Source organism: Ruegeria arenilitoris (genome assembly GCF_013030265.1).
Lineage (GTDB): Bacteria > Pseudomonadota > Alphaproteobacteria > Rhodobacterales > Rhodobacteraceae > Ruegeria > Ruegeria arenilitoris_E.
This window is the reverse complement of record NZ_WPZQ01000006.1, coordinates 280,088-335,805: the sequence shown is the minus strand read 5'-3', so window position 1 is coordinate 335,805 and position 55,718 is coordinate 280,088. Positions and strand designations below refer to the sequence as shown.

The 55,718-nt window shown below is 56.7% G+C and carries 60 protein-coding genes, 2 tRNA genes and 1 riboswitch (2 of these 63 running past the window's edge); of the genes, 18 read left to right on the top strand and 44 right to left on the bottom strand.

Annotated elements, in window-relative coordinates; all coding sequences use genetic code 11:
- The 5 genes from rplR to GOX61_RS13200 all read left to right on the top strand — a co-directional run.
- Positions 1-127, top strand: the 3' portion of a protein-coding gene (gene rplR, locus GOX61_RS13220; RefSeq protein ID WP_010437103.1) for a 50S ribosomal protein L18. Its footprint begins 233 nt before the window's first position; only the last 127 of its 360 coding nucleotides appear in the window; the start codon falls outside the window, past its left edge; its stop codon occupies positions 125-127.
- Positions 128-243: 116 nt separating this feature from the next.
- Positions 244-813: a 30S ribosomal protein S5 gene (gene rpsE, locus GOX61_RS13215; RefSeq protein ID WP_155148691.1), complete on the top strand. Its 570-nt coding sequence runs from the start codon at positions 244-246 to the stop codon at positions 811-813.
- Positions 814-825: 12 nt separating this feature from the next.
- A complete protein-coding gene (gene rpmD / locus GOX61_RS13210; RefSeq protein ID WP_008757946.1) occupies positions 826-1,014 on the top strand; it encodes a 50S ribosomal protein L30 in 189 nt (62 codons plus the stop codon).
- Positions 1,015-1,136: 122 nt separating this feature from the next.
- Positions 1,137-1,826, top strand: coding sequence for a CBS domain-containing protein (locus GOX61_RS13205; protein WP_217353854.1), 690 nt, complete (start codon positions 1,137-1,139; stop codon positions 1,824-1,826).
- 24 nt (positions 1,827-1,850) lie between these two features.
- Positions 1,851-3,215 carry a sodium:proton antiporter gene (locus GOX61_RS13200; RefSeq protein ID WP_155148694.1) on the top strand — a complete coding sequence of 455 codons (1,365 nt, stop codon included), beginning with the start codon at positions 1,851-1,853 and terminating at the stop codon, positions 3,213-3,215.
- A 176-nt stretch (positions 3,216-3,391) separates the two neighbouring features.
- Here GOX61_RS13200 and GOX61_RS13195 read toward each other — a convergent pair whose 3' ends face one another.
- The 4 genes from GOX61_RS13195 to GOX61_RS13180 all read right to left on the bottom strand — a co-directional run bounded on the left by GOX61_RS13195 (position 3,392) and on the right by GOX61_RS13180 (position 7,241).
- Positions 3,392-4,084: a thiamine ABC transporter ATP-binding protein gene (locus tag GOX61_RS13195; protein ID WP_170334364.1), complete on the bottom strand. Its 693-nt coding sequence runs from the start codon at positions 4,082-4,084 to the stop codon at positions 3,392-3,394.
- A complete protein-coding gene (locus GOX61_RS13190; protein ID WP_170334362.1) occupies positions 4,071-5,618 on the bottom strand; it encodes a thiamine/thiamine pyrophosphate ABC transporter permease ThiP in 1,548 nt (515 codons plus the stop codon). Before GOX61_RS13190 ends, GOX61_RS13195 begins: the two co-directional genes overlap by 14 nt.
- On the bottom strand, positions 5,594-6,574 hold the full coding sequence (gene thiB / locus GOX61_RS13185) for a thiamine ABC transporter substrate binding subunit (RefSeq protein ID WP_170334360.1): 981 nt from the start codon (positions 6,572-6,574) through the stop codon (positions 5,594-5,596). The genes GOX61_RS13190 and thiB overlap by 25 nt, the downstream gene beginning before the upstream one ends.
- A 32-nt stretch (positions 6,575-6,606) precedes the next feature.
- Positions 6,607-6,713, bottom strand: a riboswitch (TPP riboswitch).
- 150 nt (positions 6,714-6,863) lie between these two features.
- Complete coding sequence (locus tag GOX61_RS13180) at positions 6,864-7,241, bottom strand: VOC family protein (protein ID WP_155148701.1); 378 nt, start codon at positions 7,239-7,241, stop codon at positions 6,864-6,866.
- Positions 7,242-7,280: 39 nt separating this feature from the next.
- On the opposite strand from GOX61_RS13180, the gene GOX61_RS13175 reads away from it, so the two are divergent.
- Complete coding sequence (locus GOX61_RS13175; RefSeq protein WP_170334358.1) at positions 7,281-7,865, top strand: winged helix-turn-helix transcriptional regulator; 585 nt, start codon at positions 7,281-7,283, stop codon at positions 7,863-7,865.
- On the opposite strand, the gene GOX61_RS13170 is transcribed toward GOX61_RS13175, so the two are convergent.
- The 16 genes from GOX61_RS13170 to GOX61_RS13095 all read right to left on the bottom strand — a co-directional run bounded on the left by GOX61_RS13170 (position 7,842) and on the right by GOX61_RS13095 (position 19,011).
- The gene (locus GOX61_RS13170; RefSeq protein WP_170334356.1) at positions 7,842-8,498 is read right to left on the bottom strand and encodes a glutathione S-transferase; all 657 of its coding nucleotides are present in this window, start codon (positions 8,496-8,498) and stop codon (positions 7,842-7,844) included. The two genes, GOX61_RS13175 and GOX61_RS13170, sit on opposite strands and share 24 nt — an antisense overlap.
- A gap of 78 nt (positions 8,499-8,576) precedes the next feature.
- Entirely contained in the window at positions 8,577-9,041 is a 465-nt protein-coding gene (gene queF, locus GOX61_RS13165) for a preQ(1) synthase (RefSeq protein ID WP_170334354.1), read from the bottom strand.
- Positions 9,042-9,056: 15 nt separating this feature from the next.
- Positions 9,057-9,758: a 7-carboxy-7-deazaguanine synthase QueE gene (gene queE, locus GOX61_RS13160; protein ID WP_170334352.1), complete on the bottom strand. Its 702-nt coding sequence runs from the start codon at positions 9,756-9,758 to the stop codon at positions 9,057-9,059.
- Positions 9,755-10,108, bottom strand: a complete 354-nt coding sequence (queD, locus tag GOX61_RS13155) for a 6-carboxytetrahydropterin synthase QueD (protein WP_155148711.1) — start codon at positions 10,106-10,108, stop codon at positions 9,755-9,757. Before queD ends, queE begins: the two co-directional genes overlap by 4 nt.
- Positions 10,108-10,806: a 7-cyano-7-deazaguanine synthase QueC gene (gene queC / locus GOX61_RS13150; protein ID WP_170334350.1), complete on the bottom strand. Its 699-nt coding sequence runs from the start codon at positions 10,804-10,806 to the stop codon at positions 10,108-10,110. The genes queD and queC overlap by 1 nt, the downstream gene beginning before the upstream one ends.
- Before the next feature lie 202 nt (positions 10,807-11,008).
- Complete coding sequence (locus GOX61_RS13145; RefSeq protein ID WP_170334348.1) at positions 11,009-11,791, bottom strand: heme ABC transporter ATP-binding protein; 783 nt, start codon at positions 11,789-11,791, stop codon at positions 11,009-11,011.
- 2 nt (positions 11,792-11,793) lie between these two features.
- The gene (locus tag GOX61_RS13140) at positions 11,794-12,870 is read right to left on the bottom strand and encodes a FecCD family ABC transporter permease (RefSeq protein WP_170334346.1); all 1,077 of its coding nucleotides are present in this window, start codon (positions 12,868-12,870) and stop codon (positions 11,794-11,796) included.
- Complete coding sequence (locus tag GOX61_RS13135; protein ID WP_170334345.1) at positions 12,867-13,745, bottom strand: heme/hemin ABC transporter substrate-binding protein; 879 nt, start codon at positions 13,743-13,745, stop codon at positions 12,867-12,869. The genes GOX61_RS13140 and GOX61_RS13135 overlap by 4 nt, the downstream gene beginning before the upstream one ends.
- Positions 13,742-14,800, bottom strand: coding sequence for a ChuX/HutX family heme-like substrate-binding protein (locus GOX61_RS13130; protein WP_170334343.1), 1,059 nt, complete (start codon positions 14,798-14,800; stop codon positions 13,742-13,744). Before GOX61_RS13130 ends, GOX61_RS13135 begins: the two co-directional genes overlap by 4 nt.
- Before the next feature lie 219 nt (positions 14,801-15,019).
- Positions 15,020-15,334 (bottom strand): DUF202 domain-containing protein, encoded by a 315-nt coding sequence (locus tag GOX61_RS13125; RefSeq protein WP_170334341.1) that lies wholly within the window; start codon positions 15,332-15,334, stop codon positions 15,020-15,022.
- Positions 15,335-15,397: 63 nt separating this feature from the next.
- Positions 15,398-15,916 (bottom strand): GNAT family N-acetyltransferase, encoded by a 519-nt coding sequence (locus tag GOX61_RS13120; RefSeq protein ID WP_170334339.1) that lies wholly within the window; start codon positions 15,914-15,916, stop codon positions 15,398-15,400.
- Positions 15,913-16,467 (bottom strand): helix-turn-helix transcriptional regulator, encoded by a 555-nt coding sequence (locus GOX61_RS13115; protein WP_170334337.1) that lies wholly within the window; start codon positions 16,465-16,467, stop codon positions 15,913-15,915. Before GOX61_RS13115 ends, GOX61_RS13120 begins: the two co-directional genes overlap by 4 nt.
- 118 nt (positions 16,468-16,585) lie before the next feature.
- The gene (locus tag GOX61_RS13110; protein ID WP_170334335.1) at positions 16,586-17,602 is read right to left on the bottom strand and encodes a Fe(3+) ABC transporter substrate-binding protein; all 1,017 of its coding nucleotides are present in this window, start codon (positions 17,600-17,602) and stop codon (positions 16,586-16,588) included.
- Between the two features lie 165 nt (positions 17,603-17,767).
- Entirely contained in the window at positions 17,768-18,469 is a 702-nt protein-coding gene (locus tag GOX61_RS13105; RefSeq protein ID WP_170334333.1) for a hypothetical protein, read from the bottom strand.
- A gap of 250 nt (positions 18,470-18,719) precedes the next feature.
- The gene (ykgO, locus tag GOX61_RS13100) at positions 18,720-18,845 is read right to left on the bottom strand and encodes a type B 50S ribosomal protein L36 (protein ID WP_008755722.1); all 126 of its coding nucleotides are present in this window, start codon (positions 18,843-18,845) and stop codon (positions 18,720-18,722) included.
- 91 nt (positions 18,846-18,936) lie between these two features.
- Positions 18,937-19,011: transfer RNA gene (locus GOX61_RS13095), tRNA-Val, on the bottom strand.
- Positions 19,012-19,159: 148 nt separating this feature from the next.
- Here GOX61_RS13095 and GOX61_RS13090 point away from each other — a divergent pair.
- Complete coding sequence (locus GOX61_RS13090; protein WP_170334331.1) at positions 19,160-20,020, top strand: N-formylglutamate amidohydrolase; 861 nt, start codon at positions 19,160-19,162, stop codon at positions 20,018-20,020.
- A gap of 4 nt (positions 20,021-20,024) precedes the next feature.
- Here the strand turns inward: GOX61_RS13090 and GOX61_RS13085 are convergent, their stop codons facing one another.
- Both GOX61_RS13085 and pyrF read right to left on the bottom strand, forming a co-directional pair.
- Positions 20,025-21,278 carry a DNA polymerase IV gene (locus GOX61_RS13085; RefSeq protein WP_170334329.1) on the bottom strand — a complete coding sequence of 418 codons (1,254 nt, stop codon included), beginning with the start codon at positions 21,276-21,278 and terminating at the stop codon, positions 20,025-20,027.
- Positions 21,279-21,650: 372 nt separating this feature from the next.
- Positions 21,651-22,355, bottom strand: coding sequence for an orotidine-5'-phosphate decarboxylase (gene pyrF / locus GOX61_RS13080; protein WP_170334327.1), 705 nt, complete (start codon positions 22,353-22,355; stop codon positions 21,651-21,653).
- Positions 22,356-22,495: 140 nt separating this feature from the next.
- Between pyrF and GOX61_RS13075 the strand changes: the two genes are divergently transcribed.
- The 4 genes from GOX61_RS13075 (at position 22,496) to GOX61_RS13060 (ending at position 28,373) form a co-directional block, all read left to right on the top strand.
- Positions 22,496-22,822, top strand: coding sequence for a hypothetical protein (locus tag GOX61_RS13075; protein ID WP_170334325.1), 327 nt, complete (start codon positions 22,496-22,498; stop codon positions 22,820-22,822).
- A gap of 128 nt (positions 22,823-22,950) precedes the next feature.
- The gene (gene clpB / locus GOX61_RS13070) at positions 22,951-25,569 is read left to right on the top strand and encodes an ATP-dependent chaperone ClpB (protein WP_170334323.1); all 2,619 of its coding nucleotides are present in this window, start codon (positions 22,951-22,953) and stop codon (positions 25,567-25,569) included.
- Between the two features lie 294 nt (positions 25,570-25,863).
- The gene (locus tag GOX61_RS13065; RefSeq protein WP_170334321.1) at positions 25,864-27,264 is read left to right on the top strand and encodes a DUF4856 domain-containing protein; all 1,401 of its coding nucleotides are present in this window, start codon (positions 25,864-25,866) and stop codon (positions 27,262-27,264) included.
- 134 nt (positions 27,265-27,398) lie between these two features.
- The gene (locus GOX61_RS13060; protein ID WP_254436854.1) at positions 27,399-28,373 is read left to right on the top strand and encodes a sterol desaturase family protein; all 975 of its coding nucleotides are present in this window, start codon (positions 27,399-27,401) and stop codon (positions 28,371-28,373) included.
- A gap of 122 nt (positions 28,374-28,495) precedes the next feature.
- Here GOX61_RS13060 and GOX61_RS13055 read toward each other — a convergent pair.
- The 8 genes from GOX61_RS13055 to GOX61_RS13020 all read right to left on the bottom strand — a co-directional run bounded on the left by GOX61_RS13055 (position 28,496) and on the right by GOX61_RS13020 (position 37,116).
- A tRNA-Met gene (locus GOX61_RS13055) sits at positions 28,496-28,572 on the bottom strand.
- Between the two features lie 87 nt (positions 28,573-28,659).
- Entirely contained in the window at positions 28,660-29,631 is a 972-nt protein-coding gene (locus GOX61_RS13050; protein ID WP_170334317.1) for an alpha/beta fold hydrolase, read from the bottom strand.
- 1 nt (position 29,632) lies between these two features.
- The gene (locus tag GOX61_RS13045; RefSeq protein ID WP_170334315.1) at positions 29,633-31,105 is read right to left on the bottom strand and encodes a flavin-containing monooxygenase; all 1,473 of its coding nucleotides are present in this window, start codon (positions 31,103-31,105) and stop codon (positions 29,633-29,635) included.
- 86 nt (positions 31,106-31,191) lie between these two features.
- Positions 31,192-31,995, bottom strand: a complete 804-nt coding sequence (locus tag GOX61_RS13040; RefSeq protein ID WP_170334313.1) for a PaaX family transcriptional regulator C-terminal domain-containing protein — start codon at positions 31,993-31,995, stop codon at positions 31,192-31,194.
- 66 nt (positions 31,996-32,061) lie between these two features.
- Positions 32,062-34,092 carry a phenylacetic acid degradation bifunctional protein PaaZ gene (gene paaZ, locus GOX61_RS13035; RefSeq protein WP_170334311.1) on the bottom strand — a complete coding sequence of 677 codons (2,031 nt, stop codon included), beginning with the start codon at positions 34,090-34,092 and terminating at the stop codon, positions 32,062-32,064.
- Between the two features lie 87 nt (positions 34,093-34,179).
- A complete protein-coding gene (locus GOX61_RS13030) occupies positions 34,180-35,532 on the bottom strand; it encodes a TRAP transporter large permease (protein ID WP_170334309.1) in 1,353 nt (450 codons plus the stop codon).
- Complete coding sequence (locus tag GOX61_RS13025) at positions 35,529-36,035, bottom strand: TRAP transporter small permease (RefSeq protein WP_170334307.1); 507 nt, start codon at positions 36,033-36,035, stop codon at positions 35,529-35,531. Before GOX61_RS13025 ends, GOX61_RS13030 begins: the two co-directional genes overlap by 4 nt.
- A 61-nt stretch (positions 36,036-36,096) precedes the next feature.
- Entirely contained in the window at positions 36,097-37,116 is a 1,020-nt protein-coding gene (locus GOX61_RS13020; protein ID WP_155148750.1) for a TRAP transporter substrate-binding protein, read from the bottom strand.
- Positions 37,117-37,283: 167 nt separating this feature from the next.
- Here GOX61_RS13020 and paaG point away from each other — a divergent pair, with 167 nt between their 5' ends.
- The 5 genes from paaG (at position 37,284) to GOX61_RS12995 (ending at position 40,723) form a co-directional block, all read left to right on the top strand.
- Complete coding sequence (gene paaG, locus GOX61_RS13015; RefSeq protein ID WP_170334305.1) at positions 37,284-38,069, top strand: 2-(1,2-epoxy-1,2-dihydrophenyl)acetyl-CoA isomerase PaaG; 786 nt, start codon at positions 37,284-37,286, stop codon at positions 38,067-38,069.
- Between the two features lies 1 nt (position 38,070).
- Positions 38,071-38,499 (top strand): hydroxyphenylacetyl-CoA thioesterase PaaI, encoded by a 429-nt coding sequence (gene paaI, locus GOX61_RS13010; RefSeq protein WP_170334304.1) that lies wholly within the window; start codon positions 38,071-38,073, stop codon positions 38,497-38,499.
- 15 nt (positions 38,500-38,514) lie between these two features.
- Entirely contained in the window at positions 38,515-39,825 is a 1,311-nt protein-coding gene (gene paaK, locus GOX61_RS13005) for a phenylacetate--CoA ligase PaaK (RefSeq protein WP_170334302.1), read from the top strand.
- A gap of 3 nt (positions 39,826-39,828) precedes the next feature.
- On the top strand, positions 39,829-40,425 hold the full coding sequence (locus GOX61_RS13000; protein WP_155148766.1) for a TetR/AcrR family transcriptional regulator: 597 nt from the start codon (positions 39,829-39,831) through the stop codon (positions 40,423-40,425).
- Positions 40,426-40,507: 82 nt separating this feature from the next.
- A complete protein-coding gene (locus GOX61_RS12995) occupies positions 40,508-40,723 on the top strand; it encodes a hypothetical protein (protein WP_170334300.1) in 216 nt (71 codons plus the stop codon).
- Between the two features lie 4 nt (positions 40,724-40,727).
- On the opposite strand, the gene GOX61_RS12990 is transcribed toward GOX61_RS12995, so the two are convergent.
- The 14 genes from GOX61_RS12990 to GOX61_RS12925 form a co-directional block, all read right to left on the bottom strand.
- Entirely contained in the window at positions 40,728-41,486 is a 759-nt protein-coding gene (locus GOX61_RS12990) for a Phenylacetic acid catabolic protein (RefSeq protein WP_170334298.1), read from the bottom strand.
- Between the two features lie 13 nt (positions 41,487-41,499).
- The gene (locus GOX61_RS12985; protein WP_170334296.1) at positions 41,500-42,573 is read right to left on the bottom strand and encodes a 2Fe-2S iron-sulfur cluster-binding protein; all 1,074 of its coding nucleotides are present in this window, start codon (positions 42,571-42,573) and stop codon (positions 41,500-41,502) included.
- A gap of 10 nt (positions 42,574-42,583) precedes the next feature.
- Positions 42,584-43,045 (bottom strand): 1,2-phenylacetyl-CoA epoxidase subunit PaaD, encoded by a 462-nt coding sequence (gene paaD, locus GOX61_RS12980; protein ID WP_170334294.1) that lies wholly within the window; start codon positions 43,043-43,045, stop codon positions 42,584-42,586.
- Between the two features lie 6 nt (positions 43,046-43,051).
- Complete coding sequence (gene paaC, locus GOX61_RS12975; protein WP_170334292.1) at positions 43,052-43,813, bottom strand: 1,2-phenylacetyl-CoA epoxidase subunit PaaC; 762 nt, start codon at positions 43,811-43,813, stop codon at positions 43,052-43,054.
- Positions 43,813-44,097 (bottom strand): 1,2-phenylacetyl-CoA epoxidase subunit PaaB, encoded by a 285-nt coding sequence (paaB, locus tag GOX61_RS12970; protein WP_155148782.1) that lies wholly within the window; start codon positions 44,095-44,097, stop codon positions 43,813-43,815. The genes paaC and paaB overlap by 1 nt, the downstream gene beginning before the upstream one ends.
- A 24-nt stretch (positions 44,098-44,121) precedes the next feature.
- Positions 44,122-45,114 carry a 1,2-phenylacetyl-CoA epoxidase subunit PaaA gene (gene paaA / locus GOX61_RS12965; protein ID WP_155148785.1) on the bottom strand — a complete coding sequence of 331 codons (993 nt, stop codon included), beginning with the start codon at positions 45,112-45,114 and terminating at the stop codon, positions 44,122-44,124.
- A 15-nt stretch (positions 45,115-45,129) separates the two neighbouring features.
- Positions 45,130-46,332, bottom strand: coding sequence for a 3-oxoadipyl-CoA thiolase (gene pcaF, locus GOX61_RS12960; protein WP_170334290.1), 1,203 nt, complete (start codon positions 46,330-46,332; stop codon positions 45,130-45,132).
- Between the two features lie 192 nt (positions 46,333-46,524).
- Positions 46,525-46,917, bottom strand: coding sequence for a carboxymuconolactone decarboxylase family protein (locus tag GOX61_RS12955; protein WP_170334288.1), 393 nt, complete (start codon positions 46,915-46,917; stop codon positions 46,525-46,527).
- A complete protein-coding gene (locus tag GOX61_RS12950) occupies positions 46,910-48,139 on the bottom strand; it encodes a Coenzyme F420 hydrogenase/dehydrogenase, beta subunit C-terminal domain (RefSeq protein WP_170334287.1) in 1,230 nt (409 codons plus the stop codon). The genes GOX61_RS12955 and GOX61_RS12950 overlap by 8 nt, the downstream gene beginning before the upstream one ends.
- Complete coding sequence (locus GOX61_RS12945) at positions 48,139-48,879, bottom strand: sulfotransferase family protein (protein WP_170334284.1); 741 nt, start codon at positions 48,877-48,879, stop codon at positions 48,139-48,141. Before GOX61_RS12945 ends, GOX61_RS12950 begins: the two co-directional genes overlap by 1 nt.
- Before the next feature lie 54 nt (positions 48,880-48,933).
- Positions 48,934-49,752 (bottom strand): hypothetical protein, encoded by an 819-nt coding sequence (locus GOX61_RS12940; RefSeq protein ID WP_170334282.1) that lies wholly within the window; start codon positions 49,750-49,752, stop codon positions 48,934-48,936.
- Between the two features lie 6 nt (positions 49,753-49,758).
- Positions 49,759-50,178 carry a GFA family protein gene (locus GOX61_RS12935; protein WP_170334280.1) on the bottom strand — a complete coding sequence of 140 codons (420 nt, stop codon included), beginning with the start codon at positions 50,176-50,178 and terminating at the stop codon, positions 49,759-49,761.
- Positions 50,171-51,262, bottom strand: a complete 1,092-nt coding sequence (locus tag GOX61_RS12930) for an aromatic ring-hydroxylating oxygenase subunit alpha (RefSeq protein ID WP_170334279.1) — start codon at positions 51,260-51,262, stop codon at positions 50,171-50,173. Before GOX61_RS12930 ends, GOX61_RS12935 begins: the two co-directional genes overlap by 8 nt.
- Positions 51,259-52,146 (bottom strand): MurR/RpiR family transcriptional regulator, encoded by an 888-nt coding sequence (locus GOX61_RS12925; protein WP_170334277.1) that lies wholly within the window; start codon positions 52,144-52,146, stop codon positions 51,259-51,261. Before GOX61_RS12925 ends, GOX61_RS12930 begins: the two co-directional genes overlap by 4 nt.
- Positions 52,147-52,214: 68 nt before the next feature.
- Between GOX61_RS12925 and GOX61_RS12920 the strand changes: the two genes are divergently transcribed.
- Both GOX61_RS12920 and GOX61_RS12915 read left to right on the top strand, forming a co-directional pair.
- Positions 52,215-54,668 carry an FAD-dependent oxidoreductase gene (locus tag GOX61_RS12920; RefSeq protein WP_170334275.1) on the top strand — a complete coding sequence of 818 codons (2,454 nt, stop codon included), beginning with the start codon at positions 52,215-52,217 and terminating at the stop codon, positions 54,666-54,668.
- Positions 54,665-55,718, top strand: partial view of an alcohol dehydrogenase family protein gene (locus GOX61_RS12915; RefSeq protein WP_254436853.1) — the 5' portion only. 29 nt of this gene lie beyond the right edge of the window; 1,054 of the gene's 1,083 nt are visible here — the first part of the coding sequence; its start codon is at positions 54,665-54,667; its stop codon lies off the right edge, out of view. The genes GOX61_RS12920 and GOX61_RS12915 overlap by 4 nt, the downstream gene beginning before the upstream one ends.

Below are 55,718 nucleotides of genomic sequence, written 5' to 3'. Positions count from 1 at the left end.
GGCCATCGCCGAGCGTGCCAAGAAGGCGGGCGTCGAAGAGGCCTATTTCGATCGTGGTGGCTTCCTGTTCCACGGCAAGGTGAAGGCAGTTGCCGACGCCGCGCGTGAAGGTGGTCTGAAGATCTAAGACCTGCGGGCGGGTTTCGATCCGCCCCGATGATCCGGGGGCCTCGGCAACAGTCGGGGCTCACTTGGATTGAAGAAAACGGCGCCGAGAGCGCCACATGAGAAAAGGGATGCCAAATGGCAGAACGTGAAAACCGTCGGGGCCGTGGCCGCGACCGTGAAGAAGCACCGGAATTCGCAGATCGTCTGGTCGCAATCAACCGCGTGTCGAAAACCGTAAAAGGTGGTAAGCGCTTTGGCTTCGCCGCTCTGGTGGTTGTCGGCGATCAGAAAGGCCGCGTCGGCTTTGGCAAAGGTAAAGCGAAAGAAGTACCTGAGGCCATCCGCAAGGCGACTGAGCAAGCCAAGCGTCAGATGATCCGCGTGCAACTGCGCGAAGGTCGTACTCTGCACCACGACATCGAGGGCCGTCACGGCGCTGGTAAAGTGGTTATGCGCACCGCACCTGAAGGTACTGGTATCATCGCCGGTGGTCCGATGCGTGCTGTGTTCGAAATGCTGGGCGTCAAGGACGTTGTGTCCAAGTCGCTGGGCTCGCAGAACCCGTACAACATGATCCGCGCCACCATCAACGGCCTGCAGAAAGAGCAGAGCCCGCGTTCGGTTGCCGCACGTCGTGGCAAAAAGGTTGCCGACATCCTGCCCAAGCGGGACGAAGCACCGGCTGCTGCTGAAGCAGAAGCGTAAGGAGAGCGAACCATGGCAAAAACCATCGTCGTCAAGCAGATCGGTTCTCCGATCCGTCGCCCCGCTGAACAGCGCGCAACCCTGATCGGTCTGGGCCTGAACAAGATGCACAAGACCCGTGAGCTGGAAGATACCCCTTCGGTTCGCGGCATGGTCAACAAGATCCCGCATCTGGTTGAGATCATCGAAGAGCGCGGCTAAGCCCGACACCTTCGAGAAATTGGAAACGCCTCCGATCTGATCGGGGGCGTTTTTTTTGTGTCAGCGGATCTTGGTTAGGCAGAGGCCGCAGGTTAGAGAGAAACCTGCTGAATGTGTTGTGAATGTCGACCAACGCAACAGAAAAACCGACACGCCGACAAACAATTTCGCAAAAAGGCTGGCCAATCCTGCGTGGCAGTGAAAAGACACCACCGTCAGAAAAAATTCGATTCGGCTTTGCTGGTTTGACTCGCAAACGCAAAGTCAGATGGGCCACCCAATTGGCAGACCGCCGGGCAGCCATACGAAGACAGAGGATACCCATGGGCCTGACCTGCTATGACGTAATGGTGCCGACTGAAGTTCAGCGAACCATCCATCCGGATGAAAGCATTGCCACCGCCTTTAATATTATCAGAGACAGCCGTGCGCGGTTTTTGCCGGTGGTAGAAGATGATGGCACATATGTCGGTGTATTCACAGCACCGACACTTCTAAAGCTGATCCTGCCCAAAGCAGCAACAATCGGTCTGAACGATGATGCGTCGCGGGTGCCAATCGAGTCTCTAAGCTTCATGAACCTCACACGGGATGACTTCGATCAGCAGCTGGAGCGGTTGAAGACAGAAAAGGTGCGCGACAACATGTCGAGACCGACCAACATCCCAGTGGCTGCACCGGACACGCCGGTGATGGAAGGCATTTTTCTGATCTACAAATTCAAGCGGCACGTGATCCTTGTCGAGCCTGAAACAAAGCGTTTTGTGGGCACGGTGAGTGCAAACTCACTTCTGGATCGCGCACTAAGCTAACCACCAACGAACCGGACAAAAATCTTGGCTGAGCATTCTACGTCACACGGAGAGGCTGCGTTCTCCGTTCCACAACTATTGGGCATTGATCCCCTTTGGGTCGCGACCGGTATCCTGATCCTGGTCTACGCCGTTCTGATAACCGAAAAAGTGAACCGAGCCATTCTGGCAATGCTGGGCGCATCGCTGATGGTACTGTTCGGGATCATCAATCAGGAACAGGCGGTGGCCGGGGTCGACTCCAATACGCTGGCCCTTCTGATTGGCATGATGGTCATTGTGGGTATCACCAGTAAATGCGGACTGTTTCAGTTCGTGGCAATCAAAGCCGCAAAGTCGGTCAAGGCCAATCCTACCGGTATTCTGATCATGTTGACGCTGATCACGGCGGTGTTTTCAGCATTGCTGGACAACGTGACAACCGTCTTGCTTATTGCCCCGATTACCTTGCTGATCACCGAAGCTCTGGAAACGCGCGTCTTCCCGTTTTTTATTGCTGAAATTCTGGCTTCGAATGTCGGGGGCACAGCAACCCTGATCGGTGACCCGCCGAATATTATCATAGGCTCCGCCGCAGGCCTCAGCTTCAATGAGTTTGTTGTGAATCTGGCACCGATTTCGGCGATCTGTCTGGTGGTCCTCACGGGAATTATCTACCTGATGAACCGCAAGGAGCTTGCCAGCATTCCGAAATCTGCCAGCGAGCGGATTATGGGCTTCAATGAATCCGAGGCGATCACGGATGTAGGTCTGATGATCAAGTCGCTGTCTGTTCTGGCGCTGGTTTTGCTCGGTTTCACGTTGGGGCATGGGTATGGCATTCAGCCTGGTACCTCCGCATTGGCCGGTGCGGGCTTGTTGATGCTACTGGCCTATGGTCACCAGCACGGCGAAGAGCAGTCGGAATCCGTGCACCATATCTTTGGCGAAGTCGAATGGGTCACGATCTTCTTCTTCGGTGGCCTCTTTGTCATCGTTGCCGGTGTTGAGCATGTAGGTCTGCTGGCTTTCTTCGGTGAGAAGGTGCTGGAGTTGACACAGGGCGATATGATGTGGACCGCGTTCTTCATCTTCTGGGCCTCAGGTATCCTGTCGGCGATCCTCGACAACATTCCCTTCGTGGCGACCATGATTCCGCTGATCGAGTCCACAGCCGACACGTTTGGTGGAGAAGATGCGATTGAACCGCTGTGGTGGTCATTGGCGCTTGGAGCTTGTCTGGGTGGCAACGGTACCTTGCTGGGTGCGAGCGCGAACTTGACGGTTGCAGCATTTGCCGAGAAAGCAAAGCAGCCCATCGGCTTTATCGCGTTCGCCAAAATCGCTTTCCCGATCATGATCCTGACCCTGATGATCGCGAACGTATACATCTGGTTGCGCTACTTCTGACGCATTGCGTTAGATGCGAATTTGTCTTCCATAGTCAGGGGCATGTGAACCTTTGGGTGTCATGCCCCTGACGGGCTTTATTTACCCCAACGAACTTTGAGGGTGAACGATGCAGCAGAGTAGTTCCTGACAATGTGCAGGCCTGACATCTGGCAAATCGCCTTGTGCCGAAGCGACTATCCCAGGTAGTTGCGCAGGCTGGGTGGTGGGTTGTCGAGCAACTCTGCCGTTTCAACCGGCGAATGGGCCTGACCTTCAGCAACGAGTATTGTCTGATCGGTAATGCGGCGCGCGTCCTGCGGATCGTGACTGATCATCAACAGAGTTGTGCCAGTCCCCTCAATCAATTCAGCAACTAAATCCAGCATTTCGGTTTTCAAAGCAGGACCAAGTGCAGCGAACGGTTCATCCAACAAGAGGACCTGGCGCCTTTGAACAAGCACTCGGGCCAAAGCCACCCGACTTTGCTGCCCGCCAGATAGCTCTGCAGGTTTGCGAGTGCCCATTCCTGCCAGACTCACGCGTGCCAGGGCGGTTTGGACCTCACCTTGTTCGTCAGGACTCAGTTGTCCATTCGGGCGCACCCCCAAAGCGATATTCTGCTCAGCGGTCAAATGAGGGAACAGGTTGCCGTCCTGAAATAGCATTGCCAGCGGACGCTTGCCCGGTGGCAAATCTGTTATCTCGGTACCCTGCCAGTGTATTTGCCCACGAGCTAGGGGACGAAAACCGGCAATGGATTCCAACAATGTCGATTTACCTGCACCCGATGGGCCAATGATTGCAACGCTCGCCCCGGGTTCGATGCCAAGATCGGCGTGCAGGGTGAAATTGCCATTTTCAATGACGCAATCACTAAGCTTCAGCATGCCAGCGTCCTCCGCGATCCAATATCCAGAACGCCGACATGGACAACAGCAGCAAAAGCAGCGCCCCTCCGGCGGCGGCTTGCATTTGATAAGCTCCCATCAGGCGGTAAATCTGTAAAGGCAGCGTTGCTATCTGGGCGTCTGCGAACAGTGCGATCACACCGAGATCTCCCATCGAAAGGGCTGCGGCCAGCCCGGCTGCAAAACCGATCTGCGCGCGCATTCGAGGAAGCAGAATGCGGACAAAGAAGGTCATGTTGGCCATGTCGAGGGAAAGCGCCAATCGACCGTGTCGCGACACCACATCGCGCGCGGCCGGGACAAGAATGCGCAATGCGAAGGGCAGAGCCATAACTGCGTTGACCAGCGCCGTCACCGGAAGCGCAAGCGCTGTCGGGTTGGCCACAGGCCTGACAAGGATGAATAATCCGGTACCGATCACCAGCGGTGATGCGGCCAGCCCGAGGATGCCGCTGAGTTCAACAATGCCATAGCGCCCGGTCGCGACAGCGGTGGCCATGGGCAATGCCAGCAGCAGCAAGATTACAGTGCTCGCGGCCGCCACCATGACCGAGGTCAACGCGGCGCGGAACACCAAAGCTGGCGTTTCGAAGAGACCAGCAAAACCCGAAATCACAACAGATGCCAAAGGAAGCAGCAGGAACGCGGCCGCTGCGATGATCCATAAGGCATCGGCAATGGGCGCGCCGCCGTCCCATCGGCGGATGGGGCGATCCAGCCCGTTGCCGAAGCCGTCCCCGCGAGAAAACCGTAGGGCGGCCAAAGCTGCAGCAGCAGTCAGGGCCAGTTGTAGCGCCGACAAGAGTGCAGCGCGGCCGAGGTCAAAGTCATAGGTAAAGGCCTGATAGATCGCGAGTTCGATTGTGGTGGCACGGGGCCCGCCACCCAGAGTCAGGGCAACAGCAAAACTGGTCAGGCAAATGGCGAAGATTACCGCAAGCACGCCCGGTAAAATCCGTTTTAGCATCGGCAACTCGATCAATCGGAACATGGCCATTCCGTTGCAGCCTAACTGAGCAGCGAGGCGAAATCGCTCGGCTGGAATTTCTTGCCATCCCTGCAGGATGAGGCGCGTGGCAAGGGGCAAATTGAAGAATACATGGGCCAATACCACACCATGCAGACCGTAGATGCGAATGGGTGCGAAGCCAAAATAGCCCAATATATCAGAGATCCAGCCGGCCCGACCAAAGACCTGCAGCAATCCAATTATCGCAACAATAACGGGAAGAATGAATGGCGCGCCAAGCAGCGCAATCAGCGCGCGACGCCCGGGAAACCGTCGCCGGGCGAGTGCTCGTGCAACCGGAACCGCCAATCCAATACTGAACAGCGCGGAAAGTATCGCTTGAGTAAGTGTAAAGCGCAGGGCAGCCCAGTCGGCCGGACCAAATCCACCGCCTGCTTCGGCACGCAGTGCGACTGCGGCCAGCGTGCCCAGTATCAGCGCGGCGACCAGGGCAGCCGCGCCGATACCCGGCAATGGGCTTACTGGCTGAGCGCGCTCAACCATTCTGCAAGTGCCTGATCCCGCACGTCGGCGGCTTCATCGGGTGAAAAGAGCAGAGCCTTTTCCGGAACGGTCAGGGTTTCAAACCCTTCGGGCAACCCAGCTGCCGGGGTCACTGCCGGGTACATCCAGTTGGTTGTAGGAATGATCTGCTGGAACGCATCCGAAACCATGAATTCCAGGAATTGATCCGCCAGTTCCGGCTGATCAGTCCCGGCGAGTTTCCCTGCCACTTCAACCTGCATGTAATTGCCTTCGTCAAAGACAGCTGCCGATTTCGAAGCGTCTTCTTCAGCGATCAGGTGATAGGCCGGAGAGGTGGTATAGCTGAGGACCATATCCGATTCACCTTCGAGGAACAGACCATAGGCCTCGGACCACCCTTTGGTGACTGTTACGATATTGTCTGCAAGACCAGCCCAGATTTCGGGTGCCTCGTCGCCATAGGCTGCCTTCACCCACAACAACAGACCAAGGCCCGGTGTAGAAGAACGTGGATCCTGAATGATGATCTTTGTTTCGCTGTTCGCCAATTCACGGAAATTCGCTGGGGCCGAGTAATCTGCGTTGTGAACAAATGCGAAATAGCCCCAGTCGTAGGGCGCAAAAACGTCGTCGGTCCATTCAATCGGCAGCGCGTAGTCAGCTGTAACGGAACTGGGTGCAAACAGACCGGTATCCTTGGCTGCATTGATCAGACTGGTATCCAGTCCCAGCACCACGTCAGCTTCCGAGTTTTCACCCTCAAGCCGGATACGTGACAGCAGGGCGGCGCCATCTTCAACGCCAACAAGATTCAGGTCGCAATTGCAAACCGCTTCAAAAGCTTCTTCGACCTGCGGACCCGGGCCCCAGTCCGAGACAAAGCTGTCATAGGTGTACACGGTCAACTGAGGTTTGTCGGCGGCAATAGCCGAAGTTGCACTCAGTAATCCCGCAGCAATCAGCAGATGTTTCATATCATCCTCCATTGCGGCGAGAGGGCAAGGATGGATGAAACCGTCACCTTTCCCTCCGCCGGTTCTAGCCGGTTCAGGTTCAACGGGTTCGCCTGATAGGCATCTCAGCGCGGCAGGCCACGCACCCCGAGGTGAAGCTGTGATTAGGAGGATGGAGACCCGATTACAACTATAATCGCGTCACCTGAGGTGCACGAACCGAAAGGTAGCGCTCACAAATTGCTCATATCTGACATTAATTGCAGATCGTTGCCGCAATTTCGGCAACGATCCTTGATTTTTCAATTCCTCAGGACCCGCCCGTCAAGTCTTGGGCAAGCATGAAGGCGTTGCCATCGGGGTCGTAGAATGTCGCCGTCTTGACCATGCCTTCGACTACATCTGTTGGGCCGTCAAACTGAACATCAGCCTGTTCAAGCTTTTGCCTAGCGCTATCGAGGTCGGCGATGCCGAATACAGGGACACAGTTGCCGGGCGCAGGTTTGGTGTGTTCACCAAGCCCAAGGGTTACGCCCTTGGTCAGGGTCTCTAGCTCTGACCAACCTGCCTCATCTGCATGATAAAGCGTTTTGAAGCCAAGCATGCTCTCGTACCAATCGGCGCTTGCGTGACGATCCTTAACCGACAGCGCAATTGTTATGGTTTCTTCCAGGGAAATGAGCGGCATCATCTTTCCTTTTAAGATAAAATATAGTAACTATACTTTATGTACATTGATGCACTTGTCAACATCACTTCGCGGGCATGGGCCCTGCCCATTCTTTCCAGTCTTCACGAAGGTGTGCCGGGGCGGCAGGCGCCATTGTTGGCTGCAACCGGCGCGGGCCGTACGTCATTCTCGCAGAGTGTAGATCATCTCATCCAAATTGGATTGCTTGAGCGAAACCCGGGCTACGGCCATCCGTTGCGACCGGAATTTCGACTGACACAGCGTGGTGCAGTGGCAGCCCGGTTCGTCAATCAGATCCTGTCTGCGACCAGCGAAGATAATCAGGATCTGCTTCGGCGATCATGGACGTTGCCCGTTCTGGCGACCCTTCATGAACTGAGCCACTTTAACGAGATCAGGCGAAACCTGATGACGATCACTGATCGCGCCCTCTCACAGTCCTTGCGGATGATGGAAGAGCGGGACTGGGTGCAACGCGACATCGATGATGGCGCACGACCACCCCGCGCGACTTACCATCCGATAAATACCGGTGAAACAATCACAGCAATCACAGGTCCGGTGATTGTGTTCAAAACCGGTTCGCAGTTGCGGCAGTTAAAGGTCGGAGACAGCATCTGAGGTTCCGAACCAGATCGGCACATCACCTTCTGACCAAGGTTCGTATTTGTGCATGATTTGCCCGAAAATGTCGCTTGCCAGAAATCGGTCTAGCCATCTGATCAGGTCGGGCCAAGGCTGAGCGTCAAACCACACACGGTCAATATTTGCGAACTGGCGCACGAATGGCAGCATTGCCAGATCTGCAATCGTTGGTCGATCTCCGAACAGCCACACCTGCCCATCCAGTTTTTGGTCAAGGACGGTCAGATAGGTGGCCGCTTTTTGTCGCTCAACCTCTTCGTCCAGATCGGGATATCGCGTGGCGTATTTGGTGTGATCCAGCGCATCCTTGAACGGGCCGTCATTGGTTGAGATCAGCTCCCAACCTTTCTTCGGCATATCGAGCAACTGTTGGGGGTCGTTCTGTTCTAGCGCCCAGATCATGATGTCCAGACTCTCATCCAGAACCTGATCATTGGTTCGAAGAGCGGGCACTGTCCTTGACGCGGAAGTATCAAGAAAAGCCTGTGGTTTATCCCGCAGCAGTATTTCACGCAGTTCGACCTTTATGCCCGCGCTGACCAGCGCGAGGCGCGCCCTCATCGCATAAGGGCACCGACGAAACGTCCAGAAAACAGGGTGCTGAGCCATATCGCGATCTATCCGGCTTTCTGTGTCATAGTCAAATTTGCGGGCGCAGCGCTCGATTGCCTCGCCCGCATCATCAGCTCAGCCGCGCCCGCGATACGGTGGCACACCCTGATCGGGAATCCAGACGCCTTCGGGCATCGCACTGGTTTGCCAGAACACATCAATCGGTATGCCCCCGCGCGGATACCAATATCCGCCGATACGCAGCCAGCGGGGTTCAAGGAACTCCGCCAGACGCCGCGCGATCGAGATTGTGCAATCCTCATGAAATGCACCGTGGTTCCGGAAAGAACCAAGGAACAGTTTCAGTGACTTGCTTTCGACCAGCCACTCACCTGGTACGTAGTCGATCACCAGATGTGCAAAATCGGGTTGTCCCGTCATGGGGCAGAGCGAGGTAAACTCGGGTGCCGTAAAGCGAACGTTGTAGTCGACGTCCGCCTGCGGGTTCCGGACACGCTCCAGCTCGGCCTCTTCGGGGCTGGCAGGCATTTGTGTTGCGCCGCCCAGCTGGGTGAGATTGCTGTAGATGCTGTCACTCATGTGTTTCTCCTTTGCTCAGACGCCGCGCTTGTTGCCCCAGACAAGTACATGCAGCTGGGGAAGAATACGGGGTCTGAACCATCGTGCGTTCAGGGTTGTGTCGATCAGCCATTCCAATCGTCCTGTCGTTTCATCCAGGTCGATGGGTTCCTTTGGATCGCTGTTCGGATTTCCGGGCTGAAGATAGAGCGGCAGATCCGGATAATGATCTGCAACTTCGCGCGCCCAATCAAAATCAGCACCGTCGAAGATCACAATCTTCAGGACGGTACGGGTTGGGCGTGCAGCCAAGCAGGCGTCAAACTGACCCCAATCCATCAATTCCCCGCTACTTGGCGGTTTGGGGCTCAGGATCAGCATGTCGAGATCTGAGAACCACGGCTTGGCGATCGAACCCTGGGTTTCGCAGGCAAATCCGTAGCCATGTTCCTTGCCCAGTGCGATGAGCGGGGCAAAATCCTGAATGGCCGGATTGCCGCCCGACAGCGAAACGGTCAATGGTTGCCCGCCAGACAGGCGTTGGACCTCGGCCCAGACCGTCTCGGCCTTCATCGGGGTCCAGTCATGACGATAATCGCTATCGACTGCATGGGGGCTGTCGCACCACGAACAACGAAAATCACATCCGCCGGACCTGACAAAGACAGTCGGTTCGCCGATCAGTGCGCCTTCGCCCTGTACAGTGGGGCCGAAGATTTCGGATATCCTCAAGCTCATGGCCGATACTCCGCCCAGGTCTTAGGTGTTTCAGATACCTTGACGGCCGCCGTTTCTGGCCAACGAGCTGAACACCATTCATAGAAGTGACGCGCCAGGTTCTCGGCGGTTGAGATTTCGTTCATCACATCGTTCAGATGTCGGTGATCAAAGCTGTCATCGATATAGGTCTTGAGTGGCTTCAGTTCCTGATAGTCCCGAACAAAACCGTCCCGATTCAATTCGGCTGCGGCCAGTTCGACCACCACGATATAGTTATGCCCATGCAGCCGCGCGCATTGATGCGTTTCGGGCAGGTGGCCCAGCTGATGTGAGGCAGAGAAGTGAAACTCTTTGGTGATCCGGAACATCAGTCTTGCTTTCCTGCAATCGCCGCGCGCCAGAAGTCGGGGTCTTCATAAAGGGTCGGGTCAGCTACACCGGCAAGATCGAATGCTTCGCGCCGCTCCACACAGGTGCCGCAACGACCACAGTGGCTTTCTCCGCCCTTGTAGCAGGACCACGTCTGATCAAATGGTGTGTTAACCCGTGCACCTTCGGCAACGATGTCAGCCTTGGAACGATGCACGAAGGGGACGTACAGTGAGACATCTGCGTAGCCATCAAGAGCCGCGCGTTGCATCGCATCGAACGCATCCGTGAATGCAGGACGGCAATCGGGATAGATGAAGTGATCCCCGCCATGCACCGCAGCTGCAACGGCGTCGTCACCCGCTGCAGTGGCGACACCATATGCGATGGTCAGCATGATCGCATTGCGGTTCGGCACCACTGTGACTTTCATCGTGTCTTCGGCGTAATGGCCATCTGGTACGTCCAGGTCATCCGTCAGCGCAGAACCAGTTAGCGATGCCCCGACTGATCGCAGATCAATCACGTGATGGGGTACGTTCAGACGCTCGGAACAGGCGGCGGCAAAGGCCAGTTCTTTGTTGTGCCGCTGGCCATAGTCAAATGACACAAGACGCGACAATTGTCCGTCATTCGCCAGAACGTGAGCAAGCGAAACGGAATCGAGTCCGCCGGAGCAGACCAATGTAGTCTTCATGATTTTCAGTCCTTGTTTTGATACCCGGGTAGGCTGCGACCGGTGGCCGGGACGCATAGGAGCAAACCGCGCAGAATGCAATGCACTTTGCGTTGAGCCGTGGGGGCAGTTTTGGCTGCTATCCGCGATAAACCGGATTTTGATATCAGGACGTGTAGGGTCGCGGTCCTGAATGCAGGTGATCGCGATCAAACTAGGTCTGTCAGGTGTTCTGGTACATGGCCTGTGGCAGTACGAAGGGCACCTGAGTCGGGGGTGTTTTGTTCATCTGCAAATTGATGCCGTAAACATCCCGCATCATGTCGTCGTTCAAAACCTCCGATGGCGCACCCGATCCCCAAACGCGGCCTTGCGAAAGCACATAGATGGTGTCCGCGAACAGTGCGGTCAGATTGAGGTCATGCATGACCACCACCACACCGCCGCCTCGTGATGCAAAATCTCGGGCGATATCGAGGACCGTGAACTGATGGGCGATGTCCAGGCTGGCGACGGGTTCATCCAGCAGCAGCCACTTGGTCTCGGAACTATCCGGAGTTTCCCAAACCTGCGTGAGAACGCGGGCCAGTTGCACACGCTGCTGCTCGCCCCCTGACAGCTCCTGATAGGACCGGTTTTCAAACCCGGCTAGATCGACATGCTTCAGCGCTTGAATCGGCAAGTGTTCATCCGCACCGGCCAACCCGCGCGCAAGTCCAAGCCGAACGATCTCGAGCACGGTGAAGGGAAAGGCAACGGATGAGGCTTGTGGAAGGACACCCCGCATCGGGGATAGTTCCCAAGGCTGCAGCGATGAGATGTCAGACCCGTTGAGCGTTATCGTTCCCGCGCCCGTGATTTCGCCCGACAGCGTCTTTAGCAGAGTGGACTTACCTGATCCGTTGGGACCAATAATCGCCGTAACCTTTCCCGGTTCTGCCTTGAAATCGATGCCATGCAGAATTTCTTTTCTGCCGAGTACCACGCGGATGTTTGTCGCTTCCATTTCTACATCCCCATCGTTCCGTGGCGCCGCAGTAGAATCCACAGGAACACAGGTGTTCCGAGTATTGCAGTGACGATACCAATAGGCAGTTCAGCCGGTGCAACGATGACGCGGCTGATCATGTCCGCGCAAAGCAGCAGGCTGGCGCCCAGCAGCGCTGAATTCATCAGCAATCTGTGGTGATCAGGACCTGTTCCCAGCCGCAGAAGGTGCGGCACGACGATCCCGATAAACCCAATGCCACCCGAAACTGCGACGGCGGCTCCGGTTGCAGCTGCTACAGCCAGGATCGCCAGGTTCTTGCTGCGCTGCACTGGTATACCGATGTGATGTGCGACAGCTTCGCCCATCGCCATTCCGTTCAGAGCACGCGCAAGAAACTGGGTGCTGACCACCGCTATCAGAATGATTGGCGCCACGGTCACCACTTTGATCCATGTAGCACCGGCAAGTGAGCCCATGCCCCAAAAGGTCAGATCACGCAGTTGCTGATCATCGGCCATATAGACCAAAACACCCGATACCGCGCCCGACAATGCTCCCAGGGCGATACCGGCCAGCAACATCGTCGCGACCGAAGTCTGCCCGCGCCGGGTCGAAACGCGATAGAGGATAAGGACCGATGCCCATCCACCAAGGAACGCGGCAACGGCCACAAGACCATTGCCAACCACGCTCAATATGGCGGCGGGCAGATAGCTTCCCAGGATGATCGCTGAGATCGCACCAAGCCCCGCTCCGGCGCTGACACCGACAATTCCCGGGTCGGCCAGCGGGTTGCGGAACAGGCCTTGCATGACCACGCCTGACACCGCCAGCGCGGCTCCGACCAGCATGCCCATCGCCAATCTGGGCAGTCTGATATCCCACAACACGATCCGGTTCAGGTCGGAAACTTCACGGCCTGAAATCAGGTCAGAGATGGTCGCGCGGAGCGAAGCTTCGGATGCTCCGATCGAAAGGCTGATGGCACTGACCAGACACAGCAGCAAAAACAACGCAAACGTTACGCGTCGTGCGGTTGCGCGACGGTCCTTTGGTGGTTTGATCAGTTCATCATGCTCAAGTGCAATGCTCATAGGCCCTGCTTGTTTTGAAGCGCTTTAGAAAGGTCGCTGATCGCGTTTGCCGTCCGTGGTCCGAACCCCAATAGGTAAAGACCCTGCATCCGTATCAGTCTCTTGTTCCGACCAGCTGGTGTAAGCGCAATTGATGGTATCTGAAAAAGCTCTTCATCCGGTGTCGCGTGACCGCCTCTGCGATCCATCATCAGGATTACATCCGGAGCTGCGGTTGCCATCGCTTCGGGCGAAATGGGTTTGTATCCCGAAAAACTGGCGGCCGCATTTACGCCGCCGGCGAGTGAGATGATGCTGTCGGCCTGAGTGCCTGATCCGCCGACCATGATCCGGCCATCCTGAATGGACAAGATGAACAGGACCCGTGCCCGGTCAGAGCCTGTTGCTTCGATGGCGGCAGAGTGGGCCGCATCTATTTCGGCACCAACCTGTTCAGCCAGAGCGTTCGCCGCCTTTTCTTCGCCCAGCGCCGCGCCGACTGCGCGAATCTTCTCGACGACACCGTCGCTGCTGAATTCATGTGGCACTTCGACGTATTCGACACCGGCCTCCCTGAGAACCGCAATTGCCTCGGGTGGTCCTGATCCTTCCACGGAGACGATCATGTCGGGTGCTACAGACAGAACGCCTTCGGGTGTCAGTGCGCGCATGTAGCCGACATCGGGCAACTCCGACGCTTCCTGCGGATAACTAGAGGTCCGGTCCCTTCCGACCAGCCTGTCTTGTTGGCCCAGTGCATAGATGATTTCGGTGACCGAGCCGCCAATCGAAACGATCTTGTTGGCTTCGGCTTCCTCGGCCATCGCCTGATGTGCACCGAAGGTGAGACCGATGAAAAGGGCTGTACGTCTCAGGAATCTGCTCGTCGTACTCATTGTACGGGCTCCGCTACTGCCAGTGATTGCAATTCGGCGACAAGTTCGTCCCAGGCGGGGCGATGGTCGTTTTCTCCGGAACGTCGGCCAAATACCTGCAGGATCAGACCACCTTCAGAGTCGAATGCTTCGACAGATACGGCCGGGCCGCGTTGGGTGGGCTTGGTAACAGCCCAGACCTCGGCGATGCGATCAGATCTTAGATGGAGGTTGAACCGTGGATCGAGCACGTTGAACCATGGCCCCATCTGCTTCAGGGTATGTATTGGCCCGCCATGAATCTCGATGCACCCGCGATTGCCAACGAAGACCATGACTTCCAGGGCCTGATCCCGGACCTGCTCGAACATGGTCGTGACGCTGCCTGGCTCCAGAGCGCGGGCCAAAGGTTCCCCGGCGATGCGGTAAGCGCCCAGCCTGTTCATCTTCAGTTTTGAAGTCAGCCGCAGAAACTGATGGGTGTCGGTCATCTTTGCCCATTCAGTTCGCAGCGCATCAACCTTGTCCGTATTGGCCTTGGGTGCTTCGGTCGGCTGGCGTTGCGACACGTCCAGCACCTGCGACTGATCTTCGGATTTCAGTTCTGAAACCAGGGTATGCCAATGATCTAGGTTCGAGCCGTCGCGCAGATAAATTTTGTGCACCGCGTCACCAGCAGCATCAAAGATCTGAAGCGATCTTTGTGTCCCCTTGTCGGTTGCGCGCTCAACCGCGAAGGCGTGAACCCAATGGCTGGGGAACATGCGCAGATCGATATCTTCGGTCAGCACCATCGAAGCATGGGCACCGGAGTGATAGTTGTCGTACTGGCCCACCTTCTCAATCACGCAATGCGGATTTCGGGTCAAAGCCATCACCTCACCCAGCCCGTTCAGGCGAGAAAAGATATCATCAAGGCTGGCCATAACTCTTGTGACGTTCTGCCCAACGAAGGCGGCGACCAGCTGCGCTTCGGCGATTCCAAGAGACTCGGCAAGATCGCGGTCACGTCGACCCGGGTTATCTGCATGCGCAGCACGAATTTGTTCGGGTGCCATAAGCGCCTGTTCCGTCATGGGCTTTCCCATCTCTGAGTGGTTTTCTGGAGGCGCTGGCTTGGCGACTGGGAGATCAGTGGCCCGCTGGCAAGGGTCGCATGCACGACCAAAATTATGTTGACTGTTTTAGTAAGTTTAACTTGTGGGTACAAGTCGTCATTCCACGTAAGTGGTCATCATCAAATCTGAACGTTCAAACAGGATAATTTGCGAGCAGCGCATACTAGTGCAGCCCTCTTATCCAACGCCGGAATCGCGCTTTTCAGCCTCTATGAGGCGCTTGGTGCGCACATAGTCCCAACCTCCGATGATCAGGATCAAGCCTGAGATTGGAATGGCAATCAGTCCAAGGTTTCCCTGCATCGATTGCGCGTCAAAAAAATGCATCAGGCCAAAACCCGCGATCGCAAGACCCAGCGCAGTTTTTACATAGGCCAGAAAGGTGCGTCTGTTGGCCAGCTCAGTGCGCACCACGGCCAGCACCATACTGTCCGCTTCACGCCTTTGTTTGACCTCTGCTGCTGTATCGGGTCGGGATCCGGAATTACTCATACGGAAGATTTGAGTGAAAATCTCTGACGGAGGCAAGTGTTTTTGAGCACACCTCCGACCGGGCTAGTTCAGATGTTTGTACATATAAGTTGTTGGCTCTAGCCTGTCTTCAAATGGGTTGCGGCAGTAGTTCGGAATCTCACCTGCGATCTGAAAGCCAAGGCTCTGATACAAGATGCGCGATGGATCGGAGCTACGCGTATCCAGCACAAGCATAGACCGCCCAAGCTCTTTTGCGCGTTCTTCAAGTACATTCATCAGTGCCCGACCGTAGCCTCGACGGCGCGCCTCGGGGTGGACAAGCAACTTTGCCACGTCTGCGCGATGTGGCTGGTTCGGCATGCTTGCCGGGATGAGTTGCACGGTGCCCATGACGCGCCCCTCATCATAGATTGCAAACAGATCAAGCGTGCAGGATGTCAGATCGGGGCGAACCCGCTCTTGCCAATACCTGCTGGCGTCCTCCTTCGAGAAAGGCAGAATAAAACCGATACTTGCCCCGGTCTGAACACAGGCATGCAAAATATCGCTCAGATCATTCAGAGCCGTTTCAAAGTAGTCAGTATTCAGTCGTGTAATCATATCAGCACCAGGATGTACCGTGCGCCACGTCCAGCGTTGGTTTCGAACCGTGTAGGGCCTGACAGATGATAGCGCAGGCAGTCGCCACCACTCAGCATATGTGGTGTGCCATCGACTGTCAGTGTAAGCACTCCGTCCAGTACGATAAGGTGGTGTTCCTGCCCGGGTTTGGGGGGCGCATCATATGAGATGGTTGTTTCGGGGGGCAGATGACACTCCAACACTTCGCCGCTTAGCCCCGCCGCGGGTGGAGAAACTGATCGACGCGTGAAGCCGGTTTCAGGATCCCGCCATTCGATCTGCCTTTCAAACGGAACTTTGGGATCAAAGCTGTCTTCGACCATCATGAGCAATCGGGACATCGGCAGGCCGTAGGCTGCACATAAACGGCCAAGGCTTTCGGCGGTGGGGCTGACGTCACCCTTCTCCATGCGGGACAGTGTGGCGCGGCTGATACCGCTGTGTTCGGTCAGTTGGTCCAGAGACCAGCCACGGCTCTGACGCAGTTCGCTCAGACGGTTGGCGAGGCGATTTGAAAGGTCATCAAGCATCGTTCATTTTGGAGAATCATTTTCAGATATGAAAATAATATCTGAAAAACATGGTGTGGCAATAGAAAAAGGGTGCAGGAGAACCTGCACCCTTCCACTGCTCGGGTTTGTGTCTGGATTACTTCCAGCCTACCTCGTTAAAGATCTTCTGCGCTTCGGGAAGGTTCGTGGCAACCTCTGACAGGTTCACCTCATCCGCTTTGAAGTCGCCCAGCGTCTTCACTGTTTCCGCCAGTTCTACACCTTCGACCGCCGGAAATTCATCATTTCCAGCCGAAAAATACTGTTGCGCCTGATCACTGGCCAGATACTCGAGGAACAGGATCGCGTTTTCCTTATTCGGCGCATTGGCTGCAACACCAGCACCTGACAGGTTCATATGTGCGCCATAGCTGTCCTGGTTGGGGAAAACCCAGCCGATCTTCTCACGCTCCGAAGACAGACCTTTGACGTCTTTGCGGATCGAGCGGACAAAATAATAGGTGTTCGATACCGCGATATCGCACTCACCCGATACAAGGCCGCGCAGCTGGTCGGTGTCGCCGCCCTGCGGCTCGCGCGCCATGTTGTCGACGATGGCTTCGGCCCATGTTTTAGCCGCGTCAGCACCCTCGTGGGTAATGATCGAGGCCAGCAGAGTCTGGTTGTAAACGTTGGCAGAGGACCGGATGCAGATCTTGCCCTTGTATTCGGGCTTAGCCAGATCAGCATAGGTCGCGGGCGGGTTGGTCACGTTGTCTTTGTTGTAAAAGATGATCCGGCCACGCTGTGAAAAGCCGAACCATTCATCGTCGGCATCCTGCAGGTTGGCAGGAATACGTTCTTCCAGAACCTCACTGTCGATCGCCTGCAGCAGGCCGGCATTTTTAGCCCGTGCCAGGCGCGAAGTGTCTACGGTCAGCATTACGTCCGCTGGAGAGTTCGCGCCCTCAGCTTCCATCCGCGCGATCAACTCGTCGGCCTTGCCTTCGATGCGGTTGATCTGGATGCCTGTTGCTTCTTCAAAATCGGAATACAGACGCTCGTCCGTGTCGTAGTGGCGTGATGAATAGAGGTTCAACTCGCCATCGGCGATGGCCGATGTGGCGATCAGTGTCGTCAGAGCGGCAGCAATACAGGTAGTGGATTTCAGCATGGTATATCCCAACATTGTAACTCGTGACGGGGTGTATCCCGAGTAATTTGCTCAATTATACAAATCTGCCAAAAAAGCAAGAAAGACCAGTCAGAATGGATGGCCAAATCGTCGCGACCTGACGAAAGGTGCTATAGTGCAGACTCTGACAGGAGCTCTTTAGGGCTAGTGAGTGCAGTCCTCCAGCCCATCAAGATTTCTTTGAATAGGTTGAGTCGGTCCAAAGAACTGTTCAAGAAAGGCCAGTCGATTTGGCGCCAGTGTCTCCAAATCGCTGCGCAACTGGTCGGGCAGGCGATCTGGATGCTGGAAATACGCGAAAGCAAAAAGCGCGGTTTCTGCCAAATCCTCGCGTTCTGGAAACGAAGCGCCATACGTCGTCACGAAACCCTTGTCCGCTGCCTGTGCTTTTCGCCACTCTGCGCTGTGTGCGATCGGGACATCCATGGTTGCGTGCACGGACTCATGAAAGACCGTCTCTTCCAGATCATGGGTTGAAATACGCTTATCCACATTCCCATCGTAAACTACGAAAAAGCGCCCGCGATCTTCAGCAAATGCGGTTTCGTCGCCTTTGTGAACAACCACATGGTCAAGCCTTTCGCGCATGAACCAGGGTAGATGGCCAAGCGGCCCGGTTAGTTTCTGGGCAGCAAGGGTTGCCGCGAAAGTGTTGCGAAAGTCCGGATGGACCCACAGCTGGATTGCGGTTCCATCCAGAAACCAGGCTTCGAAAATATGGACATCGTCAACGAGTAACCCGTCCTTGCGTTTGTCCGGCATCTCTCTGGTGTCAGTGCCAAAGTAATGAAGGCAATAGAATGCACTTTCATCCTCAGATGAGATGAACTCGATATCATTGGACACGACTGAGTTGGGAAAAAGCGGATCAGTTGCTCCGGCAGTGGGGAGCAATAAACAAAGCGAAAAAGCAAGGTGCTTCAACCAGAGGTTTCCTCAATGCGGATCGGTTTAAAAAAGGGCTTTTGGCGACTTTGTGCGGCCCAACATCAGTTACAAGCAAACGCTTGTGCAGCCAGGGCGGAGTTGTCATGTCAGCACGCAGAAAAAAACCGCGCTCGAAGGCGCGGTTCTTTTAAATCGATATGTGCAGTTCTTAGCCCTGGCGAGCTTTGAACTTGCGCTGCGTCTTGTTGATAACGTAGACGCGGCCTTTGCGACGCACAATGCGGCAATCACGGTGCCGGTTCTTGAGCGAGCGGAGCGAGTTCTTGACCTTCATGGGTCTGTCTCCATTTTGCGGCGCCTTCATCAAAAGACGTGGCCAGCGCCTGGGTTAGCGGGTGCCCCGGAAATCCGGAACAGTGAAACGATGGTGGGCGGTACAAGGATCGAACTTGTGACCCCTTCGATGTCAACGAAGTGCTCTACCGCTGAGCTAACCGCCCACAAAACCTTTGCGTGACCTGCCCCATAACGAAATGGGGCGCGGAACCCCGCGCCGGTAGCGGGGTCTATAAAAGGAGTCGTTGGGGGGATCAAGGGGTTTGGAAGAACTATTTTCCGGTCTATGTTCGGAAGGAACAAGGAGAACCCATGAAGAACTCAGCCTACGGATTGGAAATGCCCGCCAAGCGCACCTCATGCGTGGTGTTTTCCTCACCTCATAGTGGCCGGGACTACCCCGCAGCGCTGATGAAGCGAACGGTTTTGAACCGAAACGTGATTCGGTCCTCCGAGGATGCATTCGTTGATCAGCTGTTCGATGCGGCGGCCGAGTTTGGCGCCCCATTCCTGAAAGCAGCGATGCCACGTGCATATCTAGACCTGAACCGCAGTGCGGAAGAGCTGGATCCAGCACTGATTCAAGGGGCCCGCCGTCAGGGGCATAATCCCCGTGTCGCCTCGGGGCTTGGTGTGATTCCCCGTGTCGTCGCAAACGGTCGCGCGATCTATCGCGGAAAGCTGACCATGGATGAGGCGCGGTTGCGGATCGACAATTATTGGCGCCCTTATCATGCGAGACTGAAGTCATTGCTGGCCGAATCGCAAGAAGAATTCGGGCAAGCCATCCTGATCGACTGTCATTCCATGCCGCATGAAGCGGTCGCCATCTCGGGCAATGCACGCGGCAATAAGCCGGACATTGTGTTGGGGGATCGGTTCGGGGCTTCGGCATCAGGTGTCATTGTCGATCAGATTGAAGCGGCTTTTGCCTCAGCAGGATTGAATGTGGCGCGGAATGCGCCCTTTGCCGGGGCCTACGTCACTCAGACATATGGCCGGCCGGGACGCCAACAGCACGCCATCCAGATCGAGATTGACCGGTCGTTGTATATGGATGAGGAGACGATCGAGCCGAATGCGAACTTTGAAGAGTTCAGAGAGATTTTGCGCGATGTCGTTGCCGAAATCGCTTGTATCGGCGCTCAACCGGTTCGGCTTGCTGCAGAGTAGTCGTTTAACGCAGCGAACGTCCTTTTACGATAGCTTCGGTTCCGAACCTTTGCCGAATCTCATCCGTTGCGCGTTCGGCTTTTGACCGCTGCGCAGCACCCGGATCCAGCAGGTCGCCGGATATGTCTGCCTGATCAGCCGGGCAAAGATCGGAGATACCACAACCCAGCAGCCGATAGGGCCCCTGATCTCCAACCTGATCAAATAATCCACGCGCCGTGCGATAAATCCGATCCGCGATCTGTGTAGGATCGCGTAGTGATACCCTTCGCGTCAGGATCTTGTGATTGGCCTTCTTGAGTTTGAGAGTCACGACACGCCCGGCCAGGCCCTTTGCTTTAGCCCGATCTGCCACTTTTTCAGACATGCGCCACAGGTGGCCGTCCAGAATATCGAGGCTGGCGGTATCTTCGAAAAAAGTGGTCTCATTGCTGATGGATTTCATGGGTTCATGGGCAGACACCCGGCGTTTGTCCTGTCCGCGCGCCAGATGCCAAAGCCGATAACCCATCGATCCAAAGCGAGCGGTCAGAGCCTCCTGATCCCATCGAAGCAGATCTGAAAATGTTCGAATTCCCGCCCGGTCCAGCGATTCCTGCGCCGCTGGCCCGATCCCCCAGATCAGCCTTACGGGTTTGTCGTTCAGAAACGATGCCGTCTCGGCCTTGCCGATCACTGAAAATCCGCGCGGCTTATCGAGATCCGAGGCAACCTTGGCCAGAAACTTGTTGTGGCTCAGCCCGATCGAACCGGTCAGCCCTAGTTCATCCTTCATACGTTTGACCAGCCGGGCCAGCATCACTGCAGGTGGCGCGCCATGCAGGCGCTCGGTGCCAGACAGGTCCATGAAAGCCTCATCAAGCGACAAGGGCTCTACATCCGGTGTCAGTTCATCCATCATCGCGCGGATCTGGCGCGAGACACCCGCATAGATCGACATCCGGGGTTTGATGACGACGGCATCTGGACACAGCTGCAACGCCTTGAACATCGGCATGGCCGATCTCACCCCACGAATACGGGCAACATAGCAGGCGGTTGAAACCACGCCGCGCTTGCCGCCTCCTATAATCACCGGTTTATCCGCCAGTTCAGGATTGTCGCGCTTTTCAACCGAGGCATAGAAAGCATCGCAATCCATATGTGCGATGGTCAGGTCAAAGAGCTCTGGATGTGTTTTGACACGCGGGCTGCCGCAGGACGTACAACGACGTTCTTCGGAAAGCAGGGTCAAACAATCTCGGCAAAGACCGGGCATCCTATTCCTTCTGCGCAATGCGGGCGTGGTAGGGGAGCAAGATATCCGAGGGTATATCACCAACACCGGCAGATCAAAGATGTGCCGTGTACTTTGCCGATGATCGATGCCTTAACAAGAAGACCCCCCGCGTTTGCGGGGGGAGGTAACGGACCTCAGGAAGATACGGTCCGTTGGGGAGTGTTCCGAGTACAGAATCGCTCAAATTCGCCAATTTCGATAGTTCGAAGCCGATCTTGCTAAAACTCGCCTTTTTCATGTGTGTTTTCGGGCACAGAGACGATTTGGCGCGGCACGCCTAAAAACTGACGTAAGGTCAACTGGTTGAGGGCGCTTTTACAGCCAAATTTGAGGCTGAGTCTGCGAACTCAATTAGTGGTGTGTCAGTGAATTTAACTCGTTCAGAACCGCTTCTGCCGCCGCTTTTGGGTCATCTGCCTGATAAATTGGACGGCCGACAACGATATGATCGGCCCCGTCGCCAATCGCGCTTGCGGGGGTAGCAACGCGTTTCTGATCTCCCAAAGCCGCTCCGGCAGGGCGTACGCCGGGTGTCACAATCAGGCGGCCTTCCGATTGGGGCAGGGCGCGGATCAGGGCTGCTTCCTGCGGGCTTGCAATGACGCCGTCCGCTCCGGCTTCGAAGGCCTTGGCGGCACGCTCAACAACAAGCTCCTGCACGTCGCCCGCTTTCAATAGGCTGGAATCCAGGTCATCCCGGTTCAGCGAAGTCAGGATCGTCACGGCCAGAATCTTGAGGTCGTTGCCCGAAGCGCCTTCTTTCGCGGCGCGTACAACATGCGGGTCGCCATGGACTGTTAGAAAATCCAAGTCGAACTGGGCCAGACCCCGTACCGCGTTTTCTACAGTGTTGCCGATGTCGAACAGCTTCATGTCCAGAAAGATGCGTTTTCCGTGGTCCTGCTTCAGTTCATTGGCCAGTGCCAACCCACCGCCAGTCAACATGCCTAGTCCGATCTTGTAGAAAGAGACGCTGTCGCCCAGCCGCTCGGCCATGGCCAGCCCCTGCAGGGCGTTCGGAACATCGAGGGCAACGATCAGACGGTCATCGGACATGGGGCAGGCTCCTTTTTGACAAACGTCTGCGTCCTAGCGGGTTCCGGCCGCTCTGTCCATGCATCCGTGATCTATGTCACGTCGTGGATGGCGACATGTGCTATGGTCCCCGCAAAATGAATTTGATGGAGGGACAGAAGTTGAAGAAGTTGGCTCTACTTGGAATAGCCATTGCCCTGACTGCTTGTGAAGAGAACACGGCATACCCGGTGCCGGATGTGATCGTAGATCCGGCACCGCCACCAACCAATGACAACCTGTATCTGGTTCGTGGTTACAGATCAGCGGATGATTGGTGTCAGGTGACAGGTGAAACAGCCTTTACCGTCAATTTCCTGGATCATACGGCAGACCTGGTTTCCTGTCCGACGGGTAGCAATGCGGCTCAGTCATTGGTGGATATGTATGATGCCCGGCAAGTGGCAGAAACCGGAGGCTATACCGTCTACACAATACCTCGCAAGTAATCCCGGTTTCTGTGGCCTAGCCTCTTGAAGCAGCAAAGATATTTCCCAAATTAAATGCGAGGCCCAGACCGAAGCGTGCCGCCAAGCGGGCGCAGCGAAATTAGGGCGCTTAGAAAAAGGAGAATGCTATGGACTTGAACAAGTTCACCGAGCGGGCACGGGGTTTCGTGCAGGCGGCGCAGACCATTGCGCTGCGCGAGGGGCACCAGAGGCTGGAGCCCACACATATATTGAAAGCATTGATGGATGACGATCAGGGGCTGGCCAGCAACCTGATCACCCGCGCGGGCGGTGCGCCGATCCGCGTGGTCGAGGCGTTGGACGCCGCAATGGCCAAGATTCCCAAGGTCAGTGGCGATGCAAGCCAGATCTACATGGACGGACAGACGGCCAAGGTTCTGGACGAAGCCGAAAAGATCGCCACCAAAGCTGGCGATAGCTTTGTGCCCGTCGAGCGGGTGCTGATGGCGCTGTGTATGGTGAAATCCAAGGCCAAAGAGGCGTTGGAAGCCGGTGCCGTATCCGCACAGAAACTGAACGAAGCGATCAATGACATCCGTAAGGGCCGCACCGCTGACACCGCATCGGCGGAAGAGGGTTATGACGCGCTCAAGAAATATGCACGCGACCTGACCGAGTCTGCGGCTGAGGGCAAGATCGATCCGATCATTGGGCGCGATGAAGAAATCCGTCGCTCGATGCAGGTTCTGTCGCGCCGCACCAAGAACAACCCGGTTCTGATTGGTGAGCCGGGCGTCGGTAAAACCGCGATTGCCGAGGGCATGGCCCTGCGCATCGTTAACGGTGACGTGCCAGAATCGCTGAAGGACAAGAAACTGCTCGCACTGGACATGGGCGCGCTGATCGCTGGTGCGAAGTACCGCGGTGAGTTCGAAGAGCGTCTCAAGGCCGTTCTGACCGAGGTCACTGAGGCCGCCGGTGAGATCATCCTGTTCATCGACGAGATGCACACGCTGGTTGGTGCCGGTAAATCCGACGGCGCAATGGATGCCGCCAACCTGATCAAGCCTGCGCTTGCCCGGGGTGAGTTGCATTGCATCGGTGCGACCACATTGGATGAGTACCGCAAATACGTCGAAAAAGACGCGGCCCTTGCGCGCCGGTTCCAACCCGTGATGGTCACCGAGCCGACGGTCGAGGACACGATCAGCATCCTGCGCGGCATCAAGGAAAAGTACGAGCTGCACCACGGTGTGCGCATCTCGGACTCGGCGCTGGTGTCGGCAGCGACCCTGTCGCATCGCTATATCACCGACCGCTTCCTGCCCGACAAAGCCATCGATTTGGTCGATGAGGCGGCGTCGCGGTTGCGGATGGAAGTGGATTCCAAGCCCGAGGAACTCGATCAGCTGGATCGCCAGATCCTGCAGATGCAAATCGAGGAAGAGGCGCTGAAGCTTGAGGACGACGCGGCATCCAAGGATCGCCTGGAAACCTTGCAAAAGGATCTGGCTGATCTGCAGGAGAAATCCGCCGAGATGACCGCCCAATGGCAGGCCGAGCGCGACAAGCTCGCCGGTGCGCGTGATTTGAAGGAGCAGCTCGACAAGGCGCGTGCTGATCTGGAGATCGCCAAGCGCGAAGGTAACCTCGCCAAAGCGGGTGAGCTGTCTTATGGCGTCATCCCCGAGCTTGAGAAAAAGCTGACCGAGGCCGAGAACGCCGAAAGCAACGCCATGATGGCTGAGGAAACGGTGCGCCCGGAACAGATCGCTTCGGTGGTCGAACGCTGGACCGGTATCCCGACCTCAAAAATGCTGGAAGGCGAGCGCGAGAAACTGCTGCGGATGGAAGACGATCTGCATTCCCGCGTGATTGGTCAGGATGCGGCGGTGACCGCTGTCGCTAACGCCGTACGCCGTGCGCGCGCGGGTCTGAATGACGAAGGACGCCCGTTGGGCTCGTTCCTGTTCCTCGGCCCGACCGGCGTGGGTAAAACCGAGCTGACAAAGGCTGTGGCGAACTTCCTGTTCGACGACGACAATGCGATGGTGCGCATCGACATGTCCGAGTTCATGGAGAAACACGCGGTTGCCCGTCTGATTGGTGCCCCTCCGGGCTACGTCGGCTATGACGAAGGTGGTGTGCTGACCGAGGCTGTGCGGCGCCGACCCTATCAGGTCGTGCTGTTTGATGAGGTCGAAAAGGCGCACCCGGATGTGTTCAATGTTCTGCTGCAGGTTCTGGATGATGGCGTGTTGACCGATGGTCAAGGTCGTACCGTGGACTTCAAGCAGACGCTGATCATCCTGACGTCGAACCTTGGGTCTCAGGCGCTTAGTCAGTTGCCAGAAGGTGCGGATAGTGCGCAGGCGAAACGTGACGTGATGGATGCGGTCCGGGCGCATTTCCGGCCCGAATTCCTGAACCGTCTGGACGAAACGATCATCTTCGACCGGCTCAAGCGGGCCGATATGGATGGCATCGTCGATATTCAGATGGCGCGTCTGCAAAAACGCTTGGCCGCCCGCAAGATCGAGCTGGTTCTGGACGACGGTGCCAAGGAATGGCTGGCGAACGAAGGTTATGATCCGGTCTTTGGTGCGCGTCCGCTCAAACGCGTGATCCAGCGCGCCTTGCAGAACCCGCTGGCCGAAGCGTTGCTGGCTGGTGAGATCAAGGACGGCGAAACCGTTCCTGTGACTGCTGGAACGGATGGCCTGATCATCGGTGACCGTTTAGGTACATCCGAACGTCCACGGCCCGATGATGCGGTGGTGCACTGATTTGTATTGCTAAATCGGAAAGGTCCGCCAAATGGCGGGCCTTTTTGTTTGCTCTGTGATTTCCCTGAAAGTTCATCGAGCGCCTCCCGGGAGCTGAGATAGCGAGGTGGGAGACTTGCTCAGCGATACCTCTCATTAGGGGGAAGCTGTTAATGCACAAGCTTTGAGGTTCATTGGCGCTAACATGATGGTGTTTGCGCTCAATAGGGCTTGACATCTCGGGGCTTAAGCTGACTAAAAAGATCAGATTAAATTTTCCGACTCCTTTTGTCGGACAATAACCGAGGGACCCCTATGCTCAAATCAAAACTCAAACTCACTTCTGCGATCATCGCAGCTACGCTCGTCGGTGGCGCGGCGCTGGCTCAGGAATCATACGGTCCCTTCCCGGTCACCGTGAAAGGCTATGAAGGCGACAAGACTGACTCGGTATCCTACTCCGGCCAGATCGCGCGCCATGTGCTGCATGACAGCCTGAAAAAAGCAGCCGGCAAAGGCGATGGCGGCAACAATGCGGCCGAAGTCGAAGCTCTGATGCTGTCTTACTTCAACGGTTCTGAAGAAGACCTGGTCATCATCGCGCCTGCCTCCAAAGACGGTTTCCCGGTCAAGCAATCGACTGTGAATGAAATTTCCAAAGGCAAGAACATCTCGGGCAAGTTCTACAAAGGCGCTATGACGGCATGGCCCGGCAACCAGACCGGTGTCGACGTTGCACTGCAGATGATCAAGATGGCAGCAGCCTCTAACCAGGGTTACGATCCGGTGAACGGCATGGACTGGGGTCAGCTGATCTCGAAGTTCACATTGGGCGCAATGGCTTACAACCAGGCCGTCGACAACTACCTCGACGAGAAACTGGAAGCCGATAACAAGCCGAATGACAAGCCTTACAAAGAAGGCGCACACTACACCGGTAAAGAGCATTCGTGGGACGAAGCGTTCGGTTACTTCGGTGCTGCAGCCCACTCGGCAAGCCTGTCACCTGAGCAGAACTATGGCGTGTCCAAGCAGAAAGACATGGCTGCTGCTGACGCAAACGGTGACGGTGTCATCGACCTGAAAACTGAGATGGTCTTTGGCCCGGCATACTATGCCGCAGGTGCAGACAAGGGCGGCACCAAGTCGACCCAATACATGAACACCATCTTCAATGCCTTCCGTGATGGCCGTGCGCTGATCGCATCTGCAAATGGCGAAGCTCTGACCGATGAGCAGCGTGCCGAGCTGAAAAACTACGCCGACATCATCGAGACGAACTGGGAAAAAACGCTGGCAGAAGCGACATTCAAGTATGCTGGTTCGGTCTACAAGGACATCGACAAGATCAAGTCGGGTGAAGATACCGACAAGGCACTGCGCAACTATGCCAAACACTGGGGTGAGCTCAAAGGCTTCTCGATGGCTCTGCAGTCGGGCAAAAACAACCTGGGTGCCACTGCTATTGATCTGAACTGGTTGATCGGTTTCGGTCCGGCGATGCCTGACGGCAAGATGGTGTCCGACATCGATGCCGATGGCAACTTTGTCCGCGGCCGCGAAATGACGCTGGATGACTATCAGGTCAACATGCTGAAAGTTCAGAAACTGCTGATCGACACGTTCGGTATCGAATCGCGTGCGAACGACGCGACTGCGGATCTGGCAGCACTGGCTGAAAAGCTGGGCGAGAACGCCTCGGCAGAAAACGACTAAGGGTCTTTTGACCCTGATCCGGCAGCGCAGTAAATGGTGCTGCCGGATTTTTGGCCGAAAGGCATCCCTTGGATTTACTCGAGCAAATAAGCTCTGTCCTTGCAGATTTTTCCAATCCCAAGAAACGTGTTTTTTTGGGGTATTTGATTTTGACCGTTCTGATTGCTCTGGTCTGGCTGGTTGCAGTACGCAGATCTTCTTTCAAGCTGGCGCTGCATCAGATATTCGATCGCAAAATCCTTTTTTCGCCATCAGCAAAGGCTGACTACAAGATTTTCGTGATCAATCGGGTGTTCACGATGTTCATTTCGCCGCTGCTTTTATCGCAGTTGGCGATTGCAACCGCCCTCTACTATGCGCTGCATGATATTGCATTCCTGCAAAGGGGCGTGTTCTCGGATGCTCCGACGGGCATAATCGTCGCGTTGTTCACGGCGACTATCTTTATCGTCGATGACTTCACCAAATATCTGGTTCATCGCTGGATGCATCGTTGGCCGTTGTTGTGGGCCATCCACAAAACCCATCACTCGGCTGAGACGATGACGCCGATCACGGTGTATCGAACGCACCCGTTGGAGGGAATTCTCTATAGTCTCCGCGGTGCCGTTGCGCAGGGGACGACAATGGCGGTTTTCCTGTTCCTGTTTGGTAGCGCGGTAGATCTTTATACGGTGCTTGGCGTGAACGTCATGTCCTTTGTCTTCCACATGACCGGTTCGAACCTGCGGCATTCTCATATCTCGATCCGCTACTGGCCCTGGCTGGAGCACATCCTCATCTCGCCGGCGCAGCATCAGGTGCATCACTCGATCGCGCGCGAGCATCATGACAAGAACTTTGGCGTGGCCTTTGCGGTCTGGGATTGGCTGTTCGGGTCTCTGCATTTGTCCGAGCAGAACAGCCGCCTCAAGTTCGGTCTGCAACCTTCCGAGGCTCATGCGTCGCGCATTTCGGATATCTATTTCCGCCCCTTCGTGGACATGGCACAGGTGGTGCGCCGCAGATTTAGCAAGCTTCGAAACAGGATCGAAGGCCGATTTTCTTCGCGAACGCCGAAAGCTGCAGAAACGACTGGTGTCAGAGATAGATCGGTCGAGAATATCTGAGAGCTGGCAGATCAGCAGAAACAGGCAGAAATCCCTGTGCAACGAATACAGTCAGTCTGTTGATCGGCACTCCACATAGCGGCGATTCATGCTATGCGGCGTCGTTATAATTTAGGAAAATTTGGTAGCGGAGGAGGGACTTGAACCCCCGACACGCGGATTATGATTCCGCTGCTCTAACCAACTGAGCTACTCCGCCACGGTGAGAGGCGATTTAAGGGAGAGGCTTGGGGGGGTCAAGAGGGAAACACCAAGTTTGTTCCGGATTCTTTCAAGTTTTGAATCGTCACCGATTTTCCGCCTTAGGTTTCTCAGTCTGCGTGGCATCCAGGACGTTTCGTATGAAAGTCGCGCATTCGTCCGGCGCGGTAATCAGGATCATGTGACCCCGATTTTCCAGCTGTTCGTAAGAAAGCCCGAATTGTTGCATCGGTACGCCATGTTGGGCGGGTGACAGGATTGGATCGTCGGAACCGTAAAGGATACCGCCCGGTACCTGCAGATCTTTGTAGCCTTGATTTACTCCGTCGATACTGGCCTCGATGCCGATTACATCCTGCGATCCGGTGATGAATGCAGACGGACGCAACCCCAGTGCGCCACCTGCCCGATCCAGAAAATCCGATGGGGCGGCTTCAGGCGCAAAAGCCTCGTGGATGACATGGGGTGCCGTCTTTTTTGCCAATGGCACCGCAATCGTGTTGCCAATCAGATTGCGCAGCCATTCGGTGCGGATCTCAAGCGGTTTGAAAATCGCCGGAGGTCCAGGCATCCGATGCGTCAACGGAGCCAGCAATGCCAGCGCCTTGATGTCATCGGGGTAGGCCTGCGCCATCGCCAGCGATACGGCACCACCAAGCGAATGACCTACGAGGACTGCATCGCTGATGCCTTTTTTCTGCATGAACTCATGTATCATGCGCGCCTGCTCGGTCAGGGTGCCAAGGCTTGCATCGTCGCGGGTGGAATAACCGCAGCCAGGTCGATCAACTGCTATGACATGATAGTCCTGCGAGAGCTGGTCCATCAGGGCATACGTGAAATGCTGCAACTGCCCCGTCAGCCCGTGAATCATCAGGATTGTCTGTTTTCCAGGTTCACCCTTTTCGACATAGTGAATGCTACCGCCATTGACGGGTACGATTTGCCCCATCTGCGGCACGGTTGCGATGCCTTGCCGGGTCAATCTGCGGGTCCACAGGTTTGCTCCGATCAGGAACACTCCGATAAGCAGGGCGATTGTCAGCAATACTGTCATCTCAGCTATCTCCGGACTGTGGGTTCACCGCATGATATTGCTCAAGACCAGAGCGCGCCATGCGTTTCTGAAACTCGGCTACGGTGCCTGGCCACAGCGTTGTGTTGCGCCCGTTGGCATCCTGATACCATGAGGTGCAACCGCCCGCCTGCCAGACACTGTCGGTATGTCGGTCCTGCATCTCTTTTGTAAACTCAGCCTGTTTATGCCCATCGGGCACGATAGTGCGGATGCCGTTCTTTTGCATCTGGTCCAGAACCCGACCGATATGGCTCACCTGCGCTTCGATCATCAGAACGACGGAATTGTGCCCCAGTCCGGTATGCGGGCCGAGCAGAATGAAGAGATTGGGAAAACCCGCGATGGCGGTGCCCAGATTGGCCTGCATGCCGTCTGCCCATGCATCGCGGAGGGTCAGCTCGTCCTCACCCGTGATGTTCAGCCTCTGAACTGCATCTGTCACGTGAAAGCCTGTGCCCCAGATCAGAACATCCGCGTGAAACTGTCTGCCATCCGCTGCAGTGATCTGATTTCCTTCGATTGAGGCAACCCCGTGTGGGATCACTTCGACATTGTCGCGTGCAAGGGCAGGGTACCAGTCATTCGAACTGAGGATACGTTTGCAGCCAATCCGGTAATCCGGGGTGAGTATCTTTTGTTTCGACGCATCAGGAATGGCGTTTTCTAGCGCGTGTCGCCACATCTTCATGGCAAAATCAACCGCACCTTTTTCACCCCGGAACACGCGATGCCTGAATTCGAACAGCGTGTAGATCAGCTTGCGACGAATACGCGGCAGCAGGGGGATACGTCTGTACAGCCGTCGAACCCAGGGCGCGATCGGGCCATCTGGTCGGGGCAGGACATAAGGGGCGGTGCGTTGAAAGATGGTGACCTGTTTGGCAACCTTTGCGATTTCCGGAACGAATTGAACCGCCGAGGCGCCCGTGCCAACGACGGCGACACGCTTGTCATCCAGCGCAACGGCGTGATCCCATTCGGCGGAATGGAAGCACGGTCCGGGAAAGTTGTCCGCGCCGGGAATGTTCGGAATGCTGGGTATGTGCAGGGCGCCGACGGCCGAGACCAGAAATCGGGCTTTCCATCGATGTCCGTCACATGTCTCTACCTGCCATGCACTACCATCCCATCTGGCAGATTTCAGTTCGGTGTGAAAGCGGCACAGGTCATACAACCCTTCTTCCTTGGCTACACGCTGCAGATAGGACTGGATCTCGGCACCACCGGCATAGGCACGGCTCCAATCCGGATTGAGATGCGTCGCCATGGAGTAGAGATGTGAAGGCACATCGCAGGCTACCCCGGGATAGGTGTTCTCACGCCACGTTCCGCCAATATCACCGGCCTTTTCCAGGATGGTGATGTCGGTGAGTCCGCGTTTGCGGGCTTCGATTGCCATGATGAGCCCAGAAAATCCGGCGCCGACGATCAGCATATCGGTTTCATGTTGCATACAAGGACGCCCCTCCCAAGACGTTCAGCTCGGATACAGAGAAAGGATAGGAGCATAGATCGGCATGTGAATAGTCTGCCGTGACGTCACCCGGATTGGTTGAGTTCATCCAGATCGGGCCGGGGGAGAGTGTCGAGCAGGCGGAACACCTCGGCTCGGCAAGCGGGGCCGCGCCAGTCTGCGGGGTAAAAGGTCTGGGGTAAATCAGGCTGCCGCAACACTACGCGCCGCCAACGGTGAACGATCAGGGTACGCAAAGTGGCAATTTCAGATGGCGAAGGGCTCCAGCCAGCTGGCCGGCTCTGCGACACGCGCCGCAGCGCTTCGTGAAGAGTGCGGCAGGCTTCGCGCATCTCGGGCGTACACAGCCGGTCCTGCACCCATTTGGGTGTATCCTGCGCTGAAACCTCCAGAGCCAGCAGATCGTCATGATCATCGGGGGGTGCGCCCGCGCCCAAGGCCACATTCCGGCCAATCGGGGTATAGTCGCGGCTGAGCATCACGTCTTCCAATGCCCGCGTTCCTGTCCCTTCTTCGGCGATCAGCAAGTGCCAGCGCTCAGCCGGGATGGGATCGCGCGCATAAATGCGTGGTGTCACCATCGCAGACTGTGAACGCCCGTATTCGGTAAGGTAGTGCCGCGATACGCGGCCTATGCGATCGCTTTCAATCCAGCCATCCTTGCGCAACCTGTGCACAGCCACGCGGATTGCTTCGGGCTTGATCCCCATCGGCTCGATTATTCGGGTCAGTGCGCCGCCTGATATCTGTGCTGCAGGTTTCTGAGCCAGATCGCCGAACAACGATACGATGATGGACCAAACCCGCTGGTTCTGCGGGTCCGCCAATTCAGATACTGCGGTATCGAACCACCTTTGTTCACTGGTCATGCAACCAGTTTAAAGCGTTCGGGCGAATAAGAAAAACACATTCGCCCGCGCTGAGTTTTGAATGGCTCAATAGGCATTCATGGTCAGCAATTCATACTCCGCCACCATCTCATCATCCTGATTGGTCAGGGTCACGTGCCAGCGAACTTCGCCATACTCGTCCGTACGCTGGGTCTTTTGCTTGACCGTCAGCCGCACCTTGATGCTATCTCCGGCGACAACCGGCTTCATAAAGCGCAGGCCGTCAAGGCCGGTGTTCGCAAGAACCGGGCCTTCGTTCGGCTCAACAAACAATCCCGCTGCAAAGCTCAGCAGCAGATAGCCATGCGCAACCCGACCGGGAAAGAACGGGTTTCGTGCGGCGGCGTCGTCATCCATGTGGGCATAGAACGTATCGCCGGTGAAATGAGCAAAATGCTCGATATCATCCAGTGTGATCGTACGCGAGGCAGTGTTCAGCGTTTCCCCAATGCTCAATTCGCCGAATTTGCGGGTGAACGGGTGTGCCAGGCCTTGGATCTCAGGCGCACCGGGCACCCATTTTTTGCCAAGCGATGACAGCATCCGTGGCGAACCCTGAATGGCCGTGCGCTGCATATAGTGTTGAACACCGCGCACACCGCCCATTTCTTCGCCACCGCCCGCGCGGCCGGGGCCACCATGCACCATATGTGGCAGGGGGGAACCATGGCCGGTGGATTCCTTCATCGAGTCTCGGTCGTTGATATAGATGCGCCCGTTGTACGCCGCTGTTCCAATGACAACGTTTTGTGCCACTTCGGTGTCATGTGTGATCAATGAGGTCACCAGCGATCCTTGCCCACGATTGGCGATCGCAATGGCATGATCCAGATCCCGATATCCCATGATTGTCGAAACGGGCCCGAAGGCCTCGGTGTCATGGACGCGCTGGGCGTTGTCAGGGTCGGCACAGTGGAACAGCATTGGCGGGACAAAGGCACCGTTCTTGGTATCTGCTCCATCGACGTCAAAAGCAGTGGGATCACCAAAAACACGCTCGGCCTCCTGACCGATGATATCGGCTTTGGCCAGCACATCCGCCTTTTGTCCGCTCGAGACCAGAGCGCCCATGCGTGTTGTCTCCAATCGGGGGTCGCCAATGGTAGTTTTGGCAAGTCGCGCCGACAAAGCTTCGATCACCGCTTCCACCTGTGTATCCGGAGCGATGATGCGGCGGATGGCCGTACATTTCTGCCCGGCCTTGGTGGTCATCTCACGAGAGACTTCTTTGACGAACAGATCGAATTCAGGTGTACCCGGCACAGCATCTGGCCCAAGAATCGAAGCGTTCAGACTGTCCTGTTCGGCCACAAAACGAACCGAGTTGTTCAGGATCACCGGGTTCTGACGCAGTTTTAAGGCTGTGTCTGCCGAACCGGTAAAGCTGACCACATCCTGACAGGTCAGATGATCCAGCATGTCACCTATCCCGCCTGACACCAGTTGCAGCGCGCCTGCAGGCAGTATGCCGCTTTCCAGCATGATCCGAACGGCCAGTTCGGTTACATAGCAGCTGTTGGTGGCTGGTTTCACTATGGCCGGGACACCCGCCAGCAACGTTGGGGCAAGCTTTTCCAGCATACCCCAAACCGGAAAGTTGAATGCGTTGATATGGATCGCGACGCCGTGCAGCGGTGTGCAGATATGTTGTCCAAGAAACGTTCCGTTTCGCGACAGTTGCTCGAGATCGCCATCCAGATAGACATGACCATCCGGCATCTCGCGTCGTCCCTTTGAGGCGAAGACAAACATCGTGCCGATGCCACCATCAATATCGATCAGATGATCGTTTTGCGTCGCACCCGTGTTAAAGCTCAGATCATAAAGCGCCTGTTTATGACCTGACAAAGTTTGCGCCAGGGCCTTGAGCATCTTGGCGCGCTGGTGAAACGTCATTTGGCGCAGTGCAGGGCCACCGGTATTGCGTGCGAATTCCAGCATTGCCTGCACGTCGAGTGCTGAATTGCCAGCGGTTGCAAAGGGTTCGCCGGTGATGGCCGAAGCGATCGTACGTGCGCCGTTTCCGGGCGCGACCCACTGACCGGCGGCAAAACTGGAAATCTGTTGCAGAGACATTGGACGCTCCCGTTCCTTTCATGCCACCAAAGGCGGCATGTCTCATGAATTAGGATTTGTGGGACGGTCGCCGGGACCGCCCCGGTCTTAGTGACCCAGCGCACCCATCTGTTGGGGCAGGTACAGTACCACAATCGGGACCAGTACGATCAACGCCAGGCGAAAGATATCGGCTACCCAGAACGGGGTGACACCCCGAAAAATCGTGCCGGTGGATACATCTCCGACCACGCCTTTCAGAATGAACACGTTCAGGCCAACCGGTGGGGTGATCAGCGAGATTTCGGTAACGACGACCACGACGATGCCGAACCAGATCGGATCATAGCCCAGTGACGTAACCAGCGGGAAAAAGATCGGCACGGTCAGCAGAAGCATGGACAGTGATTCAAACACGCAGCCAAGAATGATGTAGATGCCAAGGATCATCAGGATCACGACGAAGGGAGAAACATCATAGGCCGTAACAAGTGCGATCAGCGCTTCGGGCAGTCCTGCGAGGTTGATGAAGTTCGAAAAGATCTGTGCGCCAATCAATACGGCAAACAGTGCCGCCGCAGTAAAGCAGGTTTCCCTGAGAACTTCGAATGTTGAACCCACGGTCAGGCCACCTCGGAACAGGGCGATCAGGAATGCACCTGCAGCGCCCATACCTGCGGCCTCAGTCGGTGAAAACGTCAGGTTCAGGGGCTCGAAATCAAAGACGCCATACAGACCTCCGATCACCAGGAAGAACAGCAACAGCACGGCCCAGACCGAACCCAGTGCGCGCAGGCGCTCAGCCCAGCTGGCACGTTCTCCTGCTGGACCTGCTTCGGGATTGCGCCAGACGGTCCAGCGCACGGCAAAGAGGTAAAACAGGATGCCCAGGATGCCCGGGATGATCCCGGCCATGAACAGTTTGCCGATCGAGGTTTCGGTCAGCAGGCCATAGATCACCAGAATGACCGATGGCGGGATCAGAATGCCCAGCGTGCCCCCGGCAGCGATGGATGCGGTCGACAGTTCATCCGTATAGCCATAGCGGCGCATTTCCGGCATGGCTACTTTGGACATTGTCGCCGCCGTTGCCAGAGAAGAGCCGCAGATGGCTGAGAATCCACCACAGGCTGCAACTGTAGCCATGGCAATTCCGCCGCGCATATGACCCAGAAAGGCGTTCGATACTGCATAAAGCTCACGTGCCATTCCGCCCTTGTTTACGAACAATCCCATAAGGATGAACAAGGGAACGACGGACAGGCCGTAATCTTGTGCGGTGTCAGTGATCTGACGACCGACCATCGACATGGCAGCTTTGAGGCCACGTTCATCAAAGATCGAGCCTCCTCGCTCGTAAGCAAAGCCAAGGGTGCCAACCAGCCCCATGGCAAAGACGATGGGCAGGCGCAGCAGCACCAGAACCAGAACAAGTGTAAATCCAATAAGTGCTGCGGTCATTGAGTGGGTTCCGTCAAAGCTTTGGGGGCGAACAGGTGCAGAAGACCGGTGATGATCATGACGATGGCTGTAATGGCGACCGAAACGGTGATGAACCATCCGATCAGGTAGGTCGGGATCGACAGGTATTCGGTGACATCGCCGTAGTCGCGCGCGCGTTCCGCCAGAATCCAGACCCGCTGTACAGGCCAGAACAGCATTACTCCGCTTGCCAGATAGATGATGGCATCACGTATGCGGCTCAGGCGCAGGCGGTTGAAAATTCCATCAGTCAGATCGACTGCGATATGTCCGTTGTTGACCGAAATGATTGGCAAAACTGAAAAGACCAGAATGGCCATCAGTATGCGTGTCAGTTCTGTTGCGGCTTCAATCGGGTTATTGAAAACCGATCGGAAAATGACGTCGCAGAATGTCATTACCATCAGGATGAAAAGGGCAATGCTCGCTACGATGACCGGCAAAACACTGGCACGTCGCACAAGCTGGATGAGAGAGGTCATCTAGCAGCTCCGAAGGGGGAAGGTTTGGGGCGGCGGTGGTGCGCCGCCCCTGACTTGAAGATCAGTTGGAAGACATTTCCGACTTGATCATGTCATAGGCGGATTGTGCATCGACACCGGCCTCGTTGACCTCGGCGATAACCTTGGCGCGCACATCCTCGGCAATGGCCGAGAACTTCTCCAGGTCAGATTCGCTTGCCGCGTTGATCGAGTTGCCTTCGGTTCCCTCAGTGGCTTCGCGACCGGTTGCGTCGATCTCATCCCAGATCTTGCCGATTTCGCGGCTCAGAGGCTCACCAAAGACGTTTTCGTCCAGCGCCTTCTGCAGATCTTCGGGCAGATCGGCGAATGTGTCTTCGTTCATGATGAAGGCGAACGAACCACGATACAGGCCACCCGGCATCTCATAAACGTTGGGGGCCACTTCGGTCAGCTTGAAGCCCTTGCGGGATTCGAAGGGCATCACGACGCCATCTGCCGCCTTGGACGCCAGTGTTTCATAGACTTTGGGGGCCGGAACTTGAATGCCGGTTGCTCCCAACGCCGAACCAACATCGCCACCGACGCCACCCGGGATACGTACCTTCAGGCCCGAGATTTCATCCAGATTGGTGACCTGGTTGCTGGAATGCAGCTGCGCAGGGCCATGGGTGTGCAGAGCAATAACCTTTACCCCACGGTGTTCATCCGCCTGCTTGAGATACTCGTCATAGGCACGCCAATAGGCGACCGATGCATCTTCGGCAGAACCTTCATAGCCCGGCAGTTCGATCAGTTTCGTCGTAACGAAACGGCCTGGCTGATAGCCGTGGAAAATGATCGAAGCGTCAGCGGCGCCATCCATGATCAGATCCATCTGCGCCGGAGGCGGTGCGATGCCCAGCTTCAGCTCGGCAGTAACCTGACCGTCTGTGGCCTCTTCAACCATTTCGACGAATTTGGGCCACATCTTGGCATTGATCCCGTGGGTCGGTGGTGCCCAGCTGGAAATTGTCAGGGTGTAGTCTGCGGCAAACGCAACACTGCCTGTCACCGCGATAGCGGCTGAGGCCAAAAGCGATTTGATCCCGATAAACTTCATGACTGGTTCTCCTCCTCCAAAACATGAGTCTTAATTGCGGTAATGGTCCTTTTTGTAACCATCAACAGGCTGACGGCCCGGATTCGATGGTAAGTCCGAGAAATTTATTGACCAACCGTTCGGTTAATGCAAGAAGTTTATCGAAACAATTGCAAAGCGAGCGGGTCATGAGTGATACGATTCTTGCGCAAAACCACGGAAATTGGGTGGAAATAACGCTGAACCGGCCTGACCGGCTGAACAGTTTCACCGATGAAATGCACTATTCGTTGCGCGCAACTCTTGAGGATGCCCGTGATAACGGTGCCCGGGCGATCCTGCTGACAGGTGCAGGGCGCGGCTTCTGCGCGGGCCAGGATTTGGGGGACCGTGATCCTTCAAAAATGGATGGACCACCCGATCTCGGGTACACTGTGCGTACGTTTTATGCACCACTTGTGCGGCTTATCAGGTCGCTTGATCTTCCGGTCGTCTGCGCCGTGAACGGTGTCGCCGCAGGGGCAGGGGCAAATGTCGCGCTGGCATGTGACATCGTGTTGGCCGCCGAGTCGGCCAAGTTCATTCAATCCTTTTCCAAGGTCGGTTTGATCCCGGATACGGGTGGCAGCTGGCATCTGCCGCGCCTGTTGGGTGAGGCGCGCGCAAAGGGACTGGCCCTGACCGCTCAGCCCTTGCCGGCAAAACAAGCCGAAGCGTGGGGGCTGATCTGGAAAGCCATTCCGGATGACCAATTGATGGAAGAGGCGCGCGCGCTTGCCGAACAGTTTGCCAACGGGCCGACACTGGGGTTGGGCATGACCAAACAGTCGATCCAGGCAGCGGCGGTCAACACACTCAGCGATCAGCTGGAAGTCGAAGCAGACGCGATGAAGACATGCGGCGAAAGCGCGGATTATGCCGAAGGCGTATCGGCGTTTCTGGAAAAGCGCGCACCTCAGTTTCAGGGTAAATAATATGACGCCAAAGCAACGCGCAGAGCAGGCCGCGGCCGCCATGTGGGATCAGGATAATGCCTCGAAATGGGCAGGGATGGATCTGATCGGTGTCGATGAGGGGGAAGCGATTCTTGCCCTCACGGTTCAACAACACCACTGCAACGGCCATGGCATATGTCATGGCGGCGTGACCTTCATGCTGGCAGACAGTGCATTTGCCTTTGCCTGCAACAGCCGAAATCAATCGACCGTTGCCCAGCACAACATGATCAGTTTTATCGCACCCGGACAGCTGGGTGATCGCCTGACTGCCCGCGCCGCCGAGCAAAACCTCTCCGGGCGCAGCGGTATCTACGATGTCACAGTAACAAATCAGGATGGCCAGAAGATTGCGGAATTCCGGGGTTTCTCCCGCGCAATCAACGGCACCCTGTTCCAAGAGAATTGAGGCGAGGAGGACGCCATGAAGGACTTGACCCCGAACAAAGCGGACCTGGATCCAATCGAAATCGCCTCGATTGACGAAATCCGCAATCTGCAGCTGGATCGCCTGAAGTGGTCGCTGCGCCACGCCTATGACAATGTGCCAATGTACCGGCAGCGCTTTGATGAGGCGGGTGTGCACCCGGACGATCTGCAGAGCCTGAGCGATTTGTCGAAGTTCCCGTTCACATACAAGAACGATCTGCGCGACAACTATCCCTTTGGCCTGTTCGCTGTCCCGCGTGAGCAGATTACCCGTCTGCACGCCTCATCCGGAACAACCGGAAAACCCACAGTAGTGGGATACACCAAGACAGATATCGACAACTGGGCTGATCTGGTTGCCCGTTCTCTGCGTGCCAGCGGATTGCGCAAAGGGGATGTGGTCCATAACGCCTACGGCTACGGTCTGTTTACCGGCGGTCTGGGTGCGCATTATGGGATCGAACGTCTTGGCGCTACGGTCGTTCCTATGAGTGGTGGTCAGACCGAAAAACAGGTCAACCTGATCACTGATTTCAAGCCGGACGGGATCATGGTGACACCGTCCTATATGCTCAACATCCTCGAGCAGTATCACAAGGTCGGGATGGATCCGCGCGAAAGCTCTCTGGCTGTCGGCGTCTTCGGGGCTGAACCCTGGACCGATGCCATGCGCAAGGAGGTCGAACAGGCGTTTGATATGCATGCGGTCGATATCTATGGCCTGTCCGAGATCATGGGGCCCGGCGTCGCCAATGAATGCGTTGAGACCAAGGATGGACCGGTGATCTGGGAGGATCACTTCCTGCCGGAAATCATTGATCCGCAGACCGGTGAAGTTCTGCCTGATGGGGAAATGGGTGAGCTGGTCTTTACCACGTTGACCAAAGAGGGTCTGCCGATGATCCGCTATCGCACCCGCGATCTGACGCGGTTGTTGCCCGGAACAGCACGATCAATGCGTCGGATGGAAAAGATCACGGGGCGTTCGGACGACATGATCATCCTGCGTGGCGTCAATGTTTTCCCCAGCCAGATCGAGGAACAGGTCATGGCGACAGGTGGCGTTGCCCCGCACTATCAGATCGAGCTGTTCAAATCAGGTCGCATGGACGCAATGCGCGTCTTTGTCGAAGCGTTGCCTGATGCAGCTGACGAATTGAGCAAAACCGCGGCCGCGCGCATGCTGACCAAGCGGATCAAGGACGTTGTTGGTGTTTCCACCGAGATTGTTGTAGGCGAGCCCGGTGATGTCGAGCGTAGTCAGGGCAAGGCCAAGCGCGTTGTCGATAACCGAGACAAGGAGTGAAGCTTGGCCCGTACGATAGCAAAAGATCACGAACAAAAGCGCACGCAGATCCTCAAGTCTGCGGCGCGTGTATTCGCGCGCGAAGGGTTTGACCGCGCATCCATGACGCAGCTTGCGCGCGAATGCGGTATCTCGAAGGCTAACATCTATCATTACTATGACAGCAAGGATGCGATCCTTTTCGATATTCTCGAGACGTACCTGCGCGAACTGAGGGATCTGATCTGCGGCCTGGAGGTCGACGGTTTGAGCGCTTCGGACAAGCTGCACAAGGTCGTTGCCGAAATTCTGTTGGCCTATCAGGGCGTGGATGATGAACACAGGGTACAGACCAGCGGTATGTCGGCGCTGCCAGCCGAGCAACAGAACCTGCTGCGTGGCTATCAGCGAGACATGGTGAATTTCCTCAGCGGCATCATTGCCGATATAGCGCCTGAGGTTTTCCGTGATGACAGGGCCAAGTTGCGTTCGGCAACGATGTCAGTCTTTGGCATGCTGAACTGGTACTATATGTGGAACTCAGGTGCGGATGCTGAGGCGCGTCGGGATTATGCGGCGCAGGTCAGCAATCTTACATTGACGGGTGTCAAAGGGCTTTAGCATCCAACTACTGATCAGAGTTGGCACAGAATTGATTTGGCCTCTCAGCGATCGTCTGTTTCACTGACGTCGGAGGATCGCCATGCAGAAACCAGAGAGCTTCGAGAAATTCTATTTCGCCAAGGTGGGCATGGGCGAGGCCTGTGGCTGTGCCGAACGGATTATCGACGTCTATGAATTCAACCGACAGGCGGGGGCCGCCAAGTCGTCCGGCTCTGCACTTGGGAAACCAAAGCGCAGATCATGGAAATCGGTGGCCCGAAAATATGGCCTGATCGGTCGTCCGCGACGGACCTGACAGCTCAGGGCGCACGCAGTCCCAGTTTTTCCAGCAGACCGGCTGCCTCGGCTTCCCAGCGGGTTTTCAGCTCTGCCCCGGTCGCGCGTCGCAATCCCATCTTGCGCAGATGTTCGTTTTTTTCCGCGCTGCCTGACCCAAAGCTGGCAGCGACGCGAGGCCACCAGTAATTGACCGCGGCCTGCATCTGTTCGGTGTTGCCCTGTTCGGACAGCTTCTGTGCCCCTTCAAAAGCCAGCTCACCGTGGTGAGCCTCAATTGGCGTAATGGCGCGAAAGGCTTCGGCCAGTGGCTGATATGAAATCATCGAAAACTCGGCCAGTTGAATCGCTACGGCCCGGCTCATCAGCAGATTCATCATGACCGCGTCGATCCAGCCTTCTATCGGGTAGTTGAAGACCGCAAGGCGCATGTCATGCTCGAATCGTGTCGCGCCTATATCGGCCTCACGTTCCAGACGCTCAGTCCACGGATGGTGGTTCGCATAGCGTTCAGTGTCTGCACCAAACTCACCCATGATATTCAGGACGCGATCAGCACTGTCACTTTTTTCCAGAACGATCTTTGCCGCGGCAATACGTTCCTTGATGCCGGGCCCCTGATTTATGATGTCGGCAAACCCGGCGGCACCTGCAAGCTCGCTGTCGACAAAAGTTGCCATCAGTTTCATGAGTTCGGCCCGATAGCGCGGGGGAACATTGGTGGGGTTGGTCAGAACGCCGCCAGCTTCCAGATAGCTTTCGATCGTCATGTCTTCGGCCATTGCTCTTCTCCCTTTACTGATCGTAGTCGACAACAACGGTGTCGGTCAGCGGATAGGCCTGGCAGCTCAACACATAGCCCTTTTCAACTTCGTAATCTTCCAGCGCGTGGTTGGCGACCATTTCGACCTCACCCTCGATCACCCGGCAGCGGCAGGTCGAGCATACGCCGGCCTTGCAGGCGTAAGGTGCATCCATCGCGTTTTCGAGCGCGCCGTCTAGAATGGACTGATCCTTGGGCATGGTGATTGTTTGCGTCCCGCCGTCCAGCGTGATTGATGCTTTGGTCTGGTTGGCCTGCGAGGCAACATCTGCCGCATGTGCCTTGCGCTTCACCCGGCCCGGCTGGGCGCTGGCAAACAGTTCGAACTTGATCTGACTGTCATCAAGGCCATGTGCCCGCAGCGCTGATGCAATGCCCAGCATCATTGGCTCAGGGCCGCAGATGAAGGCGGTGTCAGTGTTTTCGACATCGATCCAGTGCTTGAACAATTCCGCGCATTTCTCCTGCGTCACCAGACCAGTGAACAGGTCAATGTCCTGCGCGTCCGTTTCCAGAATGTGGATCACGTTCAGGCGGCCCATATAGAGGTTTTTCAGGTCCTCAAGCTCTTCGCGGAACATGATCGTGTTCACACCCTTGTTGGCATAGACCAGCGTAAAGCGAGAGTAGGGTTCGCGGGCCAATGTGGTCTTCAGGATCGACAACACCGGCGTGATGCCAGACCCGCCCGCAAAGCCCAGATATTGCTTTTCGGCATTCGCATCCAGCGGGGTAAAGAAACCGCCCATCGGGGGCATGGCCTGCAAAACATCGCCAACCCTCAAGTCCGTGTTGGCCCAGGTCGAGAATGCCCCGCCATCTACGCGTTTGATCCCGACCTGCAGGGCTGCGTCATCCTTGCCTGCGCAGATCGAATAGGACCGGCGCAATTCTTCACCATCGAAATCGCGGCGAAAGGTCAGGTACTGGCCTTGCGTGAAATCGAACTCATCCACTGCACCGTTTGCGGGTTTCAGTGTCACCACCACCGCGTCACGGATGGTTTTATGGATATCGGTGACTTCCAGATCGTGAAAGCGCGCCATCAGGTCCTCCCTAGATGCACTTGAAATAGTCAAAGGGTTCCAGGCAATCTGTGCAGCGCCAATGCGCCTTGCACGGGGTCGAGCCGAATTGGCTGACTCTTTCGACGGCCTTGCTGCCGCAATTCGGGCAGCGCTCTGGCCCACCCGCAGGTTGCGGAGGGGCGATCCCATATTCTTCGAGCTTTGTGCGGCCCTTGTCGCTCAACCAATCTGTGGTCCAGGCTGGAGAGATGCTGGTTTCGACACGGATGTCGTCGATCCCGTGATCGCGCAGCGCCGTTTCGATATCCATACTGATAACCGAGGTTGCCGGACAGCCGGAATAGGTTGGCGTTACGGTCACTTTCAGCGTGTCCGCATCCCACTGAACGTCACGCACGATGCCCAGATCCACCACCGAGATTACCGGGATCTCGGGGTCGGGAACAGCATCCAGCCATCCCCATATCTGATCGGTCGTTGCGCGTGTCATCATCATTTACCAGCTGGCTCCGGGATAGGCGCGTTGCAGCCACTGCATCTGAGTCAGCAGGTGCCCCAGATGTTCAGTATGCATTCGCCCGTCACGCCCGCCTTTGTGGGCAAAGCGGCTTTCGGGGATGGTCAGGGTTGCCTCGGACAGGATGCGGGATACAAGTTCGTCGTATTCTTCGCGCAGACCGGCCGGATCAGGTGAAATACCTGCAGCGACCATTTCGGCATCCACATCGTCGCTGACGAACATCTCGCCGACATATGGCCATAGATAATCCAGTGCTTCCTGCATCCGGGCGTGGCTCTCTTCAGTGCCATCACCCAACCCGACGACCGTGTCGCCGGAACGCTCAAGATGATAAGTCACCTCTTTGCTGGCCTTGGCTGCTATCGCGGCAACCCGTTCATCCGAGGATGTCATCAACCGGCCCAGCATGATCGAATGCCACGCATCAAACAGGAATTGGCGCATCATTGTGCGGCCAAAATCGCCGTTAGGCACCTCGACCATCAGAACATTGCGAAAATCCCACGCGTCCCGCAGAAAAGCCAGATCATCGGCACTGCGGCCTTCGTCCTGAATTTCGGCAGCCAGACCAAGCCACATCTGAGTCTGACCGATCAGGTCGAGTGCGGTATTGGCCAATGCGATATCTTCTTCCAGAACCGGTGCGTGCCCACACCACTCGCTGACGCGGTGGCCAAGGATCAGTGTGTTATCCCCCATCCGCAGCAGGAATTGCTGTAGTGTCTCGTCGCGAGTCATCACATGGCTCCCACTTCATCGGGAATGTCAAAGAAGGTTGGGTGCCGGTAAACCTTGCTCTCGCTCGGCTCATACAACGGGCCTTTGTCGCTGGGTGAGCTGGCCGTGATGTTGTTGGCTTCCACTACCCAGATCGAAACACCCTCGTTTCGACGGGTATAGACGTCACGGGCGTTCTTGATTGCCATTTCCGCGTCTGGTGCATGTAGTGAGCCGACATGGCGGTGGCTCATGCCGTGCTGACCGCGGATAAAGATTTCCCAAAGGGGCCATTCGTTTTTCATCAGTTGTCCTCCTTTTAAGTGGGGTTATTCGGCTGCCAGTTTGTTGGCACGTTTCTTGCGGGCATGGGCCAGCAAGCCATCGCGAACCCATTTGCCGTCGTCCCAGGCCTTGTTGCGGGCTGCCAGACGATCAACATTGCAGGGGCCATTGCCCTTGATTACGGCAAAGAACTCGGACCAATCAGGCTCGGAAAAGTCGTAATGCCCGCGTTCCTCGTTCCACTTCAGGTTCGGATCAGGGACGGTAAGGCCAAGATATTCAGCTTGTGGCACGGTCTGGTCGACGAATTTCTGGCGCAACTCGTCATTGGTATTGATCTTGATTTTCCAGGCCATCGACTGGGCAGAATGCACGGATTCCTTGTCGGATGGGCCGAACATCATCAATGACGGGTACCAGAAGCGATTCAGCGCATCCTGCGCCATCTTGCGCTGTTCCGGCGTACCCTCGGCCATCTTGCGGATCGCGTCATAGCCCTGACGCTGATGGAAGCTTTCTTCCTTGCAGATCCGGATCATCGCGCGGGAGTAAGGGCCATAAGACGTCCGTTGCAACGGCACCTGGTTCATGATCGCAGCACCATCAACCAGCCAGCCAACCGCGCCGATATCGGCCCAGTTCAGGGTTGGATAGTTGAAGATGGACGAATACTTCATGCGTCCGTCCAGCAGCATCTCGGTAATCTCATCGCGGCTGACGCCCAGAGTTTCCGCTGCGCAGTAAAGGTAAAGCCCATGACCGGCTTCGTCCTGTACCTTTGCCAGCAGGATCGCCTTGCGTTCCAGAGTTGGAGCGCGTGTGATCCAGTTGCCCTCAGGCAATTGGCCCACAATTTCAGAGTGTGCGTGCTGGCCGATCTGGCGGATCAGCGTTGCGCGGTAATCGTCGGGCATCCAGTCTTTGGGTTCGATCTTGATGTCAGCATCGATCTTTTCCTGAAAGGCGCGTTCCTGATCGGACATTTCGTCCTGAGATTTGACGCCTGTTCCTGCTGTTTTGACCATCTGAGCATACATGTGAGGTCTCCTCCCTTACACGCGTTCAAGAATAAGTGCGGCACCCTGGCCTACGCCCACGCACATGGTGCACAGCGCATAGCGACCACCGGTCCGTTGCAATTGATAAGCGGCTGTCATGACCAGCCGCGCGCCAGACATACCCAGAGGGTGACCAATGGCGATGGCGCCGCCGTTGGGATTTACATGGGGTGCATCATCGGCAACGCCAAGTTCACGCAGGGTGGCCAGACCCTGAGATGCGAAGGCCTCGTTCAATTCTATCACATCCATCTGGTCGATGGTGAGTCCGGCACGCGCCAGCACCTTGCGGCTGGCCGGAACCGGACCAATTCCCATAACGCGGGGCGCGACGCCCGCCACAGACATGCCAACCACACGGGCAATCGGGGTCAGGCCATTGCTCGCCGCTGCAGCCTCGTTCGCCAGCAGAATTGCGGCAGCCCCATCGTTCACACCCGAGGCATTACCTGCAGTGACGGTCTTGTCGGGACCATTTACACCTTTGAGACCAGACAGTTTTTCAGCACTCGTTCCCGGGCGCGGATGTTCGTCCGTATCCACCACAATCGGGTCGCCCTTGCGTTGAGGAATGGTGACCGGAGTGATCTCATCTTTGAAAACACCAGCTTCATGAGCTGCGGCCCACCGGGCTTGGCTGCGCGCTGCAAAGGAATCCTGATCGGCGCGGTTGATGCCATAGTCTTCAGCCACGTTGTCAGCTGTTTGCGGCATCGAATCCGTGCCGTACATCTCGTGCATCTTCTTGTTCACGAAACGCCAGCCGATGGTCGTGTCATAGACCGCGTTAGAACGGGTGAACGCACTGGTTGCCTTAGGCATCACAAAGGGCGCGCGTGACATGCTTTCAACGCCGCCTGCAATGGCAAGATCATAGTCCCCTGCCTTGATAGCCCGGGCTGCCATGCCGACTGCATCCATACCTGATGCACAAAGACGGTTGATCGTGGTTCCGGGCACGTCCACCGGCAAACCAGCCAGAAGGGCAGCCATCCGCGCCACGTTCCGGTTGCTCTCACCCGCCTGGTTGGCATCGCCATAGATCACATCGTCGAGGCTGGCCCAGTCCACCTGCGGGTTACGCTCTTTCAATGCGGCAATTGGAATTGCAGCCAGATCATCCGTTCGTACCTGACTTAGCGCGCCGCCATATCGCCCAATGGGCGTACGTTGAGCATCGCAGATAAAAGCGTCCATTCGTCAGAACCTCCGGTCTTGCGTAGGGCGTCATTAAGTGACCGCTTGGTCGGGTATTACGTTAGCTTTCGATTCGCGGCAAGTAAAATGTAACACAATCGTTCAATGATGATAAATTTAGTAACATATAATTGCCTGACAAAGAAAAAGCCCGCCATAGGACGGGCTTTCAACAGACTCATAAGCTGCGTTTCAGAGTTGTCCGGCCTCTGTCAGAACCTTTCTAGCGGTCCGGAAGCACTCCAGCGCCTGAGGTACGCCGCAATAAATGCCGACAACGTGAATGATGGCTCTGATCTCTTCTTTTGAGACGCCGTTGTTGATCGCACCTCGGCAATGCAGTTCCCATTCGTGCATCTTCCCAAGCGCACCAATCATCGACAGGTTCATCATCGAACGGGTCTTCGCGTCAATCACGTCATCGCCCCAGCCAAAACCCCAGCACCAGGCTGTCATGGCTTCCTGAAAGGGGCGTGTAAACTCGTCAGCGGCGGCAAGATTATTTTCAACGTATTCGGCACCCAATGTTCCCTTACGTTGCTCAAGGCCCTTCAGAAAAAGGTCTTCATCAAAGATATCAGCCATGTTTGGTCTCCGTTGGGTCTGGCATGTTTTCTGCGAAACGTCCTGAACGAACGCGCTGTTCGGCGCCATCTTCTTCTCTCTCATCGGCGGCGTCCAGCACATCAATCCTAAGGCCTGTGTGATGGTAAACCGGGGCACCGGCCTTGCTTAGTCCACGCAGGCGGGCGGCAATCGCGTGTTTCTTGTTCACTTGATGAGGTTGAAAGTCGTCAAAATCACGCGGACCAAGTGCTTTTTCGCTTGCCAACGCGCCGTCGGCAATCGCTGCGTCCATCAAGGCCTGACCTTTTGCGGTACGACAGATAACTCCGTTGAACCCCGCATCCTCGCCGGTTGGTGCACCACCCGGCCAGATATCTGCTGCGGCCAGATCGGACGCTTCTCCGATCGCGTCCGGGCAAAGTTTACATCGTGTCTGGATGCGCCAACCAGACTCATCGGCCCACATATCCAGATAGGTTTTTTCAAAAGCACGTCCGTCGCGGGTTTCGATCCGTGTCGGTCCGGGGTTGCCGAACCCGCGATACCGGAACAAAGTCACATCTTTTTCCTTGAGGTCGTACTCTTCCAGAACTGCGTGACTTTTGCCAAGGTCCGAGGCTCCCCCGCACACCATGACAAGAACTGCGATCAGCAGATCATCTAGCCGCGGGTCGGTTTTAGCGCGCGCGCGAATTGCGTTGGCATCGCAGGGCTTTGCAATGATGGCAAAGCGTTGTCCGCAGCTAAGGGCCTTTTCCAGCCCGGCCAGAGTATCGCTTGGTCCATATCGGGATCCGGCGCGCCTGTATACTTGTTCCGCATGGTCGCTGATGACCCAGCGGCTGCGCATCGGGGCGTCAGGATCAGCGGCGCAGTGCAGAATGAACGCAGCGCGACCGGAGTTCAGCAACCACATCCCCAGCGCAGTCAGCACGCCGCCAGTTGCAGCCCGAAACCGGGTATCGGGGTCCTTGGCCCAAGCACGCGTCATTGAAGTGTAACCACCCCAAACCTTATCCTGGAACGGCGCCGTCGAAGTATCCGCCTCGACAGTAGCGCCCGGACAAGCGGCAAGAATTTCTGCGTCGGCCACCGGGTCAGAGGCAATAGATGCAGGACGCAGCCGCCCTTCAGGTGTCATCCGCATGGTCCATCTGTCCGGTGCAATCGCCTCGCACAATCCGCAGCCGATGCAAAGGCCTGTTTCGACTACTTCGCTAATAGTTTCTGGTTGACGCATCACGCCGTCAATCGGTGTTTGTAGAGGTGGTCGTAATGTGGCTTCATCCGACGGTGCACCTGCTTTACCCGCTCCGGCGCTTCATCGATCGAGATGTGCTTGCGCGGCTGGGGTGTCAGGCCTGTGGACTTGGCAAGATTGCCATGGAATGACCCGCCATCCCACCAGCTATGGGCTGACGGATCGCCCCCGGCCTCCCAGGTCAGGGCGTCTTCGATGAAGGGTATGCCCGTGGATTCGCAGAATTTTTCTGTCATGCGATGCGGATCTTCCAACAGATCATCGCTGTCGACCACGGGGGGTGGTGTGCCGTTGAGGGCTGTCAAAAGATCGAATAGCGCGCGCTGTTCGGGAAAGCCAACCTCCCCTTCGGCAAAGTCCGGCCATTGCTTGTACATCGAAGAAATCGTTTTGGCCGGATCGCGGATCAGAAAGGCGTGGTCAAACTTGGATAGGAACTCTGCATCCCACATATGGTTGATATAATGGGGAAAATCCTTGATGAAAACTGGTCCAACTTTGGCCTTTTCCTGAATGTCATCCCAAACACTTTCGAGGGTCAGGCCCGGTGTGGTTTTCTCGCCCGGCTGAAAGCGATGCCAGAGGGGTTCCTCGCCCTGATACCATGCCTCGCCAAAGGGTTCGTGCAAACATTCAAGATCGCCGCGCTGGCGCATCATCCATTCGAACGCGGTCGAGGTTGAACGGGGAACGGCCCAGAGGGCGAGGATTTTGTGCATTTTGTACCTGTTCCTGATTGGCGATGGTTCGGTTTGTACAGCTCTGTTTCGGATTTACAGACGCCGAAGCAACTGTCCGTGCGGCATGTCCGGCGCCAGCCCGAGGGATTTGAAGATGCGCCAGTAAAGTGCAATGTCGTGGCCGATCACTGGTTTACCCAACGCGGTCTCCAACTGATCCGCCAGATGAAGCGGCCGTTGCGGCAGACCGTCCGGACCCGTGCGGAAATTGCACATACCGTTAATCAGAATCGCATCGGCCTGCGGTGCCTTGTCGGCGACGTATTCAAAGCTCTTTAGCGCAAGATCGCCGTCAAACACCCAGCGCCAGGAATTGACGTCTTCCTGACTGTCGAACCAGCCCTGATCGTGAAAGTTGCCCGCCCAGAGCACATCGAACCCGGCCTCTTTCAGAAACCCGACAGTGCCCTGCCACCACTCGGGCCAATGATAGGCCGCGTTCAGCGCCACCTTTTCGATGTTCATCTCACGCAGGGCCTCGACCATAGCATAGCCTGCCATGTGAAAGCGGATGCCGTGCTTGTCAGACAAGTCCTCGCAATGCTGCCGCACGCCCTCGACGCCCAGCCCGCAGGCGTGCACCCAGTTCGAGCCGACCTGACCGCAGACATCGACCCCATTACGGGACATGCAGTGGACGAAATCTTCGAGCATGCCAAAGTTCTTTTTGCGCTGGTCCAGCCCGTGCACATAATCGGGCACATGCAGCATCCAGCCATGCACGCCGACCGTTTCGGGGCACATGCGCAGAAAATCCGACGGGGCGGCATCAAAGTCGAAAGGTGGCGAGGTAAAGCCCACCTGATACGGAAACAGCTTGTGTTCCGGGCGCCATTCGCCGGGCATGAGCATGGGGGGTTACTCCTTGTCTGTTTCGGTGGGATCGGCCTGAAAGGATTGATGTTTGGGGATGTCATCCGCCAGTTCCAGCCATGGGACCGCGCTGCCCATGACCACATGGGCGTCGGGGGTGTAGCCGGGCGTATCATCCAGCGTTGCAGCGTGGATATGGATTTCGCCGGGCCATTTGTCGGATCGGAAATAGAGGCGCGAGCCGCATTTGGGACAGAACCCGCGATAGGTGCCGGGCGAGCTTTCAAAGTGATTGATGTCACCCACCCATTCGACGGTTTCAGGCGGCAGACCAACGAAGGTGGTGAAGGGCGAGGAGGTTGCCCTTTGGCAATCACCGCAATGGCAGGACAGGCGGCGAGTGACCGGCCCGCTTGAGGACCACGTCACAGCCCCACACATGCAGTTTCCCGTTAGTTCAGCCATCCACGGCCTCGCGCATCCATTGCTGCAGGCGGGCGATCGAGTGTTCCGACATCACGCCGCAGCCGGGGTCCAGAACCAGCGGACCGGGGCGGTAGCCTCGGGATTTCAGGCCGCGGTGGACGCTTTCGACAAGATGGATATCTTCTTCGACCGTGGTTTCCCGGTCCTGTACCGCCAATTGCCGGATTACTGCGCTTTCCGAGCCGCCCTCGGTGTACCAGCCGCGCCAGACGGTGCAGTGATCGGCATCGACCGCGCGCCAGTGATAGGTGTTCAGCACATTGCCCGGATAGCACTGGAACGAGAACATCGGCCATAGGAACCATGACTGATAATCGCCCGCGTGCGGCACCGACAGGTCGATGGGATAGGTCATCTTGTCGAGGCTTTGGCATTCCGTCGTATGGCGCAGGACGTAGCCGCCGCCTACATCGGGTTGGATATCGTAGGTTTCGGGCTTGACCACGCCTTCGGCAAAGGTCGGGTGGTTGGTCGGGCAGTGATAGCATTCCGAGTAATTCTCGACACTAACCTTCCAGTTGCAATTCTCAGGAATCTCGACCCATTCCAGTGGTTCCAGATCGTCGATATGCGGGACGAAGGCACGGATTTCCTCGCGCACGCCGGGGTACCATTCATCCATTGGTGCGGCGTTGTCGTCGAGGTTGACGAAGATGAAGCCGTTGAAGATTTCGGTGCGGACAGAGGTCAGGCAGATGGCGCTACGGTCGAAACCGGGAACGGATTTGATATTCGGACCGGCGCGAAGCTGGCCGGACAACTCGTAGGTCCAGGCGTGGTAGGGGCAGACGACAACGCGGGTGTTGCCGGCACCTGTCACCATCTCATGCGCGCGGTGCTGGCAGACGTTATAAAAGGTCCGGATTTCCCCGTCGCGGCCACGAATGCAGAACAGGTTTTGACCGGCGATTTCAAAAGCGAAGTAATCCCCTGTTTCCCGGACCTGCGCGACATGGCCTGCAAACTGCCACGTTCTGGCCAGAAGGCCCTGCATCTCCTGCTCGAATATCGCAGGGTCGGTGTAATATCGCGCGTCCAGTGAGTGGGTCAGGGGTGCGTTCATTCGGGCTCCTCCGCGTAGAGGCCAAGTTGGTGTCTGCGTTGGTGAAACCGTTCCACCCGTTCGACGATCTCATCGCTGGAGACTGCGATCACAAAGGACAGTAGTGTTTCCAGCAAGGCTATGGTCGAGACGGATGACGGAAAGAATTGCGGTGTGTCCGCGGCGACGACAAAGCCGTGATGGGCATTCAGGATCACCGGGCTGGCCGGACTGTCGGAAATACCAACGACGGTCAGGCCCTGTTCGCGGGCCAGTTTGACGGCCTCGATCACCTCAGTCCGGTAGGGTTTGCAGGTCATCGCAATGAGTACATCCTGATCTCCGGCCCAGGCCAGATCATCGACGGGTGTCGAGCCAGGGCGGGGGATGGCGTGAAACTGCTTCATCCCGGTCGAGGCGAGATAGGTGAAGTTGCGGGCGTTCGAGTTGTTGACCCCGACGCCCAGCGTGAAGATTTGGCGCGAGTTCCAGATATCTTCGGCGGCGGACTTCAGACGTGCGGCGTCGATACCCGCGAATGTCTCTTCGATGTTGCGGATCGCAGCCCCGACCATATCGGCATAGAGCCCGCCCAGTTCCCCTGACTTGCCGATGCCCTGCAGCCAGCGGGCGCGGTCCGGAAACGACACCGCGCCTTGTCGAATCGCTTCGCGGAATGGTGCGCGGAAATCCTCGTACCCATCGAACCCGACCTGCTGGGCCATGCGCACGAAAGTGTTGGGTTTGACATTGGCGGCCTCGGCAATCTCGCGCACCGTTGAAACCCCAACATCCGTTGGGTTTTCCAGCACGTACCGAGCGGCTTTCTGCGCCTCAGGGGTGAGGGCGTCCCACTCCTCGGTGAGGCGGTCGAGAACGATTGATGATACATTTGTGTCATTCATGATTGACGATGGTACATTTGTGGAATTAGCCTGTCGAGCAGAAACGCGACTCGGGAAGAGGAAAAATCATGTCCGGGAAGGAACTGCCGTCACAGGCCCGCGTAGTGATCGTGGGCGGAGGTGTCATGGGGGTCGGTCTGGCCTATCATCTGGCACATGAAGGGTGGACCGATGTGGTCCTGCTGGAAAAGGCCGAACTGACCAGCGGCAGCACGTGGCATGCGGCCGGTCAGATCACCCATTCGACCAGTTCCTTCGGGTTGGGCAAATGTGTGGATTACAACATTGGCCTGTATTCCGGCGCACTGGAGGCCGAGACCGGTCAGGCAGTGACATGGCACGGCTGCGGCTCCTTCCGGCTGGCTTATACCGAGGACGAGATGGACTGGCTGCGCCACACGCTGTCGGTGGGCCGGTCGCTGGGGTTCAACATCGAACTGGTGGGGCCGGAAAAGGTGGCCGAACTGCACCCGTTCTACAACCTCGAAGGCGTGCTGGGCGCGCTTTATACGCCGGATGACGGCCATGTCGACCCGACCAATGTGACGATGGCGATGGCCGCCGGGGCGCGTCAACTAGGGGCAAAGATCATCCGCCATTGCCGGGCGACGAACATCACGCAGGCCGAAAACGGAGAGTGGGTTGTCGAGACCGAGAAAGGCACGATCCGCTGTGAGCATGTCGTGAATGCGGGCGGCACCTATGCCCGCCAGATGGGCGAGTGGTCGGGGCTGCAACTGCCCATGACCTCGATGACGCACCACTATTTCGTGACCGAGCCGGTGCCGGAGTTCGAGGGGCTGGACAAGGAACTGCCGGTCATCCGCGATGACAAGAAAGTTTCCGGCTATATCCGGATGGAGCAAAAGCGCGGGCTGATCGGAATCTACGAGAAAGAGAACTCGAACTCTGTCTGGCACGATCACTGCCCTTGGGATTACGAGAACTGGCTGTTCGACGCCGATTACGACCGGATCATGCCGTGGCTTGAGGAAAGCCTGAACCGGATGCCAATCTTTGCCGAGTTGGGAATTCAGCGCGAGGTGCATGGCGCGATTTCGCACCCGCCCGATGGCAACCCGCTGATTGGCCCTGCGCCTGGGGTCCGGAACTACTGGTGCTGCTGCGGGACGCAAATCGGTATCGGCTGGGGGCCGGGACTGACCCGCGAATTGGCGCGCTGGATGGTGCATGGTGCAGCGGATATCTCGATGCGCGAGTATGATCCGCGCCGATTTGGATCTTACGCCACCAAGGACTGGCAAGTCACCAAGGCGCATGAAGATTACAAGCTGCGCCACGAGATTCCCTTTCCGCATTTCAATCGACTCGAGGGGCGCCCGATCAAACCGTCTCCTCTCTATGAACGTTTGAAGGAAAAGGGCGCGGTCTACGAAGAGGTCTATGGCCATGAACGCCCGCGCTGGTTTGCCAAAGATGGTGTCGAACAGCGCGATCACTATTCATTCCGCCGGAACGTGGTTCACGACATGGTGGGTGCCGAATGCAAGGCCGTGCGCGAGGCGGTGGGCATCATGGATATCTCGGCCTTCACCAAGGTCGAGGTCTCTGGCCCGGATGCCGAAGCACTTCTGGATCGTCTGGTGGCCAACCGTCTGCCGCAAAAGGTTGGAGGCATCGCCCTGACCCATATGCTGAACCGCCGGGGGCGGATCGAGCTGGAAACCACGGTCGTGAAACTGGATGAAGGCCGGTATTATCTTGTTTGTGCTGCCTTCTTTGAACAACGCCTGCTGGATCATCTGAATCATCAGCGTGCTGGTGAAGATGTCGAAGTCATACTGCGCTCGAATGATTGGGCCGCGCTCAGCCTGAATGGCCCCAAGGCGCGCGAGGTTCTGGCGGCCTGTACGGATGCCAACCTCAGCAATGCCGGGTTCAAATGGCTGACCGCGCAAGAGATCGAAGTGGCTGGGCACAAGCTCTGGGCGTTCCGTATGTCTTATGCCGGTGAGTTGGGATGGGAACTTCATATCCCGCGCGACAGCACGCTGGCGGTTTATGATGCGCTTTGGGTGGCCGGTGCGCCGCACGGGATCACCGATTATGGCTCTTTCGCGATGAATGCGCTGCGGATGGAGAAGGGCTTTAAGGGTGCTGGTGAGTTGACCAATGAGGTGACGCTTGCCGAGGCGGATGTCCTGCGCTTTGCCCGCACAGACAAGGAATACCTTGGCAAGGACAAGACTCTGAATACCGATCTGCCGTGGGTGTGTGCTTATCTGGAAATCGAACCCGATGGCATCGAAGACGGGCATGGAGGAGAGGCGGTTCTGCTGGACGGCACGGTTGTCGGATCAACCGCTTCGGTTGCCTACGGGCACACGGTCGGGAAGATCCTTGCCTTTGCCTATATCAGACCGCACGCCAATGTGCCGGGTACCGAGATTGAGGTCGTGATCGCCGGAAATGCGCGCAAAGGGCGCATTCTGGGTGAGCCTGCATATGACCCACAAAGCGTCTTGCCGCGAACCGATATTGCCATGGAGGCCGCAGAATGAATGTTCCGGCAACAATGAAGGCCATGATTCTGACCGGCCATGGTGGCCTGGACAAGTATGAGTGGCACGAGGACTGGCCGACACCCCAGCCGGGTCCGATGGAAGTGCTGATAAAGGTCGGTGCCTGTGGGCTGAACAATACGGACGTGAACACGCGCACCGGCTGGTACTCGAAAGCGGTGGACGAGGCCACGACCGGTGGTGCCTATTCTGAAGTGGACGATGAAGACAGTACCTGGGGTGGTGCGCCACTGACTTTCCCGCGCATTCAGGGCGCCGATGCGGTTGGTACGGTTGTTGCGGTTGGCGAAGGCGCTGATGAAAGCCTGATCGGCAAGCGTGTCATCGTAGCAGGCTGGCTGCGCGACTGGAACGAGCCGATGAACCGAAACAAGGCGGGATACTTCGGATCGGAATGTGACGGTGGGTTTGCAGAGTACACCAAGGCGGATGTGCGTGGTGTCGCTGCGATCGAAACTGATCTGAGCGATGCCGAGCTTGCGACGTTCAGCTGTTCGTATGTCACCGCCGAAGGCATGCTGGATCGGGCCGGTGTGGGTGAGGGGGATACTGTGCTGATCCCCGGCGCTTCGGGCGGTGTCGGCGGTGCGCTGATCCAGCTGTCCAAGCTGCGCGGCGCGCGGGTGATCGCCATGGCGAGCGAGGCCAAACACGGGGACGTGGCCAAACTGGGGCCGGATCGGATTTTGCCACGCAGCCCCGAGAACCTGAGAGCAGAACTGAAGGGTGAGAAAATCACTGTTGTTGCGGATGTGGTTGGCGGGTCCATGTGGCCAAAGCTGATCGACATGCTGGAACGCGGCGGCCGGTACACCTGTTCTGGTGCCATTGCGGGGCCGCTGGTCGAGTTCGATCTGCGGACATTCTACCTGCGCGATCTGACCTTTACCGGCTCGACGGTGAACACGCCCGAGAACTTTTTCGATGTCGTGAAATACATAGAGAATGGACAAATCAGGCCAGCTTTGGCCGCCACATACCCGTTAGCTGAGCTGAGAGAGGCCCAGCAGGCCTTTATCGACAAGTCTC

Bases quoted from the DNA above. Each gene is read 5' to 3' on its own strand.
- GOX61_RS13205 (WP_217353854.1), top strand. From the start codon at position 1,137: ATGTCGACCAACGCAACAGAAAAACCGACACGCCGACAAACAATTTCG.
- queF (WP_170334354.1), bottom strand. From the start codon at position 9,041: ATGAGTGACAGCATCTACAGCAATCTCACCCAGCTGGGCGGCGCAACA.
- rpsE (WP_155148691.1), top strand. From the start codon at position 244: ATGGCAGAACGTGAAAACCGTCGGGGCCGTGGCCGCGACCGTGAAGAA.
- GOX61_RS13195 (WP_170334364.1), bottom strand. From the start codon at position 4,084: ATGCTGAAGCTTAGTGATTGCGTCATTGAAAATGGCAATTTCACCCTG.
- ykgO (WP_008755722.1), bottom strand. From the start codon at position 18,845: ATGAAGGTCAAGAACTCGCTCCGCTCGCTCAAGAACCGGCACCGTGAT.
- GOX61_RS13175 (WP_170334358.1), top strand. From the start codon at position 7,281: ATGTACATTGATGCACTTGTCAACATCACTTCGCGGGCATGGGCCCTG.
- GOX61_RS13085 (WP_170334329.1), bottom strand. From the start codon at position 21,278: ATGCCCGGTCTTTGCCGAGATTGTTTGACCCTGCTTTCCGAAGAACGT.
- paaK (WP_170334302.1), top strand. From the start codon at position 38,515: ATGAAGGACTTGACCCCGAACAAAGCGGACCTGGATCCAATCGAAATC.
- GOX61_RS12945 (WP_170334284.1), bottom strand. From the start codon at position 48,879: ATGCACAAAATCCTCGCCCTCTGGGCCGTTCCCCGTTCAACCTCGACC.
- GOX61_RS13170 (WP_170334356.1), bottom strand. From the start codon at position 8,498: ATGGCTCAGCACCCTGTTTTCTGGACGTTTCGTCGGTGCCCTTATGCG.
- GOX61_RS13065 (WP_170334321.1), top strand. From the start codon at position 25,864: ATGCTCAAATCAAAACTCAAACTCACTTCTGCGATCATCGCAGCTACG.
- rpmD (WP_008757946.1), top strand. From the start codon at position 826: ATGGCAAAAACCATCGTCGTCAAGCAGATCGGTTCTCCGATCCGTCGC.
- GOX61_RS12935 (WP_170334280.1), bottom strand. From the start codon at position 50,178: ATGGCTGAACTAACGGGAAACTGCATGTGTGGGGCTGTGACGTGGTCC.
- queD (WP_155148711.1), bottom strand. From the start codon at position 10,108: ATGTTCCGGATCACCAAAGAGTTTCACTTCTCTGCCTCACATCAGCTG.
- paaI (WP_170334304.1), top strand. From the start codon at position 38,071: ATGACGCCAAAGCAACGCGCAGAGCAGGCCGCGGCCGCCATGTGGGAT.
- paaZ (WP_170334311.1), bottom strand. From the start codon at position 34,092: ATGTCTCTGCAACAGATTTCCAGTTTTGCCGCCGGTCAGTGGGTCGCG.
- GOX61_RS12995 (WP_170334300.1), top strand. From the start codon at position 40,508: ATGCAGAAACCAGAGAGCTTCGAGAAATTCTATTTCGCCAAGGTGGGC.
- GOX61_RS12955 (WP_170334288.1), bottom strand. From the start codon at position 46,917: ATGGCTGATATCTTTGATGAAGACCTTTTTCTGAAGGGCCTTGAGCAA.
- GOX61_RS13140 (WP_170334346.1), bottom strand. From the start codon at position 12,870: ATGAGCATTGCACTTGAGCATGATGAACTGATCAAACCACCAAAGGAC.
- GOX61_RS13025 (WP_170334307.1), bottom strand. From the start codon at position 36,035: ATGACCTCTCTCATCCAGCTTGTGCGACGTGCCAGTGTTTTGCCGGTC.
- GOX61_RS13180 (WP_155148701.1), bottom strand. From the start codon at position 7,241: ATGCCGCTCATTTCCCTGGAAGAAACCATAACAATTGCGCTGTCGGTT.
- GOX61_RS12925 (WP_170334277.1), bottom strand. From the start codon at position 52,146: ATGAATGACACAAATGTATCATCAATCGTTCTCGACCGCCTCACCGAG.
- GOX61_RS13045 (WP_170334315.1), bottom strand. From the start codon at position 31,105: ATGCAACATGAAACCGATATGCTGATCGTCGGCGCCGGATTTTCTGGG.
- thiB (WP_170334360.1), bottom strand. From the start codon at position 6,574: ATGAAACATCTGCTGATTGCTGCGGGATTACTGAGTGCAACTTCGGCT.
- paaB (WP_155148782.1), bottom strand. From the start codon at position 44,097: ATGAAAAACGAATGGCCCCTTTGGGAAATCTTTATCCGCGGTCAGCAC.
- pyrF (WP_170334327.1), bottom strand. From the start codon at position 22,355: ATGTCCGATGACCGTCTGATCGTTGCCCTCGATGTTCCGAACGCCCTG.
- GOX61_RS13090 (WP_170334331.1), top strand. From the start codon at position 19,160: ATGAAGAACTCAGCCTACGGATTGGAAATGCCCGCCAAGCGCACCTCA.
- GOX61_RS12985 (WP_170334296.1), bottom strand. From the start codon at position 42,573: ATGGCGCGCTTTCACGATCTGGAAGTCACCGATATCCATAAAACCATC.
- GOX61_RS13120 (WP_170334339.1), bottom strand. From the start codon at position 15,916: ATGATTACACGACTGAATACTGACTACTTTGAAACGGCTCTGAATGAT.
- GOX61_RS13030 (WP_170334309.1), bottom strand. From the start codon at position 35,532: ATGACCGCAGCACTTATTGGATTTACACTTGTTCTGGTTCTGGTGCTG.
- GOX61_RS13135 (WP_170334345.1), bottom strand. From the start codon at position 13,745: ATGAGTACGACGAGCAGATTCCTGAGACGTACAGCCCTTTTCATCGGT.
- pcaF (WP_170334290.1), bottom strand. From the start codon at position 46,332: ATGGACGCTTTTATCTGCGATGCTCAACGTACGCCCATTGGGCGATAT.
- GOX61_RS13145 (WP_170334348.1), bottom strand. From the start codon at position 11,791: ATGGAAGCGACAAACATCCGCGTGGTACTCGGCAGAAAAGAAATTCTG.
- GOX61_RS13040 (WP_170334313.1), bottom strand. From the start codon at position 31,995: ATGACCAGTGAACAAAGGTGGTTCGATACCGCAGTATCTGAATTGGCG.
- paaG (WP_170334305.1), top strand. From the start codon at position 37,284: ATGAGTGATACGATTCTTGCGCAAAACCACGGAAATTGGGTGGAAATA.
- GOX61_RS12920 (WP_170334275.1), top strand. From the start codon at position 52,215: ATGTCCGGGAAGGAACTGCCGTCACAGGCCCGCGTAGTGATCGTGGGC.
- queC (WP_170334350.1), bottom strand. From the start codon at position 10,806: ATGAAGACTACATTGGTCTGCTCCGGCGGACTCGATTCCGTTTCGCTT.
- GOX61_RS13115 (WP_170334337.1), bottom strand. From the start codon at position 16,467: ATGCTTGATGACCTTTCAAATCGCCTCGCCAACCGTCTGAGCGAACTG.
- GOX61_RS12950 (WP_170334287.1), bottom strand. From the start codon at position 48,139: ATGCGTCAACCAGAAACTATTAGCGAAGTAGTCGAAACAGGCCTTTGC.
- paaD (WP_170334294.1), bottom strand. From the start codon at position 43,045: ATGACACGCGCAACGACCGATCAGATATGGGGATGGCTGGATGCTGTT.
- GOX61_RS13125 (WP_170334341.1), bottom strand. From the start codon at position 15,334: ATGAGTAATTCCGGATCCCGACCCGATACAGCAGCAGAGGTCAAACAA.
- clpB (WP_170334323.1), top strand. From the start codon at position 22,951: ATGGACTTGAACAAGTTCACCGAGCGGGCACGGGGTTTCGTGCAGGCG.
- paaC (WP_170334292.1), bottom strand. From the start codon at position 43,813: ATGACTCGCGACGAGACACTACAGCAATTCCTGCTGCGGATGGGGGAT.
- GOX61_RS13130 (WP_170334343.1), bottom strand. From the start codon at position 14,800: ATGACGGAACAGGCGCTTATGGCACCCGAACAAATTCGTGCTGCGCAT.
- GOX61_RS12940 (WP_170334282.1), bottom strand. From the start codon at position 49,752: ATGCTCATGCCCGGCGAATGGCGCCCGGAACACAAGCTGTTTCCGTAT.
- queE (WP_170334352.1), bottom strand. From the start codon at position 9,758: ATGAGCTTGAGGATATCCGAAATCTTCGGCCCCACTGTACAGGGCGAA.
- GOX61_RS12990 (WP_170334298.1), bottom strand. From the start codon at position 41,486: ATGGCCGAAGACATGACGATCGAAAGCTATCTGGAAGCTGGCGGCGTT.
- GOX61_RS13110 (WP_170334335.1), bottom strand. From the start codon at position 17,602: ATGCTGAAATCCACTACCTGTATTGCTGCCGCTCTGACGACACTGATC.
- GOX61_RS13050 (WP_170334317.1), bottom strand. From the start codon at position 29,631: ATGACAGTATTGCTGACAATCGCCCTGCTTATCGGAGTGTTCCTGATC.
- GOX61_RS13020 (WP_155148750.1), bottom strand. From the start codon at position 37,116: ATGAAGTTTATCGGGATCAAATCGCTTTTGGCCTCAGCCGCTATCGCG.
- GOX61_RS12930 (WP_170334279.1), bottom strand. From the start codon at position 51,262: ATGAACGCACCCCTGACCCACTCACTGGACGCGCGATATTACACCGAC.
- paaA (WP_155148785.1), bottom strand. From the start codon at position 45,114: ATGTATGCTCAGATGGTCAAAACAGCAGGAACAGGCGTCAAATCTCAG.
- GOX61_RS13190 (WP_170334362.1), bottom strand. From the start codon at position 5,618: ATGGTTGAGCGCGCTCAGCCAGTAAGCCCATTGCCGGGTATCGGCGCG.